48 protein-coding genes, 1 tRNA gene and 1 pseudogene (1 of these 50 running past the window's edge) are annotated in these 57,671 nt (G+C 58.0%); 33 read left to right on the forward strand and 17 right to left on the reverse strand.

The features are described from left to right. Positions 1 to 26 precede the first annotated feature (26 nt). The 6 genes from rpmB (at position 27) to ACP8KU_RS07800 (ending at position 2,955) form a co-directional block, all read left to right on the forward strand. Positions 27 to 263 carry a 50S ribosomal protein L28 gene (rpmB, locus tag ACP8KU_RS07775; protein ID WP_005279911.1) on the forward strand — a complete coding sequence of 79 codons (237 nt, stop codon included), beginning with the start codon at positions 27 to 29 and terminating at the stop codon, positions 261 to 263. A 2-nt stretch (positions 264 to 265) separates the two neighbouring features. After that, positions 266 to 430, forward strand: coding sequence for a 50S ribosomal protein L33 (gene rpmG / locus ACP8KU_RS07780; protein WP_005279910.1), 165 nt, complete (start codon positions 266 to 268; stop codon positions 428 to 430). Between the two features lie 3 nt (positions 431 to 433). Beyond that, positions 434 to 739 (forward strand): 30S ribosomal protein S14, encoded by a 306-nt coding sequence (rpsN, locus tag ACP8KU_RS07785; protein ID WP_005279906.1) that lies wholly within the window; start codon positions 434 to 436, stop codon positions 737 to 739. Between the two features lie 15 nt (positions 740 to 754). Beyond that, positions 755 to 1,009, forward strand: a complete 255-nt coding sequence (gene rpsR, locus ACP8KU_RS07790) for a 30S ribosomal protein S18 (RefSeq protein ID WP_005279904.1) — start codon at positions 755 to 757, stop codon at positions 1,007 to 1,009. Between the two features lie 331 nt (positions 1,010 to 1,340). After that, positions 1,341 to 2,123 carry a putative nucleotidyltransferase substrate binding domain-containing protein gene (locus ACP8KU_RS07795; protein ID WP_484483558.1) on the forward strand — a complete coding sequence of 261 codons (783 nt, stop codon included), beginning with the start codon at positions 1,341 to 1,343 and terminating at the stop codon, positions 2,121 to 2,123. A 112-nt stretch (positions 2,124 to 2,235) separates the two neighbouring features. Next, complete coding sequence (locus ACP8KU_RS07800) at positions 2,236 to 2,955, forward strand: TetR/AcrR family transcriptional regulator (RefSeq protein ID WP_484483559.1); 720 nt, start codon at positions 2,236 to 2,238, stop codon at positions 2,953 to 2,955. 37 nt (positions 2,956 to 2,992) lie between these two features. Here ACP8KU_RS07800 and ACP8KU_RS07805 read toward each other — a convergent pair whose 3' ends face one another. Genes ACP8KU_RS07805 through ACP8KU_RS07825 form a run of 5 tightly spaced genes read right to left on the reverse strand, consistent with a single transcriptional unit; the run spans position 2,993 to position 8,624 of the window. Beyond that, positions 2,993 to 3,607 (reverse strand): hypothetical protein, encoded by a 615-nt coding sequence (locus ACP8KU_RS07805; protein ID WP_484483560.1) that lies wholly within the window; start codon positions 3,605 to 3,607, stop codon positions 2,993 to 2,995. A 32-nt stretch (positions 3,608 to 3,639) separates the two neighbouring features. Next, the gene (locus ACP8KU_RS07810; protein WP_484483561.1) at positions 3,640 to 4,629 is read right to left on the reverse strand and encodes a hypothetical protein; all 990 of its coding nucleotides are present in this window, start codon (positions 4,627 to 4,629) and stop codon (positions 3,640 to 3,642) included. Between the two features lie 31 nt (positions 4,630 to 4,660). Then, a complete protein-coding gene (gene purH, locus ACP8KU_RS07815) occupies positions 4,661 to 6,193 on the reverse strand; it encodes a bifunctional phosphoribosylaminoimidazolecarboxamide formyltransferase/IMP cyclohydrolase (protein WP_484483562.1) in 1,533 nt (510 codons plus the stop codon). A 27-nt stretch (positions 6,194 to 6,220) separates the two neighbouring features. Continuing rightward, positions 6,221 to 6,829 carry a phosphoribosylglycinamide formyltransferase gene (gene purN, locus ACP8KU_RS07820; RefSeq protein ID WP_284623168.1) on the reverse strand — a complete coding sequence of 203 codons (609 nt, stop codon included), beginning with the start codon at positions 6,827 to 6,829 and terminating at the stop codon, positions 6,221 to 6,223. Between the two features lie 22 nt (positions 6,830 to 6,851). Next, on the reverse strand, positions 6,852 to 8,624 hold the full coding sequence (locus ACP8KU_RS07825) for a cell division protein PerM (RefSeq protein ID WP_284623129.1): 1,773 nt from the start codon (positions 8,622 to 8,624) through the stop codon (positions 6,852 to 6,854). A gap of 516 nt (positions 8,625 to 9,140) precedes the next feature. Here ACP8KU_RS07825 and ACP8KU_RS07830 point away from each other — a divergent pair. Beyond that, complete coding sequence (locus tag ACP8KU_RS07830; protein WP_023017615.1) at positions 9,141 to 9,896, forward strand: M23 family metallopeptidase; 756 nt, start codon at positions 9,141 to 9,143, stop codon at positions 9,894 to 9,896. A gap of 794 nt (positions 9,897 to 10,690) precedes the next feature. Beyond that, a complete protein-coding gene (locus ACP8KU_RS07835) occupies positions 10,691 to 11,449 on the forward strand; it encodes a M23 family metallopeptidase (protein ID WP_005279895.1) in 759 nt (252 codons plus the stop codon). On the opposite strand, the gene pcrA is transcribed toward ACP8KU_RS07835, so the two are convergent. Then, positions 11,446 to 13,989 (reverse strand): DNA helicase PcrA, encoded by a 2,544-nt coding sequence (pcrA, locus tag ACP8KU_RS07840; protein WP_484483563.1) that lies wholly within the window; start codon positions 13,987 to 13,989, stop codon positions 11,446 to 11,448. The genes ACP8KU_RS07835 and pcrA overlap by 4 nt on opposite strands. Before the next feature lie 97 nt (positions 13,990 to 14,086). On the opposite strand from pcrA, the gene ACP8KU_RS07845 reads away from it, so the two are divergent. The 3 genes from ACP8KU_RS07845 to pgi all read left to right on the forward strand — a co-directional run bounded on the left by ACP8KU_RS07845 (position 14,087) and on the right by pgi (position 17,557). After that, positions 14,087 to 14,410, forward strand: a complete 324-nt coding sequence (locus ACP8KU_RS07845) for a chorismate mutase (RefSeq protein ID WP_005279891.1) — start codon at positions 14,087 to 14,089, stop codon at positions 14,408 to 14,410. A 65-nt stretch (positions 14,411 to 14,475) separates the two neighbouring features. After that, positions 14,476 to 15,822: a Na+/H+ antiporter family protein gene (locus tag ACP8KU_RS07850; RefSeq protein ID WP_237792107.1), complete on the forward strand. Its 1,347-nt coding sequence runs from the start codon at positions 14,476 to 14,478 to the stop codon at positions 15,820 to 15,822. A gap of 97 nt (positions 15,823 to 15,919) precedes the next feature. Continuing rightward, positions 15,920 to 17,557 (forward strand): glucose-6-phosphate isomerase, encoded by a 1,638-nt coding sequence (pgi, locus tag ACP8KU_RS07855; protein ID WP_484483564.1) that lies wholly within the window; start codon positions 15,920 to 15,922, stop codon positions 17,555 to 17,557. A gap of 202 nt (positions 17,558 to 17,759) precedes the next feature. Here pgi and ACP8KU_RS07860 read toward each other — a convergent pair whose 3' ends face one another. The 3 genes from ACP8KU_RS07860 to ACP8KU_RS07870 form a co-directional block, all read right to left on the reverse strand. Continuing rightward, the gene (locus ACP8KU_RS07860; RefSeq protein WP_278722712.1) at positions 17,760 to 18,185 is read right to left on the reverse strand and encodes a YccF domain-containing protein; all 426 of its coding nucleotides are present in this window, start codon (positions 18,183 to 18,185) and stop codon (positions 17,760 to 17,762) included. Between the two features lie 35 nt (positions 18,186 to 18,220). After that, on the reverse strand, positions 18,221 to 19,027 hold the full coding sequence (locus ACP8KU_RS07865) for a DNA-formamidopyrimidine glycosylase family protein (RefSeq protein ID WP_484483565.1): 807 nt from the start codon (positions 19,025 to 19,027) through the stop codon (positions 18,221 to 18,223). Positions 19,028 to 19,097: 70 nt separating this feature from the next. Beyond that, the gene (locus tag ACP8KU_RS07870) at positions 19,098 to 24,026 is read right to left on the reverse strand and encodes an Lhr family ATP-dependent helicase (protein WP_484483566.1); all 4,929 of its coding nucleotides are present in this window, start codon (positions 24,024 to 24,026) and stop codon (positions 19,098 to 19,100) included. A 35-nt stretch (positions 24,027 to 24,061) separates the two neighbouring features. Here ACP8KU_RS07870 and ACP8KU_RS07875 point away from each other — a divergent pair, with 35 nt between their 5' ends. Then, positions 24,062 to 24,820 carry a 3'(2'),5'-bisphosphate nucleotidase CysQ gene (locus tag ACP8KU_RS07875; RefSeq protein ID WP_023017607.1) on the forward strand — a complete coding sequence of 253 codons (759 nt, stop codon included), beginning with the start codon at positions 24,062 to 24,064 and terminating at the stop codon, positions 24,818 to 24,820. Here the strand turns inward: ACP8KU_RS07875 and ACP8KU_RS07880 are convergent. Continuing rightward, complete coding sequence (locus ACP8KU_RS07880; protein ID WP_005281934.1) at positions 24,817 to 25,485, reverse strand: TetR/AcrR family transcriptional regulator; 669 nt, start codon at positions 25,483 to 25,485, stop codon at positions 24,817 to 24,819. The two genes, ACP8KU_RS07875 and ACP8KU_RS07880, sit on opposite strands and share 4 nt — an antisense overlap. 1,049 nt (positions 25,486 to 26,534) lie before the next feature. Here ACP8KU_RS07880 and ACP8KU_RS07885 point away from each other — a divergent pair. The 10 genes from ACP8KU_RS07885 to ACP8KU_RS07930 all read left to right on the forward strand — a co-directional run bounded on the left by ACP8KU_RS07885 (position 26,535) and on the right by ACP8KU_RS07930 (position 35,629). Then, on the forward strand, positions 26,535 to 27,362 hold the full coding sequence (locus tag ACP8KU_RS07885; RefSeq protein WP_284609590.1) for a thymidylate synthase: 828 nt from the start codon (positions 26,535 to 26,537) through the stop codon (positions 27,360 to 27,362). Continuing rightward, the gene (locus tag ACP8KU_RS07890; protein WP_023028517.1) at positions 27,362 to 27,892 is read left to right on the forward strand and encodes a dihydrofolate reductase; all 531 of its coding nucleotides are present in this window, start codon (positions 27,362 to 27,364) and stop codon (positions 27,890 to 27,892) included. Before ACP8KU_RS07885 ends, ACP8KU_RS07890 begins: the two co-directional genes overlap by 1 nt. Beyond that, positions 27,892 to 28,173, forward strand: a complete 282-nt coding sequence (locus ACP8KU_RS07895) for a glutaredoxin domain-containing protein (protein WP_023028516.1) — start codon at positions 27,892 to 27,894, stop codon at positions 28,171 to 28,173. The genes ACP8KU_RS07890 and ACP8KU_RS07895 overlap by 1 nt, the downstream gene beginning before the upstream one ends. Before the next feature lie 114 nt (positions 28,174 to 28,287). Continuing rightward, a tRNA-Arg gene (locus tag ACP8KU_RS07900) sits at positions 28,288 to 28,363 on the forward strand. A gap of 112 nt (positions 28,364 to 28,475) precedes the next feature. After that, a complete protein-coding gene (locus ACP8KU_RS07905; RefSeq protein ID WP_484483567.1) occupies positions 28,476 to 29,078 on the forward strand; it encodes a DJ-1/PfpI family protein in 603 nt (200 codons plus the stop codon). A gap of 206 nt (positions 29,079 to 29,284) precedes the next feature. Beyond that, the gene (locus ACP8KU_RS07910; RefSeq protein WP_237792100.1) at positions 29,285 to 29,920 is read left to right on the forward strand and encodes an MptD family putative ECF transporter S component; all 636 of its coding nucleotides are present in this window, start codon (positions 29,285 to 29,287) and stop codon (positions 29,918 to 29,920) included. Then, the gene (locus ACP8KU_RS07915; RefSeq protein WP_284897902.1) at positions 29,917 to 30,642 is read left to right on the forward strand and encodes an energy-coupling factor transporter transmembrane component T family protein; all 726 of its coding nucleotides are present in this window, start codon (positions 29,917 to 29,919) and stop codon (positions 30,640 to 30,642) included. Before ACP8KU_RS07910 ends, ACP8KU_RS07915 begins: the two co-directional genes overlap by 4 nt. Beyond that, positions 30,639 to 32,108, forward strand: a complete 1,470-nt coding sequence (locus ACP8KU_RS07920) for an ABC transporter ATP-binding protein (protein WP_005279871.1) — start codon at positions 30,639 to 30,641, stop codon at positions 32,106 to 32,108. Before ACP8KU_RS07915 ends, ACP8KU_RS07920 begins: the two co-directional genes overlap by 4 nt. A 7-nt stretch (positions 32,109 to 32,115) precedes the next feature. Continuing rightward, a complete protein-coding gene (locus ACP8KU_RS07925) occupies positions 32,116 to 33,864 on the forward strand; it encodes an ABC transporter ATP-binding protein (protein WP_484483568.1) in 1,749 nt (582 codons plus the stop codon). Beyond that, positions 33,857 to 35,629, forward strand: a complete 1,773-nt coding sequence (locus tag ACP8KU_RS07930; RefSeq protein ID WP_484483569.1) for an ABC transporter ATP-binding protein — start codon at positions 33,857 to 33,859, stop codon at positions 35,627 to 35,629. Before ACP8KU_RS07925 ends, ACP8KU_RS07930 begins: the two co-directional genes overlap by 8 nt. On the opposite strand, the gene ACP8KU_RS07935 is transcribed toward ACP8KU_RS07930, so the two are convergent. From ACP8KU_RS07935 to ACP8KU_RS07945, 3 genes and pseudogenes are all read right to left on the reverse strand, one after another. After that, a complete protein-coding gene (locus ACP8KU_RS07935) occupies positions 35,610 to 36,023 on the reverse strand; it encodes a hypothetical protein (RefSeq protein WP_484484174.1) in 414 nt (137 codons plus the stop codon). The genes ACP8KU_RS07930 and ACP8KU_RS07935 overlap by 20 nt on opposite strands. A gap of 44 nt (positions 36,024 to 36,067) precedes the next feature. Continuing rightward, positions 36,068 to 36,526: pseudogene (locus ACP8KU_RS07940) on the reverse strand (MFS transporter); the annotation flags it as partial. A gap of 2 nt (positions 36,527 to 36,528) precedes the next feature. After that, positions 36,529 to 36,975: a DUF2871 domain-containing protein gene (locus ACP8KU_RS07945; RefSeq protein ID WP_023028509.1), complete on the reverse strand. Its 447-nt coding sequence runs from the start codon at positions 36,973 to 36,975 to the stop codon at positions 36,529 to 36,531. A 759-nt stretch (positions 36,976 to 37,734) separates the two neighbouring features. Here ACP8KU_RS07945 and ACP8KU_RS07950 point away from each other — a divergent pair. The 8 genes from ACP8KU_RS07950 (at position 37,735) to ACP8KU_RS07985 (ending at position 50,036) form a co-directional block, all read left to right on the forward strand. Further along, positions 37,735 to 39,165: an APC family permease gene (locus ACP8KU_RS07950; protein WP_023017592.1), complete on the forward strand. Its 1,431-nt coding sequence runs from the start codon at positions 37,735 to 37,737 to the stop codon at positions 39,163 to 39,165. Continuing rightward, positions 39,165 to 40,475 (forward strand): type I glutamate--ammonia ligase, encoded by a 1,311-nt coding sequence (locus ACP8KU_RS07955; RefSeq protein ID WP_023028506.1) that lies wholly within the window; start codon positions 39,165 to 39,167, stop codon positions 40,473 to 40,475. The genes ACP8KU_RS07950 and ACP8KU_RS07955 overlap by 1 nt, the downstream gene beginning before the upstream one ends. Further along, entirely contained in the window at positions 40,465 to 41,622 is a 1,158-nt protein-coding gene (locus ACP8KU_RS07960; protein ID WP_023028505.1) for an amidohydrolase family protein, read from the forward strand. Before ACP8KU_RS07955 ends, ACP8KU_RS07960 begins: the two co-directional genes overlap by 11 nt. Before the next feature lie 13 nt (positions 41,623 to 41,635). Then, complete coding sequence (locus ACP8KU_RS07965; RefSeq protein ID WP_484483570.1) at positions 41,636 to 42,814, forward strand: M20 metallopeptidase family protein; 1,179 nt, start codon at positions 41,636 to 41,638, stop codon at positions 42,812 to 42,814. Next, complete coding sequence (locus ACP8KU_RS07970) at positions 42,814 to 43,668, forward strand: MurR/RpiR family transcriptional regulator (protein WP_023017588.1); 855 nt, start codon at positions 42,814 to 42,816, stop codon at positions 43,666 to 43,668. Before ACP8KU_RS07965 ends, ACP8KU_RS07970 begins: the two co-directional genes overlap by 1 nt. Positions 43,669 to 43,821: 153 nt before the next feature. Continuing rightward, positions 43,822 to 45,756, forward strand: coding sequence for a type I restriction-modification system subunit M (locus ACP8KU_RS07975; protein WP_284894456.1), 1,935 nt, complete (start codon positions 43,822 to 43,824; stop codon positions 45,754 to 45,756). A 94-nt stretch (positions 45,757 to 45,850) separates the two neighbouring features. Beyond that, positions 45,851 to 46,957 carry a restriction endonuclease subunit S gene (locus ACP8KU_RS07980; RefSeq protein WP_484484164.1) on the forward strand — a complete coding sequence of 369 codons (1,107 nt, stop codon included), beginning with the start codon at positions 45,851 to 45,853 and terminating at the stop codon, positions 46,955 to 46,957. Next, on the forward strand, positions 46,950 to 50,036 hold the full coding sequence (locus tag ACP8KU_RS07985; RefSeq protein ID WP_484483571.1) for a type I restriction endonuclease subunit R: 3,087 nt from the start codon (positions 46,950 to 46,952) through the stop codon (positions 50,034 to 50,036). Before ACP8KU_RS07980 ends, ACP8KU_RS07985 begins: the two co-directional genes overlap by 8 nt. Before the next feature lie 82 nt (positions 50,037 to 50,118). Here ACP8KU_RS07985 and ACP8KU_RS07990 read toward each other — a convergent pair whose 3' ends face one another. Together ACP8KU_RS07990 and ACP8KU_RS07995 are read right to left on the reverse strand one after the other, a co-directional pair. Then, positions 50,119 to 50,457, reverse strand: a complete 339-nt coding sequence (locus tag ACP8KU_RS07990) for a P-II family nitrogen regulator (protein ID WP_023028498.1) — start codon at positions 50,455 to 50,457, stop codon at positions 50,119 to 50,121. 33 nt (positions 50,458 to 50,490) lie between these two features. After that, on the reverse strand, positions 50,491 to 51,813 hold the full coding sequence (locus ACP8KU_RS07995) for an ammonium transporter (RefSeq protein ID WP_023028497.1): 1,323 nt from the start codon (positions 51,811 to 51,813) through the stop codon (positions 50,491 to 50,493). Between the two features lie 393 nt (positions 51,814 to 52,206). Between ACP8KU_RS07995 and ACP8KU_RS08000 the strand changes: the two genes are divergently transcribed. The 3 genes from ACP8KU_RS08000 (at position 52,207) to ACP8KU_RS08010 (ending at position 55,630) form a co-directional block, all read left to right on the forward strand. Beyond that, positions 52,207 to 54,207 (forward strand): poly(ethylene terephthalate) hydrolase family protein, encoded by a 2,001-nt coding sequence (locus tag ACP8KU_RS08000; RefSeq protein WP_484483572.1) that lies wholly within the window; start codon positions 52,207 to 52,209, stop codon positions 54,205 to 54,207. Positions 54,208 to 54,217: 10 nt separating this feature from the next. Continuing rightward, positions 54,218 to 54,646: an OsmC family protein gene (locus ACP8KU_RS08005; RefSeq protein WP_484483573.1), complete on the forward strand. Its 429-nt coding sequence runs from the start codon at positions 54,218 to 54,220 to the stop codon at positions 54,644 to 54,646. A 78-nt stretch (positions 54,647 to 54,724) separates the two neighbouring features. Continuing rightward, complete coding sequence (locus tag ACP8KU_RS08010; protein WP_284636162.1) at positions 54,725 to 55,630, forward strand: DUF1906 domain-containing protein; 906 nt, start codon at positions 54,725 to 54,727, stop codon at positions 55,628 to 55,630. A 2-nt stretch (positions 55,631 to 55,632) separates the two neighbouring features. Here the strand turns inward: ACP8KU_RS08010 and ACP8KU_RS08015 are convergent, their stop codons facing one another. Both ACP8KU_RS08015 and ACP8KU_RS08020 read right to left on the reverse strand, forming a co-directional pair. Further along, complete coding sequence (locus tag ACP8KU_RS08015) at positions 55,633 to 56,547, reverse strand: hypothetical protein (RefSeq protein ID WP_436968685.1); 915 nt, start codon at positions 56,545 to 56,547, stop codon at positions 55,633 to 55,635. Positions 56,548 to 56,586: 39 nt separating this feature from the next. After that, positions 56,587 to 57,671: the 3' portion of a solute symporter family protein gene (locus ACP8KU_RS08020; protein ID WP_484483574.1), read on the reverse strand. The gene runs 559 nt beyond the window's last position; only the last 1,085 of its 1,644 coding nucleotides appear in the window; the start codon falls outside the window, past its right edge; it ends in the stop codon at positions 56,587 to 56,589.

Here is a 57,671-nt window from a genome sequence, read left to right on the forward strand (position 1 = left end):
GTGGGCGGCTAGGAGAAAGAAGACCCATGTCGGCTATTTGCCAGGTAACGGGCCGCAAGCCGGAATTCGGCAAGCAGGTCTCGCACTCGCACCGCCGCACTTCGCGCCGTTGGAACCCCAACGTGCAGCGTCGTCGCTACTACCTGCCCTCTGAGGGCCGTACCATTACTCTGAATGTTTCCACCAAGGGTATGAAGATCATTGACCGCGACGGCATCGAGTCCGTTGTTGCCAAGATCCGCGCACGTGGGGAGAAGATTTAAGTATGGCACGTAACGATATTCGCCCAATCATCAAGCTGAAGTCCACTGCGGGCACCGGTTACACCTACGTGACCCGTAAGAACAAGCGCAATAACCCGGATCGCATCACCCTGAAGAAGTTCGATCCGATCGCCCGCAAGCACGTCGAATTCCGCGAGGAGCGATAATTCATGGCTAAGAAGTCCAAGATCGCTAAGAACGAGCAGCGCAAGGAAATCGTCGCCCGCTACGCGGAGCGTCGCGCTGAGCTCAAGAAGATCATCAAGAACCCGAACACCCCGGATGAGGAGCGTTTGGAGGCTCAGTTCGAGCTGAACCGCCAGCCTCGTGACGCTTCCCCAGCCCGCGTTCGTAACCGCGACGCAGCCGATGGCCGCCCGCGCGGTTACCTCCGCAAGTTCGGCCTGTCCCGTGTCCGTATGCGCGGCATGGCTCACCGTGGTGAGCTGCCGGGCGTTCGCAAGTCCAGCTGGTAAAGGGGTAATTGCACAATGGCTAATAAGCGCAATAACCAAAAGAAGTTCCGTATGGAGCAGAGCCGTCGCCCGAAGAAGAACCCTTTGAAGGCTGAGGGCATTGAGAAGGTGGACTACAAGGACACCAAGACTCTGCGTCTATTCATCTCGGATCGCCACAAGATCCGTTCCCGTCGCGTCACCGGCTTGACCCCGCAGCAGCAGCGTCAGGTTGCTACCGCAGTCAAGAACGCACGCGAAATGGCTCTCCTGCCGTTCACCACCCGCTAAACAGTAGCTGGGTATCAACAGCGCACTTTTGCCGCTGGCAAGTGTGACACGGTAAAAGAACCATAAGCTTTCGCCGCCCCGCCTTTCGAGGTCAGGCGGCGAAAGTCGTTTTCGGGGTATTCTTTGGCGCTACGCCGCAAACGCCAGTTCCCACGCCAACACCAGCCGCAAAGCTCCTCCGCGAAAGCCCACAGGCACGGACGCGACGAACCCACTGCACACTCCCCCGAGCGCTACTGCGCAATTGCATAAATGTTACATTTATAGCAATCCTGCGCCGCACAACTTTTAGATGCGCACCGCTTTGCAATGAGTGAAAGGCAGTGACTGTATGGCCCTGCATCAATCCCTTCTCGATCTTTCGGAGCTTGCTCCCCATTGCCAGTCCCGGGCAACCGCTCGCGGCTTATTGGCGGAAGCGCAAGATGTCTTGCGCAATGCGGTAGCGCACCAGGACGATGAGATTGAATTAGCCAACTGGTTTTCGCGGCTGCTGACAGATATCGTGCGCGCACCAGGCGTGGATGCGGATATCCGCTTAACCGGCGCGGCGGCGCGCGGGGATCAGCTACCCAGCATGCCCATCGAGTGGATGGGAGAAGACAGCGACTTGGAGTCCGTCTTTCGCGATGTGGGGCTTGAGGTACATCAAGCGGCCGGTTCCATGGCAGCGCGCGTCGATGCCGGCCTGCCTTTAGGCCGCGGCGGTGAACAGGCTTTGTTGGAGGAGGCGTTGTCCCAGCGTCCGCCTCTGCTCCAGCGCGTTGGGGGTTTGCCCGATCGCAACGCGGCCGTGGATATCAAGTCCATGCTGTTATCCCCCATCGCCGCCATTGCGCGCTGGGCGGCACCGGGCCCGCGTCCCACGGTCGATCGCCTCGCCATTGGCCAAGAGCGCGGGATGCTCACCGCGGAGGACGCAGAAACCCTCGACCTTGCGTGGCGCACTGGGTATTCGGTAGAAATGCGCCGCTGGTACGACAATGTGCACGGCCGTGAATCCGTCCTGCAAGACCTGCCACCACTGGAGCGCACGGCCTACGGCACAGCCTGCCGCATGGTGTCTGCGACCTTCGAGTCCATCTCCCAACGCACCGCGGACGGCGCACATTAAAATCGCCACAAAGTTTTTGTGGCTACGCATGCGATCCGCGTCGGCGGGCTGCAGGGCTGTAGAGTTGTTGAGTAAAAGCATTTTCTGCTGAGAGAAAGGAGGCGTCCGCCGCATGTCAGGAAACGTCGGTAGGCCGCGTAAACATAGCCCCCGCCGCAGAGGCAATAGCGCCCGGGAAGAGATTTTGGACGCCTCCTCAGAGTTATTTACCACCCAGGGCTTTGCCACGACGTCGACCCACCAAATCGCGGACGCGGTGGGCATCCGGCAGGCATCGCTGTACTATCATTTTCCCTCCAAGACGGAGATTTTCCTCGCGCTGCTTAATTCCACCATTGAGCCCTCGCTGGAGCTTGCCGATGAGCTGGTGGATTCCGATGCCGAGCCGGAGCAGCGCCTGTGGTCCCTAGTCGCCGCGGAATCGCGCCTTTTGCTCACCAGCGGTTGGAATGTCGGCCGGTTGTACCAGTTGCCGGTGGCCAATTCGCCGGAATTTTCGGAGTACCACAGCTCCCGCGAGCGGCTGCAGAGCCACTTCCGCACCACCGCCGCCGCCATCGTGGGCGAAGCGGATCCGCGCATCGAGTTGCCCTTCCACATCGCGTTGTCTGTCATCGAGATGCGCCCCAATAACGGCACGCCTCCTTACGCCGCGGCCCAGTCGGTTCCGGAGACTGCCGCCATGCTTGCCGATGCCGCCCTTGCCGTCCTCGGAGCCACCGTCCCCGAGGACGCCGAAGCCATGACCCTTGAGCTGCTGAAGAACCGGAATGACTCGATCTCTGCGGCCGCGGCGGCCGCCGCAGACCGCAAGAAGAAAAAGTCTCGCTAACCTATTCCTTGTGGCGTCGCTAACCACTTACTAGTGGTTAGCGTTGCCAGGAATCGGTAAAGTCCGCAGTTGCGGCCAATCCACCGCCTTCGCGCACGCTAATGCCGCTGGGGGTTACGACGATGGTCGAGGGCGAGGCGTCCACGTAGTAGTTACCGCCGTCTTGGCCAATAATCGACCCGGTGAATTCGCCGCCGAAAATGGTCGACCGATAGGTCAGGACGTTTCCCTGATTCTCACAGATGATGGCCCTGCCGTCTGGGCCTTTGCCGGCGAAGACGACGCGCTCATAGCGGTGGCAATTGGCGTAGGTATTGGTATCGGTCCACCCGTATTCACCTAGGCCGTCGATGAGTTCATTTCCGCCGCCATTATTGTTCTTCGGTGGCTGCGCCTGTTCCTGTTCGGTTTCGGTCACCGTCACCACGGGTGGTTCTTTCTTTTGGGTTTCCGGGGATTTTGTCGCCGTAGAGGTTTCTTCGGTGGAAGTCTCCGTCGTACTTTCGACGGTGGTCATGCCGCCATCGCCGGAAAAGTCGGGCTGATCCCCATCCGTGCTACTGCTGCAGGCGCTTAAAACGATGCCCGCGGTCGCTACCGCGCCGAGGTGCAGCCCCCAACGCAAACGTGGAGTTAGATGAAAGTGCGGCATGATAAGTCCTTTCTCATAAGCCGGAAGTGGGGCTAACAAGCTGGGGTGGGCCAAGCTATTTCGGCCTTGGAGAGATCGAGCGCCGTGCCCGAAAGTAATGGTTGGGCGGAGGCGTACTGACCATCCGGGGCCGAGGCGATGAGTGCTACCGCCACCTCGCGGCCGCCGATGGTGGCAAGACCCATCTGCCGCACATCATAGCCGCCGGCGATATCTGGCCCCCAGCCGCCTTTGAGGGCGGCACCCTCTAGGTTACGCAGGCCATAGCTTTGGGCGGGGTCGGGCGTAGACATCGCGGTGAGGATGGGTTCGGCACCGTTGACGCAGCGCAGCTTTGCCATGAACGCGGCCTGGTCGCCCACGCTCCACTGCGTTTGCCCGAAGGCGCTAAATTCCGGGCGGGTGACCTGGCTTTGTACCTGGGTGGTGGTATCGCCGGCCTCGGCAAGTACCTGTTGGGCGGCCTGGGCGGCTTGTGCGCCGCCACCGAGTGCGTCCCAGGCGGATTGCGCCGCCGCATTATTGGAATAGGTAATCGCAGATGTCACCACGTCGGGGCCGATGAGCCCTGCGCGATGGGCGGCGATGAGCACCGGCACCTTGGAGGTGGACCAGGCGGTTTCGGGCGCAGTGCGCCCGGCGGCAACGGTAGTGGTGCCATCCGATACCGCGATGCCTACATTGCCGTAGTTAGCGGCGATGCGGTCGAGCTCGCGCTGCAGGTCACCAGCCACAGCCGCCCCGCCATCTTCGGCAGCTTTCGCGGCATCGGATTGGGCATCGGCCGGCGCAGCCTCATCCTGCGCTGCGGCATCGCGAGGGCTATCCGCCGTATCCGCCCTATCCGTCGCGCTCTCCATAGAGCGCGAGGTTGTCTGCTTGGCGATGCCCGGCTCTGATTCCGTACCCTGCTCGCCCTGCCCGCACGCGCTAAGACACAGCGCCCCCGCCACAAGTAGGCCGCCGAGCGCCATGCGCTTCGGTGCAGTACGCCTCGGTGCGGTGCGGGTGGGTGCTAGCATGGCCAGGATCCTTAGGTTTCAGGCGCTATCGCTAGTGAGCGAAGTGGCGTGTTCCGGTGAGATACATCGTAACACCAGCGGCCTTAGCTGCGTCGATAACTCCTTCATCGCGGATGGAGCCGCCGGGCTGGACAACGGCTTTGACGCCGGCATCGAGAAGCACCTGCAAGCCATCGGCGAAGGGGAAAAAGGCATCGGAGGCGGCGAAGGAGCCTTGGGTGCGGTTGGTGGCATCGGCAAGCGTATTGGCGCGCTCGACCGCAAGCTTGGCGGAATCCACGCGGTTGACCTGGCCCATGCCCACGCCCACGGTCGCATTGTCCTTAGCCAGCAAAATCGCATTGGACTTGACCGCGCGCACCGTGCGCCAGGCGAACTCGAGCTGAGCCAAGTCCTCGTCACTCAGGGCTTCGCCCGCTGCTAGGGTCCAGTTTTCGGGCTTATCGCCCTCGGCCTGGTAGGTATCCGGCTCTTGGCGCAGCACGCCGCCGGAGATGTACTTGCGCTCCTCGCCTTGTTCCTCTGGCTCGGCCAAAAGCACGCGCAGGTTCTTCTTGCTCTGCAGGATCTCCAGCGCCTTATCCTCATAGGCGGGCGCGACGATGACCTCGGTGAAAATGCCCTTGACCTGCTCAGCCATCTCTACGCTGACCTCGTGATTGACAGCGATGACGCCGCCAAATGCGGACATTGGGTCACAGGCATGCGCCGCGCGGTGGGCCGCAGCGATGGACTCATCCGATACGGCGATGCCGCACGGGTTGGTGTGCTTGATAATCGCCACGCAGGGACGCTCGTGATCCCAGGCCGCACGCCAGGCAGCATCGGCGTCCTGGTAGTTGTTGTAGCTCATTTCCTTGCCGTTGAGCTGCTTGGCATTGGCCAGGCCCTTGGTGCCAATCCGGGTCACGGTGGCGGCCTGGTGAGAGTTCTCGCCGTAGCGCAGCGAGGTGGTCTCCTCGCCGTCGCTGAGCTGGTCCACGAACCATGCGGAAACCGCCGCATCGTAGTTAGCGGTGTGAAGGAAGGCATCGCGAGCGAGGCCACGGCGCTGGTCAAGGCTAAATCCACCCTCTTCAACGGCCTGGGTTACCTCGCCATAGCGCGCCGGATCTACGACCACGGCAACGGACGGGTGATTCTTGGCCGCCGCGCGCACCATGGAAGGCCCACCGATATCGATCTGCTCCACGCATCCATCGAAGTCCGCGCCGGAGGCGACCGTTTCCTGGAAGGGGTACAGGTTCACCACGACGAGCTGGAAGGGCTCTACCTCAAGCTCGCCCAGCTGCGCCAGGTGGTCTTCCTTGCGGGTATCCGCCAGGATTCCGGCGTGCACGCGCGGGTGGAGCGTCTTGACGCGGCCTTCCAGGCACTCGGGGAAACCGGTGAGCTTTTCTACCGGGGTGACCTCGATTCCCAAGTCAGCAATCTTCTTGGCGGTGGAGCCGGTAGAGACAATCTCTACGCCTGCCTTATCAAGTGCGCGGGCCAGATCCTCCAGCCCCGTCTTGTCGTACACGCTAATGAGTGCGCGCTTTACCTGCTTGCGGTCTTCGCTCATGAGGAGGAATAAGCCTTTCGAAAAGTCTTAGTCTGCGAGTTGAATAAAAAGCTCCTCGCCGCGGGGCTGCGCCGCGCGCAGCACGTCGACGATGAGTTCGCGCTCTACCTTTTTAATGCGTTCGTGGAGGCTGGCCTCATCATCATCTGTCCGCACGGCCACCGGCCGCTGCGCAATGATGGAACCAGTATCCACGCCCGCGTCCACGAAATGGACGGTAGAGCCTGTGACCTTCACGCCGTATTCCAACGCATCGCGCACCCCGTGCGCGCCCTTAAACGCAGGCAATAACGCCGGGTGGGTATTGATGGTGCGGCCTTCGAAGCGGCGGAGGAAGCCTTCCCCCAAAATCTTCATAAAGCCTGCAGAAACAACAATGTCTGGCTGGGCAGCATCTACTGCATCAGCCAGACATGTATTCCATTCGGCACGGTCCGCACCCATTTCCACGATCTCGGTATCGATACCGCGTTCTCGGGCGCGTTCAATACCTCGACACGGTTTATCCGCAACCACCTTCACCACTTGGTATCGCTCATCCTGGGCTTCCAAGATGGCTTGCAAAAGCGAGCCCGTCCCAGAGACAAGCACGACAACTCGTAGGCGGTCAGTAGCTGCAGTAGCGCGTGGTGGCATCGGTGAAGTCACGCGCTATAGCCTAGTCCCTCTTCCCGCTTTCAGTAGAATCTGCCGCGTCAGGCTTGCCCTCATTTGCGTCCTCTTCCACGAGTTCGCCTTCCAGGATCTCGGGGGCTTCAGCCGCTTCGCGCTCGCTGTTTTCCGATGCCCCTTCTTCCCCACCATCTCCCGCAGCACTCTCCGCGTCATCGCCGTCGTCGCTGTCTTCAACGACCTCCCCTTCGATGACCTCGTCGACGGTGTCTGCGGTGTCCGTGGATTCTGCGGCAGCGTCATCGTCGTCGGCTGCATCCTCTGTTTCTTCTGCAGCGGACTCAGCGGCGTCGCCGTCACTCGATTCCGATTCGTTCTCGTCCTCGTCCGTTTCGCTCTCGTCCAAATCGGCATCAGCATCGTCGCCGTCAGCCTCGTCGGCCTCGGCCTTGTCCGCGTCAGATTGTTCTGCGTCAGTGGTGTCCTCAGAAGCGGTATCTTCTGCCGACTCTGCAGCGTCTTCTGAATCCTCTTCGGAGGCCTCTGCCTCTGCGACCTCCTCCGCCGAAGACTCTGCCTCCGCTTCGGCCGCGCGGGCGTCGCGCCAGTTCATAAGCGCAAAGGCTGCCGCGACGGCCAAGCCCACGACGGCGATCCATAGCGCGGCAAGGCCAGCAGCAGTCCACAGGTGCGGGCCGGTGTGGCCGTAATAGCCAAGCGTGCCGCTAACCAGATAGCACGCGAAGAACATGATGACCGCGGTAGCCACCGTGGCCGCGAGCACCTTCTGGAAGGACGGGCGCTTCTTATACAAGGACATCGTCGCCGCGATGAGGGGAACCACCATGAAGACGACCGCCCAGCCGGGTGAGGACGCTGGGATGCCGCCGGTAATAGGCAGCGGCGGCAGCGGCACAAGGTGGGTGCTAAAGAGGCTTACCTGCGCCTCCCCTGCCGAAAACTCCGAGCCCACCAGCACTGCCCCGGTGCTGACGATGGCGTTGGGGATATACAGCAGGCTCAACAGGATGAGGGTGAAAACGCCCAGCCCAGAGATGGAAGGGTACTCATCCATCATCTCCCCCTGGCGCGAGAAGTTCACGATGAAGATGAGCACGAAGACCACGGTCGCGCCAATGGCGAGGTAGGCGAGGTAGCGCAGGGCGATAAGGGCGGCATCGACAAGCAGCGGCGGGGCACCATAGCGCTTGACCAAGGCGCGCCACAGGCGGGTACCCATGCCGGCTGCCATCGCCGCTAGGTGCACGACGATGACGCGAGCAAGCGCAGCAGCGAGGTTCGGCGGGGATACGTCGAAAACCTTGCCGGCATCCCACAACATCACCCAGGCAATGCAGGTCAGTACCACCGGCACGCCCACCACACAGGCGACAAGAATTGCCAGGTCCTTCACGCTGACCTTGTGTTTTACCGCGGCGCGCACGCGCACCGCCACCACCGTGGCGAGGATGAGGGCGGGCAAGGCCGGGAGGAACGACAGGTCCACCCCGGCCGCAGATACCGGCGCGAGGTTAAAGACCATCCACGCTTCCGCCACGATGGTCGGCAGCCACGCAAGGGGCGAGCCAAAAAGCAAAAGCGCGCCGAATGCGAGCGCCACAATAATAAGGACGACAATAATATTCGGCAGGGCCGCCGACATGAATAATTGGCGGATGCGCCCCGCCTTCGTCAGCGGGGCCGGCGTGCGACGGGCCTTCGCCTTCGACCCAGCTTTGCGGGCGACGCGTTCTGCGGAATTATGCGGCTTCTGCGTCGCAGTGGCATGCGGTGCACGAGGGGCGCGCTCTGTCTGCACTGTCCGGCCCCGCGCCTGGCTACGCGGGCGGGGCGTTGACCGAGATTGGGGGCTGGTGTTTTTGTTCATCGGCGTCCACTTTGCCACCTTTTGCCCGCGGTAGCGGGGTGGCGCGACGAGGCGCCTCCAAAATCACCGTGGACTTGTTCAGTAACTACTGTAGACATATATAAGGAATAAAGTTTTAACTCTTATCCCCCACTGGTCACAGTAATTACATGCCGTTGCATTTCCATGGCAGGACGTTACAGTGCACCATTACAGCTTCGGGGCTACCGCGGGGGCTTAGTTTTAAGAGATTTATATCGCACTATGCGCCACAACTTTCCATAATGTGCCTGCATGTAGGCTTATTCCAGACCGGCGCGAGAAAAAATTCATTTTTGGCTTGCTGTTATCTTTTTGAGACGCTACTGTTACATCTCGTTGGTAACAAGAAGGTCACAATCTCGTAACTAACCCAGAGACGGTGTAACGCTCTTTTTGAAGATTGTGAAAGACACGAAAGAAGATTTAATGCGAAGCAAAGTTCAGCGTGGCGCCGGCCGCCATCGCAAGATTGTCACCTCGCAGACCACCAAGGGTCGTATCGCTGTCATGACCGTTGCAGCCGGTGCCGTGTCCACCGCCGGCGTAGGCGGCGCAGCTGCCGCTAACGTTGAATCCGACAACGCTGCATCTTCCACCACCACGACACAGTCTGTTGACTACAAGCTTGCCGCTGATACTTCCGAGGTCAACAACACCCCAGCCGGCTCCTCTGATGCTGCACCGCAGATCCTCAACGTGGCTGAGGCAAAGCCGGTTACCAATCTGGTTGACCAGCTGAGCAAGTCCATCCAGGCTTCCGCTGACCGCGCCGCCGAGGACCTTGCCGCTCGCGCTCCTTCCATTGCTCGCCCCGCTGAAGGCGCCTTCACTTCCGGCTTCGGCCCGCGTTGGGGCTCCTTCCACTCTGGCGTGGACATCGCCAACGCCGTTGGCACCCCCATCCTTTCCGTCATGGACGGCACCGTCATCGATTCCGGCCCAGCCTCCGGCTACGGCCAGTGGATTCGCATCCTCCACGATGATGGCACCATGACCGTCTACGGTCACATGCAGACCCTCGACGTCGCCGTGGGCGAGCACGTACACGCCGGCCAGAAGATTGCTGGCATGGGTTCCCTTGGCTTCTCCACCGGTTCCCACCTCCACTTCGAGGTTCACCCGAACTCCGGTGACGCCGTTGACCCACAGGCATGGCTGGCCGAGCGAGGCATTCAGCTCTAAGAGCCTTCTTTCCTTCTTGTTAAAGCGCCGCAGATAACCTCTGCGGCGCTTTTGCTATGCCTAGACCCCAATAAGCTCCACTCGCCCGCAGCCTCCACAACAAGACCCCTCGTGCGGAGCCACAGCCCCACCTTCGTCCCGCCAGAGGCGATCTCCGCGATTGAGATAGTTCTACCCCTCCAAGACGGTCCAAAGAGCGCTAGAAAGCCGCACAGCCGCCCTCCAGGGCCCATATGAGCCCCTAGGGTCCCCATAGCCACCCAAGCCTCCACATCGCGGGATTAGGGCCCCTCCATTCGCCCTGAGCGCCGTTACACCGCACGAGAGCACATACACGCGGCACCGGGAATTATCACCGGGCGCGCGCCGCCATAAAGGAGCCGCCAATAGAGGCCCCAAAATAGTCCCACCGATTGCCAGTTAAGTCCAGCATGCAGACTTGTCGCAGGTAGATGGCAGTTTTCTAGCCTGGTGCCAATAACCCCCTCCCCTCACCCCCGACAGTCACCCCCAGAGCTTAAACCAGTACTTCAAACCCGCAACTTTGGCCACTTTCGTAACACGCGCAACAAGCTGGCATGTTCGAAACTTTTCGAATAAACGCCTTTTCTACCAGCATTTTTACAGATTGCGCGGCCTCTATGGGCAGGCTAACTTTTAACTCGTTGCCACAAGCGAACGCTAAATGGGGTATTTCCATTCCTCGGCGTGTCGCAGAGGGCAGTTGAAAGACGCCAAACCTTTAAGGTTTGCGCGCCTCGAGACCATGCACAGCCATGAAAAGGACTTAAACTATGAAGCGCATGAACCGCGCACGCAGGAATGTAGCGCTAAGCATCGTTACGCTTGGCACCGTTTTTGCTACCGGCACCTCCGCTTTTGCTGCTGATCCAGTGGCCAGCGTGGACGTTTCCAATGGCTCCTCTGAGCCGCAAGCAACCAACGTTGATAACGCGGGCGTTATCGACGCCGCCGTCGGCTTCGCAAACGCCGCCGCCGGTGTACTCACCGGCAAAGACGTCCCGGAATTTAGCCCGAACGAATCCGGCGGGATCAACATCATCTTGGACCCCTCCTCCGTTCCTGGCCTACGGGAAGCTTTCGCCCCCGAGGGCGACCGCTCTGGACTGACCCCTCAGCGCAGTCGCGATGCTGCCGGCAATACAGTGGTCTTTCCCACCTCCGGCACCTTGACTTCTGGATTCGGTATGCGCTGGGGCGCGATGCACAACGGCATCGACGTGGCTAACCCAGTCGGCACCCCGATCTACTCCGTCATGGACGGCACGGTCATTAACTCCGGTCCGGCACAGGGCTTCGGCAACTGGATTCGCATCCAGCACGTCGATGGCAGCATCTCCGTCTACGGCCACATGTCCGCTAGCTCGCTGCGCGTGAACGTGGGCGACCACGTTTCTGCGGGCGACCACATCGCGGACATCGGCAACGAGGGCCGCTCCACCGGCCCACACCTGCACTTCGAAATCCACCCAGGTGGCGGCGCGGCCGTTGACCCAGTGGGCTGGTTCAACGAGCGCGGGATCTCGGTCTAGAGCTTTTCCATCGGCACACCGCCGATGAGCATGAGCCGCACCTTGCCGGAGGAACCAAAGTCCACGGTCACCGTGGCGCGGGCACCGGAACCGGCCGTTTCAATTACGGTTCCGAGCCCGTACTTGGCGTGGTTGACGCGGTCTCCCACAGCAAGGTTGAGGTTCTTATTCTTCGGCATGGAATTAGCTGCAGGCTGGCGAGTGCGTTGCGAAGGGGAAGACGTAGCGCGCTGGCCAAACCCAGCACCCCCACCACCGGCGTAGCCGCCACTAGAACCGCGGCGATAGCTCCGGCCATATTGATAGTCATCGGCTCCCCAGGAACCGGTGAGGTCACTATCGGAATCCTCTCGCCGCCAGTCGATGAGATCCTCTGGGATCTCGGCGAGGAAGCGACTGGCGGGATTGGTCACCGGATTGCCCCACGCAGAACGCAAGATGGCGCGCGTGAGGTACAACTTTTCACGGGCGCGGGTGATGCCCACATAGGCCAGGCGGCGTTCTTCGCTTAATTCCTTCGGGTTACCCAGTGAGCGCATGTGCGGGAATTGGCCGTCCTCCCAGCCGGCGACAAAGACGACGGGAAACTCCAAGCCCTTGGCCGTATGCAGGGTCATCATGGTCACTACCCCGGTCTCAGAATCCGGAATCTGATCCGCATCCGCAACGAGGGAGACCTTCTCCAAAAAGGCCTGCAGCGAGCCCGGCGCGGCTTCGCCTTCTTCTAAAAGCTCATTGGGATCGACGGCATCCGCCCCGGCTGCGGCCAGCTGGTTGGCGGCCTCTGAGGTAAATTCGCGGGCCACGGATACCAGCTCATTGAGGTTATCGAGGCGCGCACCGTCCTGCGGGTCGTTGGAATTTTCTAGCTCCGCCTTATATCCGGTGGCATCCAGGATGGCGGTGAGCAGTTCGCCCAGATCGGGCTGGCCGGTCACCTCATCGCGCATGCCGGGGATTTGTGCGCGGATGCCCTCCATCATGTCGTTGAACTTGGTAACGGCATTAACGGCGCGGGTGCCAAGGCCGGGGACGTCGCCCTGGGGGACGTCGGCAAGCGCCTTGCCAAAGCTTATCCCCTGGTTTTCCGCGTGCAGGGCAATCTGGCCCTGGGCCTTATCGCCGATGGCGCGCTTGGGAACATTGATGATGCGGCGCAGGCTCACCGTATCGTCGGGGTTATCCATAATGCGCAGGTAGGCCACCGTATCGCGGATTTCGCGGCGTTCGTAAAAGCGCGTCCCGCCCACGACCTTATAGGGAATGCCGGAGCGAATGAAGATATCCTCCAGCGCGCGGGAGGAATTATTGGTCCGGTACATCACGGCGATATCGGAATAGCTGTGGCCCTTATCCGCCAGCGCGTCGATCTCTGCGGCGATAAAACGGGCTTCATCGTGTTCGTTATCCGCCACATACCCCACGATGGATTCGCCATCGCCGTGCGCGGTCCACAGGTTTTTCTCCCGGCGGTTCTCGTTTTTCGCAATCACGGCATTAGCCGCGTTCAAGATGGTCTGCGTGGAGCGATAGTTCTGCTCCAATAAGATGGTGTGCGCCTGCGGGTAGTCGCGCTCGAATTCCTCGATATTGCGGATGGTGGCGCCGCGGAAGGCATAAATGGACTGATCGGAATCACCCACCACGCACAACTCTGGGGCATCAGGACCCAGCTCGCCCTTGCCCACGAGCGCTGCTACCAGCGCGTACTGGGCGTGGTTGGTGTCCTGGTACTCATCAATGAGCACGTGCTTAAACCGCCGGCGATAAAACTCCACTACCTGCTTGTGCTCGGTGAAAATGCGCACTACTTCCCCGATGAGGTCATCAAAGTCCACCGCATTGGCCGCGCGCAGGCGGCGCTGGTACTCGGCGTAGACATCCGCCACGGTGGTCTCAAAGGGGTTCTTGGTCTGCTGCGCCTTGTCGGCTGCCTCGGCCGGGCCCACGAGCTCGTTTTTGTGGTTGGAGATCTGGTTGGCCAGCACGCGCGGGGTGTATTTCTTCAGATCCAACTGCATGTCCTTGGCAATCATGGATAGAAGCCTGCGGGCATCGTCGCCATCATAAATGGTGAAGTTGGTATTAAGCCCCGGCACGAGCTGGGCGTTCTGGCGCAGGATGCGCACGCAGATGGAGTGGAAGGTGGATACCCACATGCGCTCGGCCACCGGACCGACCAGGGAACCCACGCGCTCCTTCATCTCTGCGGCCGCCTTATTGGTAAAGGTAATGGCGAGGATTTCCCACGGGTTTACCCCGCGGTGGCGCATGAGGTACGCGATGCGGCGGGTAAGCACCGCGGTCTTGCCAGAACCCGCGCCGGCGACAATCAGCAGGGGCCTGCCGGTATGGGTGACCGCCTCTAATTGCTGTGGATTCAAACCTTGGGTTAAAGGATCGGATTCCGCGGGCCTAGGCGTGCTGCCAAAGGGGTTCTGCTGCTCGGGCTGGCTAGGGGCGAAGCCGCCGCGGGAAGCAGCACCGGATACGGGTTCGCGCGGGGTAGAAGTTGGGCTAAATGGAGAGTTATTCGTCATAATGCCTACCAACCTACTAGCCCCACCGGACATGGCCCGTATTTGCGGCATACCCTGCGCTTTCTAAATACCTGACCAAGTGGCACAATAAGGGACCATGACCGCTGAAGATAATGAATCCATCGTTGACAATGGCTTGGATATCCGCACGCCCACCGGCACGGATGATCCCCTATCTGATGCGGAAATCCAGCAGTATCGCGAGGAAATCAACCGCCTGGATCAGATCATCTTGGATGCCGTCAAACGCCGCACCGAGGTCTCCCGCGCGGTGGGCCGCACCCGCATGAGCTCCGGCGGCACACGCTTGGTGCACACCCGCGAGATCGCCATTCTCAATGAGTTCCGCGCGGAACTTGGTGAGGAAGGCCCCACCATCGCCTCTGCTTTGCTGCGCATGGGACGCGGACGCCTAGGCTAAATCCACCACTCAACCCCTCGGATTAATTACGAGCTCACCCATACTATGCAGTACGCTTGCGGGGCATGAACGCAGTACTCATCGCCGTCATCGTCATGCTCGCGCTCGCCCTGTTGCGCGTGCACGTGGTGGTGGCGCTTTTCATCGGCGCGATCGTCGGCGGCCTGATATCCGGCATGGGCCTGGATGCCACCATGGTTGCCTTCCAGGACGGGCTCGGCGGCGGCGCCAAGATTGCCTTAAGTTATGCCCTCTTGGGCGCCTTCGCGATGGGTGTTGCCTCCGCCGGGCTGCCGCAGATCTTGGCCAACTTTCTCATCGCCAAGCTCGGCGGCACCGGCGAATTAGATCCCAAGGCCGCGGCCACCACCAAGTGGATGCTCGTTCTTGGCCTTATCGCCATGGCCGTGATGAGCCAGAATCTCATCCCCGTTCACATTGCCTTCATCCCGCTTCTCGTCCCACCGCTATTGGCGGTGATGAATAAGCTCAAGCTGGATCGCCGCCTTATCACCACGTGCCTGACCTTCGGCCTTATCACCACCTACATGTTCATTCCGGTGGGCTTCGGGTCCATCTATTTGAACGATATCCTGCTCTTCAATATCGAAGAGGCTGGCCTGGATACCTCCGATATCAATATTATGCAGGTCATGGCCATCCCGGCCTTGGGCATGCTCACCGGCCTGCTCATCGCCATCTTTTTCAGCTACCGCGCCCCACGCGAGTACGAGGACCGGCCCATTGCCGCCGAAGAGCACCAGGAAACGCCCTCGCGGTATAAAATCTGGGTTTCCATCCTGGCGATTATCGCCACCTTCGCCGTCCAAATCATCATGCAGGCGCTCGATTTCGAGTCCGATGGCCTGCTCGTCGGCGCCCTGACCGGCCTGGGCATCTTGCTCATTTCCGGCGCGGTGGATTGGAAGCACGCCGATGACGTATTTACCAACGGCATGAAAATGATGGCCCTTATCGGCTTTATCATGATCACCGCGCAGGGCTTTGCTTCTGTCATGACGGCAACAGAGGAAGTCGGCCCGCTTGTCGATGCCACCGCCAACCTCTTTGGCACCAATAAGTTCCTCTCCGCAGGCGCCATGCTCTTGGTCGGCCTGGTGGTCACCATGGGCATCGGCTCATCCTTTTCCACCCTGCCGATTATCTCCGTTATCTACGTTCCCCTGTGCGCCTCGCTTGGCTTTAGCCCCGCGGCCACGGTGGCGCTCATTGGTACGGCAGGCGCGCTTGGCGATGCCGGCTCCCCCGCCTCCGATTCCACCCTCGGCCCCACCGCCGGCCTCGGCGCCGATGGCCAACACGATCACATCCGTGACTCCGTCATCCCTACCTTTATTCACTTCAATATCCCACTTCTTATCGCCGGCTGGGCGGGCGCGCTCATGCTCTAAATGCCACACTTCTCACGGTGCCGTTGGCACTCATTCTCGACTACGGTGGGAGGGGTACACATTGCCAATGCGCTCGTCGCCAGAAAGGCCAATTGCCATGGATATCACCGCATCGTCCCAGTGGAAAGACCTGGTCAAGGTTTGTGAAGAAAAGCAGGACATGCGCCTGCGCGAACTCTTCGCCACAGACGCAAACCGCGCCGAGAACTACACCTTCGACGCCGCCGACCTGCACGTGGATTTATCCAAAAACCTCATCGATGAAGACGTCCTCCAGCACCTGCTCGAGGTAGCCCGAGCCGCCGACGTGGAAGGCCGGCGCGATGCCATGTTTGCAGGCGAGCACCTCAACAACACCGAGGATCGCGCCGTGCTGCACACCGCCCTGCGCCTGCCGGTAGAAGATGATTTGCACGTCGATGGCCAAGATGTCGCCGCCGATGTCCACGAGGTCCTGGGCCGCATGCGCGATTTCGCCACCGCCCTGCGCTCCGGTTCCTGGTTGGGGCATACCGGCCACACCATCAAAAAGGTGGTCAATATCGGCATCGGCGGTTCCGATCTCGGCCCCGCCATGGCCGCACAGGCCCTGCGCTCCTATGAGGTGGCCGGCATTTCCGCGGAGTTCGTCTCCAACGTGGACCCTGCCGATATGGCCGCCACCTTGGACGGGCTCGATGCCGGCTCCACCCTCTTTATTGTTTCCTCCAAGACCTTTACCACCCAGGAAACCCTGACCAATGCGCACGCGGCCCGCCGTTGGCTCATCGATCAATTCGATGGCGATGAATCCGCTGTAGCCAAGCACTTCGTGGCCGTATCTACCAATGCGGAGCAGGTGGAGAAATTCGGCATCGATACGGATAATATGTTCCCGTTCTGGAATTGGGTGGGCGGTCGCTACTCCCTCGATTCCGCCATTGGCCTGTCCTTGATGTGCACCATTGGCCCGATGGACTTTATGCGCTTGTTGGAAGGCTTCCACGCCATGGATGAGCACTTCCGCACCACCCCGCTAGAGCGCAATGTGCCCGTACTCATGGGCTTGCTGGGCATCTGGTACACCAATTTCTTCGGCGCCCAAACCCACGCCGTGCTGCCCTACTCGCAGGACCTCGGCCGCTTCCCGGCCTACCTGCAGCAGCTGACCATGGAATCCAACGGCAAGTCCGTGCGCCGCGATGGCACCGCGGTCACCACTGGGCAGACCGGCGAAATCTACTGGGGCGAGCCGGGCACCAACGGCCAGCACGCCTTTTACCAACTCATGCACCAGGGCACCCGCCTCATCCCAGCGGACTTCATCGGCTTTGCCCGCCCCAAGGAGGACTTCCCCACCGCGGACGGCACCGGCTCGATGCATGACCTGCTCATGGGCAATTTCTTCGCCCAAACCAAGGTGTTGGCCTTTGGCAAGACGGCAGAAGAAATCGCTACCGAAGGCGTGGAGGAAGACCTTGTGCCGCACAAGGTGATGCCGGGCAACCGTCCCACTACCACGATTATGGCCGAGGAACTTACCCCTACCACCCTGGGCGCGCTTATCGCGCTCTACGAGCACATCGTCTTTACCCAAGGCATCATCTGGGATATCAACTCCTTCGACCAATGGGGCGTGGAGCTGGGCAAGCAGCAGGCCAATGACTTGGCCCCCGCCGTCTCCGGCAGCCAAGAGGTAGATTCCGGCGACCAGTCCACCGATAAGCTCATCGGCTGGTACCGCGCCAACCGTTAGCTCCGGCCCGCGCCCGGGGCATACGCCCCAGGCTCTAGCGTAAAAGTGTCCAAAACAACCGCGTTCTTGAAAAATCTGCCCTCAAATTCAGACAAACGCGGTTGTTGTGGACACTTTCGTGCCTAAGCACCACAGATCACTAAAGCGCCCAGCCGCGGAGCAACGTGTCGCTTCGGGCCAGGCGCTCTCAGGCGAGGTGAATTTACAGCCTCACCATGGGCTGCCAACCGGACGGGATATTCTTCGAGCTCACAACCTTGCGGCCGAACGGGAAGCAGGTCACTGGAATCATCTTGAGGTTGGCCCAGGCAACCGGGATACCGATGATGGTAATCGCCTGGATGACGGCGGTAACGACGTGGCCGATGGATAGCCACAGGCCAGCGATGACGAACCAAATGACATTGGAGATGCCAGACATCCCGCCGGTGCCCTTGCGGGGCTCAACCACGGAGCGGCCGAACGGCCACAGGGCGAACTGACCCATGCGGAACGAGGCCACGCCCGCAGGAATCGTCACGATGAAGATGCAGGCGATGATGCCGAAGAGGAAATAGCCCAGCGCAAGAACGATGCCGCCGGAGAGTAGCCAGATGATATTAAATACAAGATTTAGTAGTGATCGCATGCCCGCCAGCTTAGCGCGAAAAGCATAAAGGAACCTTAGAGCGGCTGGCAGTGCGGGCAGAACCAGATGATGCGCTCTAATTCACCCTCGTCCCCACCGCGGTCAACGCCGCCCAAAGAATCCTTCTGAATGATGGTGCCGCAGCGCCGGCACCGCTTGCGGTTGCGCCCAAAGACATAGGTGGTCTCCCCGGCACGGCGCACGCCGGTGGTCACGCGGATGGGCGAGTTCCGGTTAGCCCACATGATGCGCTTGCCGATGTCCAGCACCTGTTCCACATCCACCTCTGCCACCGGCGTGGCCGGGTGAACGCCGGCGAGAAAGCAGATTTCGGCGCGGTATTCATTGCCAATGCCCGCCACGACCTTCTGGTCCAAAAGCGCCGTGCCGATGCTGCGCTCGGGTCGCGCGCGCAATCGGCGCACCGCCTCCTCGCGGTCCCAGTCGGGGTCCAAGATATCCGGGCCAAGGTGCGCGATGCGGCTAAAGTATTGATCCGCGTCGAAGATATCGACAATGCCCAACCAGTGGCCCACCAGTTCAATATCGCGCGGTGAATGGGCTAGTTTCAGCACGATGCGCGCGCTATGGCCGGGCTTGCGCCAGCGGTCGCCGGCGTAGTGGATGGCCCAGGTACCCTCCATTTTTAGGTGGGTGTGCACGATGGTCTGGTCGAATTGCATAAAGAGGTGCTTGCCATAGGGCCACACGCGCTCGCAGATGGTGCCGGTGAGGTCAACGGTGGCGTGCTGCGGCACGCGCACGGAACAGCCGGTGACCTCGCGCCCAGTCATAAACTGCAGGCGGCGCGAAAGTTGTAGGACGGAATCGCCTTCGGGCATGGGGGCTGGCCTCCTTCCACGGGTCTCGCACACTGTGGCCCCACCAAAATACACCTGCGGGCGGGTAGCGCTAGCGGCGGTATCCGCCGCGCGGGCGGAAGCCACCAGAATTGCGGGGTGGCGGAGGCGGCGGCGGATCGTCGAAGCTGAGCTCCTCGATGGCCTCGGAGGCACGCCTGCCGCCGCGCAGGCCGCCACGCGAATCACCGCGAAAATCCTCCGGCGAGCCGTCCTTCGCCCCGTGGCGCGGGACCCGCGGCGGCGCGGCGCGACCGACAATGCGCACGCCCTTCGGGGTAATGCCTGCCCCGAGCGAGCGCAGGATATTAGCCGCTGGGGTGTGGTGGATGGGGTTGCCATTGCACTTTTCAATCACCAGGGGCGACATGTGCCCGGCGGCGATGAGTTCTACGAGCGCGGACAGGAGGCGGGCGTAGACGCCGGTGGCCTCGATTCCATCGGGCAGGGCGTCGATGAACGTGGTCAAGGTTTTGCCGCCGCGGGTGAGGTGGGCGATGGGGAGGCCATCGCAGAGCACGACCAGCGCTCCGGCGGAGCGGGCGGGCCCGCCGGTGGCTTTGCCATCGGCATCGTCGCGCTGCGGCCAGGGCAACGCCGCGCCGTAGGGGTTGGCGGGGTCCACGGCGGCGAGCACGAAGGTCTCTGGATCGGTGGTGCCGGACGGCCAGCCGGTGACATCGGGGGAATCCGCCAGGCCGCGGAGGCGATCGATAATAGCCGGGGTGGAAAACTGCGCGGCGCCGAGATCCTCGATGACATAGCCGCGCATGGCCTTGCCGGATTCCTCGAAGCCGGAAAGCACCTTATAGGCCAGCGCGAAGCCGCCAAGGACGTCCTCTGCCACCACGGAGCCGCGGGTGACCACGCCGTAGCGATCCAGCCAGGCCTCGCCGTGCGCCACAGAGCGCGAGGTGGCGTCCTGGGCGGCGGGCACCGCCAGCGACCAGCGGCCGAGCATATCAGGTGGGGTCTGGCCGGTACCGCCAGTGGCGTTCTGGGTCTGGGCAAACGAGGTGCGGCCCATGCGCAGCCGCGAGCGCGTGGGGCGCCGCTTGGAGCGGTGGGCGGTAGAACCGCGGCCGGCGCGGGAGGCACCGCGCCCGCCTGCCGATAAGCGCGTGCGGATGGGGGCGAAGGAATCTGGGCTGGCCAGGCCCATTTCCACCAGCCCCCAGAGGGCCTCGCGGATTTCCTCGGCGGTACCGGGGACCTCGGCGGCGATATCGGAAAAGAGGAAGCCACCGCCGCGCTCGAGCACGCCTAAAATGGCCCGCTGCAGCATGCTCACGCCCTCCGGATCGGTTTCGGGGGCGAGCTGGGCGGCGTAATCGGCAGGCAACAGCATCACCCACGGGTCGGCGGCCCCGGCCTTTCCGGCGCCGACGATCATCACCTCACCATTGGCGGTTAGCTCATCTAGCATGCGGGGCGAATAATCCCCCACCCGGGCGGGCAAAATGATGGATTCCCAGGCAGAGGCCGGCAGGCGAACCCCGGCGAGCTGCTCGATAGCAGAAAATACTCCATCGGCACCGCGCAGCGCGGGCCGCTTCCCTGCGGGCGCAATACCGTGCCATTCCGGAAGAAAGCGTGCGAAGGCGGCGCCGGAGACCGGCTCGGTATCCGCGCGCGCGGCAGCAAGCGAGCGCGAGCGAATGGTCTTTAGTACCTCGGCGGCGCAGTACTCCTGCTCCTCTATGCCCTGCCGGTAGTGGCCCTCCACGATCGAGTCCAGGCCAGCCAGGGTGGTGTGTGCTGCGGAAACGGAAATGCCGAAGGCGGCGGTTAAGTCCGCGAGCACGAACGGGCCGCGGGTGCGCGCCCAGCGGCTGATGAGCTGTGGGAGGGCATCGGCAAGCGTGTCCACCTGGGCGGGGATGCCGGGAGGGATGGGGATACCGAGGGCATCGCGAAGCAGCGCCGCATCCTGGGACTGGGCAAGGTGCTCGCGCCCGCCGATGCGCACCCGCATAATCCGCGAGCCCAGGTTATCCAAGGCGGCCAGGGGAACATCCGTATGCTCGCCCAGCTCTTCGACCGGGATGGGGCCCAGCACGCGCAGGAGATCCGCGACTTCCTCGGTGGTGCGCGCCCGGCGCGAGGGTGCGGTGCGCTGCAGCTGGGTATGGATCTCATCGATGATCGCGGGATCCAAGAGCTCGCGCAGCTCCACCGTGCCGAGCAGCTTGGCCAGAAGCGCCGGATCAAGGGCGAGCGCCGCCGCCCGCTTTTCCGCCAGCGGGGAATCGCCCTCGTACATGAAGGCGCCGGTGTAATTAAATAGCAGCGAGGAGGCAAAGGGCGAAGGCTGCTCCGTGGTGACCTCCGCGATGCGCACGCGGCGGTGCCCCAGATCGCGCATGACCTCCTGCAGCGCCGGCACATCATAGACGTCCTGCACGCACTCGCGCACCGTTTCCAAAATGATGGGAAAGGATGGGTACTTACGGGCAACATCCAAAAGCTGCTCGGCGCGCTGGCGCTGCTGCCACAGCGGGGCGCGCTTGCCGGGATTGCGGCGGGGCAAAAGCAGCGCGCGGGCCGCACACTCGCGGAAGCGGGAGGCGAAAAGGGCGGAATTGCCCACCTGCTCGGCCACGACATCGGCAATATCGTCGGCGTCGAAGGCAAAAATCGTGCCATCGGGATCGGCCTCGCCCTCGGGCAGGCGCAGCACGATGCCATCATCGCCGGCCACCGCTTGCGGGTCCATCCCGGTGCGCTCCCCCACCCGCGCGCCTACCGCCAAGGCCCAGGCGGAGTTGACCGGCCGGCCAAAGGGCGTGTGCAGCACCACGCGCCAGTCCCCAAGCTCATCCTTGAAACGCTCGAGCACAAGCGTCTTTTCATCCGGAATAATCCCGGTGGCCTCCTGCTGCTCGCGCAGATAGGACAAGATATTGCTGCGGGCATTCTCATCGGCATCCGCGATAATGCCCGGGTCCGTATTTACCTCGCGGCGATACTCGCCCAAGGCCTGTCCCAGCTCATAGGGGCGCCCGGCGCCATCGCCATTCCAAAACGGCAGCCGGCCCGTATGCCCCGGCGCGGGCGTGACCAGGACCTGGTCGCGTGTAATCTCCTCGATGCGCCAGCTGGTCGCGCCCAGGGTAAAGACATCGCCCACGCGGGATTCATAAACCATCTCCTCATCAAGCTCGCCCACCCGGCGCGGGGCCTTGCCGGATTCGCCACCGCTATAGAGGAAGACGCCGAACATTCCCCTATCCGGGATGGTGCCGCCGCTGGTCACGGCCACGCGCTGCGCCCCCGGGCGCGGGGTCATCACCCCGGAGACGCGGTCATAGACCACGCGAGGTTTCAGCTCCGCAAAATCCGTGGACGGATAGACGCCGCTGACCAGATCGATGACGGAGTCATAAACCTCGCGGGCCAGCTCGCGGTAGGGATGGCTGCGCTTGACGATGTCATACCAGTCATCCGCGCTTAAGCCCTCCTCGCCCGCGGCGGCCACCGCCGCCACGGTCTGCTGCGCAAGCACGTCCAGCGGGTTGCGCGGGGTATGCATCTTCTCGATCATGCCGCCGCGCATGCGGGCGACCGTCAGCGTGGACTGCACCAGGTCCGCGCGGTGCTTGGGATAAAACGCGCCGTGCGAGACCGCGCCCACATGGTGCCCGGCGCGGCCCACGCGCTGCAGGCCCGAGGCCACCGAGGGCGGCGATTCTACCTGCACCACCAAATCCACCGCGCCCATGTCAACGCCCAGCTCCAGCGAGCTCGTGGCCACCACGGCCTTCAGCGTGCCTTCCTTTAGCATCGTTTCCGTCATGGCGCGCTCGTCCTTGGACACCGAGCCGTGGTGCGCCCGTGCGATGACCGCCGGCGCCTTGCCCGCAACGTGCGAATGCGCCATCAGCTGGGCGGGATCGCGCCGAGTTTCCGGCGAGAGCGAATCCGGGTCATATTCCTGCGCGTATAGCTCGTTAAGCCGGCTGGTCAGGCGCTCAGCACTGCGCCGCGAGTTCACAAAGACCAGCGTGGAGCGATGCGCCATGATGTCCGCGTAGAGGTCTTGGGTAATAAACGGCCAGATGGAGTTCGCGGTGGGCAGCGCGGTGTCTTCTTCCCCACCGAAGTCCTCCCCGTCGAATTCTTCCCCGCCGTCGCCGCTACCTTCCGGCCCGCCGGTAATGCCGATGGCATCATCGACGGTGAGCTCCCCGATGGTCGAGCCCGCCTCCGGCGTAGGAAGATCCGACATATCCTCTACCGGCACGCGCACATCCAAGTCCCACTTCTTGTGCGCTTCCGGCGCCACGATTTCCACCGGGCGGTTGCCGCCTAAGAAATCCGAGACGGCCGAAAGCGGGCGCACCGTGGCTGATAACCCAATGCGCTGAACATCGCCCGCAATCTCTTGCAGGCGCTCCAGCGTCAGGGCGAGGTGCGCGCCGCGCTTGGTGCCGGCCAGTGCGTGGATTTCATCGATGATGACGGTATCGACGGTTTTCAAAATCCCCGCCGCCTTTGAGGTCAGCATCAAATATGCCGATTCCGGGGTGGTAATGAGGATATCCGGTGGCTTGCGCACCTGCCGGGAGCGCTCTGCCGAGGGTGTATCGCCCGAGCGCACGCCCACGGAAATATTCGGCGCCTCCAGACCCAACTTTTCCGCGGTGCGCGCAATGCCGGTCAGCGGCGCCCGCAGGTTATTTTCCACGTCCACGCCCAGCGCTTTGAGCGGCGAGATATACAGCACCCGCACGCCCGTTGCGGAGCCGGAAGCTTTTCCTACCGGCAGGGCCAGTTGTCCTTCGCGCTCCACCAGGTTATTCAGCGCCCATAAGAACGCCGCGAGCGTCTTACCAGAACCGGTGGGGGCAACCATCAGGGCGTGATCCCCGCGGGAAATCTTGTCCCAGGCCTGGGCTTGTACCGCGGTGGGAGCGGCAAAAACGTCCTGGAACCACCGCGCCACTTGGGGGCGAAAGCGCTCGAGGATGTTTTCTGGCATGACCACACTCTAGTCCCCGTTGTAATGTGGGCACCATGACCGTCGAGATTTCTGATTCCCGCCTGACCAATTCGCTCGCCCAAGGCTGCGGCGAGATTTTAAAGGGTGTGCGCAATGGTGGCCTGCTGCGGGGCCTTTCGCTTGGCGATGCCGGCGATGACGCCGCCCAAGAATGGATCGCCCGCGTATTAGAACAGCACCGGCCCGGCGATGGCGTGCTCTCTGAGGAAGCCTCCGATGACCTTGCCCGGCTAAAAAAGAAGCGCGTCTGGATCGTGGACCCGCTAGACGGCACCAAGGAATTTGCCACCGGCCGCCAGGACTGGGCGGTCCACATCGCCCTCGTTGAGGACGGCACCCCAGTCCACGCCGCGGTGGGCCTGCCGGATTACGGCGTGACCTTCAAGTCCTCCGATGTGCGCGCCGTCGCCGGCCCGCTATCCAAGAAATTCGTCATCTCTCGCAACCGCCCGCCCAAGGTGGCCGGCTACATCGCGGAAAAGATGGGCTATGAAACCGAGGGCGTCGGCTCCGCCGGGGCCAAGGCCATGCACGTTCTGCTGGGCGATTATGACGGTTATATTCACGCCGGCGGCCAATACGAATGGGATCAGGCCGCCCCGGTAGGCGTGGCGATGGCAGCTGGCCTGCACTGCTCCCGCCTCGACGGCAGCCCCATCACCTTCAATAACGAGGACACCTTCATCCCCGATCTGCTCATCTGCCGCCCCGAGCTCAAAGACGAGATTCTAGAGCACGCCGCGGCCTTTGCCGAGGAGAATGGCGGATTTTAGAGCCCTAGCTCATCGGCGAGCCGCGACACAGCGCGGGCATGGAACTCAGCGAACTCGCTCAGCGTATCGCGCCCTAGGTAGCCGAAAACCTCGGCGTTGATCACCCCGATGATCCTCACCCAGGCCTCCAGCGCCATTTCCATAGCGTCCGCGCTGAGCTCGGAGCCCATATCTTTCGCGGCTGCCTCCATATCTGCATCCAGTTGGCGCGATCGCTGCCCCAACGACGCGACCGTAGACTGTTCTAGCAAGGCGGCGAGGCGGCGGCTAACTTTGGTACCCGCTGCTATCGTCTCGGCAGCTGGCGCTTGATAGCCCACAATCGGGGTGCCGTAAATCAGCCCCCACCGTTGCGGAAATTCAAGGGCCCACTGCCTCATCGCACCTACGAGGCCAATGAATCGCTCACGCGGTTGCGCACTCGGATCATCGCGCCGCACCACTGCCCCATCAAGGGAGTCAAAAGCATCAACAATGAGGAGAGTAATAAGGCTCGCCCTATCCGGTACGTAGCGGTAAATACCAGAAGGGACGATTCCTAGCTCACGGGCTATGGCCCGTAGGTTCAGCGCCTCTACACCACCACTAGCTAGTTGCTGCCGTCCCAGCTCGATGATGCGGGTCATCGTCTGCTCTCGGGCGCGCTCGCGTGGGGTTTGTGCCATGGGAAAACTATAGCAACTCACAAAAGAGAGCACTGCTCTTGCTTTCAGTGGCCCCGCCCTATACTTTTAGAGAGCACCAGTCACTAATATGAATAGGACTCCGGATAATGAAATACCTCATCACTGGCGCTGGACCCGTTGGCCGTGCGGTTGCCCGCGAACTCACCGCCCGAGGCCATGAATGCATCATCATGAGTCGCCACGGTTCCACACTCGACCTAGGCCCACACGTACAGCACATCACCGGCGATGCCACCCAAAAAGAGTCCTATCCCGCAGACGTCGACGGCATTGTCCACTGCATCCACGCCGCTTATAACGCCGAGGCATGGCGCACGCTCCTCATCCCCGCTGAGCACACAGCCCTCCACGTCGCCGCCGAACGCGATATCCCCATAGTATTCCCAGAATCCATCTACGGATTCGATCCAGGCTACGAAACGGTTTCACCAGATACCCCTTTAACCACATCCAGACAAGGAAAACCCGGCGTGCGCGCTGCGCTCATCAATACCCGCCTCGCTTCACCTGCCCGCACCGTATCGGTGGTGGCCGCAGATCTATTTGGCCCGGATTCTGGCCCGGGGTGCGTGTATCACCAACTGATCATCGGCAAGCGCATTCCCCTCGCACTCTTCAACGCGCATACCAAGCATTCGGTTACCTACCTTCCGGACTTTGGCCGCGCGCTTGCCGATGCCCTCCTTGACCCCACCAGCCCACCTATCATTTCCGTACCCTGCGCCCCTGCAATTACCCAGGCGGAGTTCGCATACCTCGCAGGCTGCCGGCACTCACCCATAACGCTGCGTCCGTGGATGCTCAAGCTTGGCGGGCTCTTTAACTCCGATCTTAATGGGCTATTGGAGATGAGCTACCTGTGGGAACACCCCTCCATTTTGAGCGGTGCCACCGCCCAGTGGGAAGCCACCCCGATCGAGCAAGCGATCCGCGAAACCCTTCGCACGGACAGCCCCACTACCAGCACCAACAAGAAATTGATTTTCCGACTATCCCCATGGCTTTCTAACGTTCTACACTGGGGCACCATGAGTGATACGTCCACCGCCTCTAGTGCCACTATCAAAACCCCGTATGAGGATCTCCTCCGCCGCGTCCTCGAATCAGGCACGGCCAAAGGCGATCGCACCGGCACCGGCACGCGCTCCATTTTCGGCGCACAGCTGCGCTATAACTTGGCGGAATCCTTCCCTCTGCTGACCACGAAGAAGGTCTACCTTCGCGGGATCATCGGCGAGCTGCTGTGGTTCCTGCGCGGCGATTCCAATGTGAAATTCCTGCAGGATAATAACGTGCGCATTTGGAACGAGTGGGCCGATGAGAATGGCGATCTGGGCCCGGTCTACGGCGTGCAGTGGCGCTCGTGGCCCACCCCGGATGGGAGCCACATCGACCAAATCCAGCAGGCGCTCGATACCCTGAAGAATAACCCGGACTCGCGCCGAAATTTGGTCTCCGCGTGGAATGTATCTGAGCTCGACCAGATGGCGCTTATGCCCTGCCACCTGCTCTTCCAGCTCTACGTAGCCAATGACACGCTGTCGCTGCAGGTCTACCAGCGCTCGGCGGATATGTTCCTGGGCGTGCCCTTTAATATCGCCTCCTATGCGGCGCTGACCCACATGTTTGCCCAGCAGGTCGGCCTCAAGGTGGGCGATCTCATCTGGACCGGCGGCGATTGCCACATCTATAACAACCACGTGGAGCAGGTCCAAGAGCAGCTTTCCCGCGAGCCGCGTGAGTACCCGCAGCTTAAACTCAACAAGGCGAAGGACCTCTTCTCCTATGACTTCGCCGATTTTGAGGTGCAGGGCTACGACCCGCACCCGGCCATCAAGGCGCAGGTGTCGGTCTAATGCTTGGCGCGATTTGGGCGCAGTCCCTGGACGGCATCATCGGCGATGGCGCGCAGATGCCCTGGCACGTGCCGGAGGATCTCAAGCACTTCAAGGACGTCACCATGGGCGCGCCGGTCATTATGGGCCGCAAGACCTGGGAGTCCCTCAACCCTAAGTTCCGCCCCCTGCCCGGCCGGGAGAATTACGTGCTCTCCTCACGCGCGCCCGGCACGTGGTCAACTGGTGCTACGGTGGGCAGAACGATGCCCGCGCTTGCCGATGCCTGGGTCATCGGCGGTGGCCAAATCTACACCGCCGCCTTGGACCAGGTGGACCGCATCGAAGTCACTCTCATGGGCGTAAACATCGGCGATATCTATGGCGATGACGCCGTCTTTGCCCCGGATATCCCCGAAACGTTCGGCTTGGCCTACAGCACGGACTGGCTCACCTCTGACACGGGGCATTTAGAGCTTCCCGAGCAGCCGGCCAGCGAGCTACCCATGAAGTACCGCTTTTTAACTTACGATAGAAAGGATGCAGCATAATGACTGTACAAGCACCCGAAACCAACGCCGATGCCACCATCTTCTACGCCGACTGGTGCCCATTTTGCGCCAAGCTCATCAAGAACTTGGATCGCACCGAAACCCCCTACGAGCTCGTGGACGTAGAAGGCGATAACGCCGACGACATCAACGAGTGGATCAAGTCCGTCAACGACGGCAACCGCATCATCCCCACCGTCTTGTACTCCGACGGCACCCATGAGACCAACCCGCCTGCATCCTCCGTGCGCAATAAGCAGGAAGAGCTGGCAGGCGCCTAAACCCCATAGCAAAGGCTGCTGGCCGGACCTATACAAATGGCCGCGCACGCAGCCTTTTGGGGCGCACTCGCGCCCCACTGCTATGATGATCCGAGTTGCATGAGCAACCTCCCCGCCCCAGTAGCTCAGGGGATAGAGCACGGCTCTCCTAAAGCCGGTGTCGGAAGTTCGAATCTTCTCTGGGGCACCATTTTGTACCCCTCTGACCTGCATCAGAGGGGTAAATTTTTCCACGCTTCTACTTATTGACCCCGAGCACCAAAACTCTAAGGCGTCGAATTTGGTTTTGATACGGTTTAGTCATGAACCAGACGCGTCCGCAGAACATTGGCATCATACTTTTTGATGGGTTCGAGTTACTCGATGTTTGTGGCCCCGCAGAAGTACTCGCAAATACTCCAGGCCTTGAGGTCAACTATCTGTCAAAACATGACAGCCCGGTAAGCAGCGCTCAAGGCGTACGCATAGTTCCGACAATGCGTTTTGAATCTTTCTCTGGAGATACTCTGCTTGTGCCAGGAGGACGCGGTACACGCTCACTTGTTCAAGATCCAGAATTCCTCCGCCAGCTAACCGCCCTTGCAAGCTCGGCGGACATCATCACCTCAGTTTGTACTGGGGCAGCGCTACTCGCCGCCGCGGGCCTTTTAGAAAACCACACCGCTACCACAAATAAGAACGCGTTCGACTGGGTTAGAACGCACGGCCAGAAAATTGAATGGAAAAAGCAAGCTCGATGGGTCCACGACGGCAACCTCTGGACATCATCCGGTGTGGCGGCAGGAATTGATATGGCGGTGGCTTTCATTACTCACTTCTTCGGTGAAGAAACAGCATCCTCTGTCACCAATCATATTGAGCTCATCGTCAACAGCAATCCCGATAACGATCCGTTTGCTGTCTGATTTCATTCGGTCCAAGCATGCAGAGGCGGTACACCTTAGTTCCCTCATATCAATAAATAGTTATTTTATGATCCCTAAAAACCGCTTATCTGCATTCGCCCCCATTAAGGGTAAATCTTCAGATCCGGCTAGAAATAGCTTATAAACAGTATTATACGTTTTAGGTAAGCCTTACTTTCCCTACTGTTTATGAATCGAGGTTTACCATGACCCAACAGTCCTCTACGCCCGCACGGAATACAAGCTCATCCAGTGGGTCGACGGCACGTTTAAACACCAGAGATCTCATCAACGCTGGCATCTTTGCTGCACTTTACTTTGTAATCACCTTTGTAAGCGGAATGATTGGATTCGCAGGACCACAATTCATGTTTATTGGATGGTTCATCGCGGCAATCGCAAACGGAATCGTGCTAGCGCTTTATGCTGCCCGCACGCCCAAAATGGGTGCTTTCACCCTCGTCGGTGGTATTAACGGACTAGCATTCATGCTCACCGGACACTACTTCTGGACCCTGCTGGGAAGCATAATTCTAGGGTTTATCGCGGATTTGATTATTACAAAAAGCCACCTCAGTATTGCCAAATCCTTCCCTCTTGCCTACAGCGTCTTCTGTGTCTGGATTTCTTTGCCTTTTATCCCGCTAATTCTGGATACGGACTCATACTACGTCGATATCGCAGACCAAATGGGGCAAGAATACGCCGATGCTATGTCGGATATATTCCAGCCATGGACCATTGGAGTACTGGCCATTTGTGCGCTCATCGTCGGCTTTATCGGAGGAAAGGTCGGAGTTCGCGTCAGCCGCAAACACTTTGAAAGCGCTGGTCTCCTGTGAGCCTGCAAAAACAGGGCGTGCTTCGTCGAGCTTCGATCGATCCACGGACCGTGCTGCTTTCTGTTCTAGTAATCAATGCGGTAGCTCTCAGCCACGGCCACCTACCGACACTGCTGATTTCTATCGCCTTCAGCTCCATCGCACTAGCTACAGTAAAGCCACACTATGGTCTTATTTGCCTGTGCGCTTTTGCATTATCCTATCTAGGGTATTGGGGCCTATTACAGCTTCCTGGCTCCACATTTTTCGCTTTTTCGGCGGCAATTTTTTCGTGGCTAAGCCGTTTTGTCATCAGCATATCCATCGGCGCATTCGGCTTACTCACTCTCACACCATCCACGTTGACCTCAGCACTGCGGGACCTGCGTTTACCAGGCTGGGCCACCATTCCACCGGCGGTGTTCCTGCGCGTGTTGCCGATCATCGTGGCAGAAGCCAAAGCCATCCGCGATGCCATGGTCCTTCGGGGTCTCCAGCCTGGAGCGAAAAGCTGGTTCACACAGCCCACACAATCGTCCGCGATGCTGATCATCCCCTTGTTAGGCGCCGTCGTCCGCGCTGGTGATGAGCTCGCTGCCTCTGCTCTTGTCCGCGGATTGGGAGGACCCACACGCCCAACCACCACCGCCGATCTTTCCTTCAAGCTTGTCGATGCAACTGCAATAGCTGGGTTGGGCCTCGTTGTTGCCTCTGTCTGGCTTCCCACGGAGGTCCACTTATGAACGAACGCAGTGTCGCAACCAGTGTAAACGCCCATAACGTTTCTTTTACATATCCATTGGGCGCTCGGCCAGGCATTCAAGGTGTATCTGATGTGTCTTTTTCTGTCTCTCCAGGACAGTGCCTACTGATTACCGGTGATTCCGGATCGGGAAAGTCCACGGTACTCAAGTTGATCAACGGACTCATCCCCCATTTCAATCCAGGAGAGCTACTAGGTACCATCACTATAACAAAGGATGGCCAGGACTTTAACCCTGCGCAGGAACCGCTGTCCCGCGCCATCGAGTTCAGCGCCTCAGTATTCCAGAATCCACGGACGCAGTTTTTCACTGAAAGCGTCAATGCAGAATTAGCCTTCGGGCTAGAAAACCTGGGTGTGGATCCCACAGAAATTGAATCTAGGATTCAATCAGCGGTCGAGTTGCTAGGCATTAACGATCTTCGGGGCCGGCGATTCAAAGAATTATCCGGTGGACAGTTACAAACCGTGGCATGCGCATGCGCGCTTGTGTCCCCGGGCAGTCTCGTGCTTCTCGATGAACCCACGTCCAATCTCTCCATGGAAAGCATCGATATTCTTGCACGCGTGCTACACCGCTTGAAGGAATTAGGCACAACGATCATTATCGCTGATCACCGCCTCTTTTTCTTAAAAGATATCGCTGACCAAGTTATTTACTTGACTCAGGGAAAAATAGCGCGCAGTTTCCACGCCCAAGAGTTTTATGCCTTAGACGAACCCGAACGCAAACAATTGGGGCTACGCAGCTTACACCACGTTCCACTCCCCGCGAGCGTGCCCGAACCACCCACGCCCGAAAACGCCGATCCCCAGCGGAGCGGACTCGAGTTAAGCGATATCCGTTTTTCTTATGGCACGCATGAGGTGCTCAACATTGACCACGCATTTTTCCCCAGCGGCGAAGTCACCGCCTTAATCGGGCCTAACGGCGCTGGAAAAACCACCCTCGCCAGGATCATTTGTGGTCTTGCTTCTCCCAAACGCGGCGGTAGTCTCCGTTTGAACAGCAAACGAGTAGGAGCAGCAGCTCGGAGGCGCAGCGCGTACATGGTAATGCAGGATGTTGGCCGCCAGCTATTCGCTGCCACCACCGAAGAAGAGGTCACGCTCGGACTGGCAAAGAAGAAGCGGGACCACATCGATGTCAACGAGATTCTCCATCGCCTCGATCTGGAAGAGATGGCCCAACGGCATCCGCAGTCTCTGTCCGGTGGGCAACGGCAACGCTTAGCCATAGCTTCAGCCCAAGCCGAGCAAGCAGAGGTCTACATCTTCGATGAACCTACCTCTGGAGTGGGCTGGCGCCAACTGCAATCCATCTCTGCGCTGCTTCGCTCTCTTACAGCAAGCGGCGCAGTGGTCATCGTTATCACCCATGACCACGAATTCATCCAAGAATCAGTCACCAGAATCATCGATATGACTGACATCAACAAGAATTGAGAAAGAAATGTCTGAGGTAAAACAAAGTTCCACAGGATCAAACGGAACCCACGCACCAGAATCACACGGTGCGTCACCGGAAGAAGAGGCTCGCGCAAAACAAAAAGCCGGCCAGGCCGCTCTAAAAAAGCTACTGGCCCCAGTACAAATAACCATCTACTTCGCACAGTTTCTCGCGCTTATATCCTCGGTACTCGCCGTAGCACCCTACGTCGCGTTGGTGGCATTGGGAAATGCTCTAATCGACGGCAATACTGATGACATCGCGTCCATTGTGAAATGGCTACTTGCTGCATTTTTGGGCCAGCTATTCTTCTATTTCCTTGCCCTTACGATCACCCACTTCGCTGATGCAAAGCTGGTGGGGATTAACCGGCACCGAATTATTACCGCTATTGCGAAAGCACCACTCTCGTGGTTTAGCCAGACTAATTCCGGCAAAGTCCGCAAAGCTGTCGAGGACGATACGCTAACTCTGCACACCCTGACAGCCCATGCTCCTGTAGAGCAGGTCGCCGCGATCTTTACACCCCTTGCGCTTCTGATTTATGCCTTTATCTTGGATTGGCACCTTGGCCTACTTTCTATTGCCACTGTGCCCATTTTCCTAGCAATCCAAGCGTATTCAATGAAAGATATGGGCACAAAAACTGCGGAAATGGATAATTATCTGGGTGAGGTCTCTGCCACTGCGGTGGAGTTCTCCGAAGGTATTTCCGTCGTCAAGGCTTTTGGCACCGTTGGTAAAGCTCACGCGCGGTACCGCGAAGCTGCTAAACAATTCGCTGACTTCTATTACGAGTGGGTACGTCCGCTTCTTCGCGTTAGCGCAATTTCAGAATCCGTGGTGGCGGTTCCCGTGCTCATCCTTATCAATGTAGGAGTCGGTTCTCTGCTAATAGCCGGGGACTATGTCACGGTTGCTGAAGTCATCGCCACAACATTGATTGCCCTGGTGATCCCGGGCACGATTCAAACCGTCGGCCGCATGATGTGGTCTTACCAGCTCGCTGGCAATGCGGCGTTGCGCCTTGATGAAGTCATGACAATTTCCCACGTAAAAGAAGGCCAAAAGAGCCTCGATGCCAGTAGTGAAGACATGGAGGTGGAATTCCACAAGGTCAGCTTTAGCTACGCCCCAGACACACCAGTCCTCCAAGACTTTTCTGCGCAATTAAACGCAGGCACTGTCACGGCATTGATTGGCCCCTCCGGGTCTGGCAAATCCACAGCAGCAACGATGCTGGCGCGTTTCCAGGATCCAGATTCGGGCACAATCACTATCAACAACGTGGATATCCGTGATCTCACTTTCGACAGTTTGTACCGCACTGTGGCTTTCGTCTTACAAGATCCTCACTTACTGCGAATGAGTATTCGGGAAAACATTCGCCTTGCACGCCCAGAAGCTCGTGATGAAGAGATCTGGCAAGCAGCAGAGGCCGCGCACATAGCTGCTGATATTCGCGCTTTACCGGCTGGGCTCGACACCGTTGTTGGTGAGGACATCTCTTTATCCGGTGGACAACAGCAACGCATTTCTATTGCCCGGGCAATTATTACCAATGCCCCAATATTGATCCTGGATGAAGCTACTGCGGCAACTGATCCTGACTGCGAAGCAGAAATTCAAGCAGCTCTAGCCACACTCGTCAGAGACAAGACCGTCTTAGTCATCGCCCACAAGCCAGAGTCCATCCAAGGCGCAGACCAAATAATCCGCCTCAAGCCTGTGAAGGATAATTCTCATGTCTAATGCCACCACGCCTGCTAGTTCGCGGCTTCGTGATCCGTTACTTACTCGCAGTGTCAAAAAGCTGCAAAGTCCTGTAGGTCATAAGCTCAATAAAAGGCATGCTTGTCTATCGCTTATCGTTGGCGTGCTTGACGGCCTCGCCGTTCTCACGCTCGTGCCACTTACAAAGGCACTCGATGGGGATACGACGATCGCACCATGGATGTGGACGCTTTTGGCAATTGCGCTCGTAGCTTTTGCGCTACGATTTTTCGCAACCATGGCCTCTTACCACACGGCCTTGGATTTCATCCGAACCGCGCACACGACTGTGGGCGATAAATTAGCAACGCTACCGCTCGGCTGGTTCGTACCGGCTAATACCGGCGGCCTATCTCGTCTCGTCTCAGATCGTTTTATGGTGGCGGCCGAGACTCTTGCACATACTCAAGGCATGGTGTACCGCGATGGTGCAGCACTTATGACCCTGTTGGTTGGAGCGTGTTTCTGGAATCCGCGGTTGGGATTGGTCTTTCTAATCATCGCACCATTGGCGCTCGTGGTGATGCAGTTGGCTGCGTGGATTCGTGAGAAAGCATCGAACCGCGCACTCGGGCCGAGTAAAGAGCTCTCCCAGCGCATCGTAGAATTTGCTAACCGCCAGCCGGCCTTGCGCGCGGCGGGAAAATCACAAGGGTTTGCGCCGCTTGAGCAAGCACTAGAAATCGATCATAAAGCACGGATACGCGAGCTATGGGTATCCACATTAGCTTTGCTACTCAACGGCATAGTAGTGCAGATCTTCATCGTGGCTCTCATTATGGTCTCCGCGAATCTTGCCGTTGAAGGCGCCCTATCGCCACTAGAAACAATTGCGATCATCGGAATCAGCTTGAGGTTTACCCGCACGCTTGAGCAGCTGGGCTCTTGTTTCGTCGGTTTAGACGCAGGCCGTATCGCGCTCGCAGAAACCGAGCTCATCACCGATGCCCCTTCCCTGCCAGAACCCACTACTCCGCGTACAGGAGACGGTTCGGGCAGTGTTGAGCTGCGCAATGTCACGTTCGGATACGGAGATAAGCCGGTATTGGTCGATGTCGCCTTCCACGCCCAACCGGGCACCGTTACCGCCATTGTCGGTCCTTCCGGCTCCGGAAAGACCACAATTGCGCGCCTTATTTCACGATTCTGGGATGTAGATTCCGGGGCGGTGATGGTTGACGGCGTAGATATCCGCGAGCTTGGAACCGAACAGCTAATGTCCAGACTATCCATGGTCTTTCAGGACGTCTATCTCTTTGATGATTCGCTGATTGCTAATATCCGCGTTGGTCGTCCCGATGCCTCCGATGAGGAAATCTTCCGTGCAGCTAATCTTTCAGGCGTGACTTCTATTGCGAACCGGCTAGGGTGGCACACTCCGGTTGGTGAAGGAGGACGGCTTCTGTCTGGCGGCGAGCGCCAGCGCGTATCTGTTGCTCGCGCGCTGCTCAAACAAGCGCCGATTGTTCTCTTTGATGAAGCAACTTCCGCGCTCGATGCAGAAAATGAGGCAAATATCCTTGCCGCAATGGACGAGCTACGGGAGAAGTCTACTTTTATCGTCATCGCCCACAAGCTGGATACAATCAAATCTGCTGATCAAATAGTAGTCTTGGATGAACACGGGCACGTCAGCCAACTTGGTACCCACGCTGAGCTTTCCGATGTCCCCGGTATCTACCGTCACTTCTGGCAGCAACGCAAAGCAGCACGCGGGTGGAAAATCAGTTCTGGACGCGATTAACGCGGGCACCGAGATCGGCATTGCTTGCGGGGGCACCCTTCTCCCCCGCAGCACGGCGCACCCGAAGTGCACCAACAAAGCCCAGCGCGAGGAACGCGGTAGCGGCGATGAGCGACCGCTGCGCGGCGTTGGTCATGCCCTCGCTTAAGGCCTGCACCACTGCCCCAGGCGCCCCGTACCGTGCCGCGACGCGGCGGGCGGCTGCACCGGAGAAGAATGCACCGATTGCCATGGCTGACGGCGCGAAGCCCACGGCCGAAACCGCGAGCGCCACCGGAACCGGCAAAATGGCCGCGTTTTCTGACCACGTCCAGCCAAAGATGCTGAATGAGGATTGGGGCTCCCACCAGCCCAGGTCGGGGCCCTCGATAATCGCGAATACCAGGACACCCATTCCGTCAGCGCACCGCCGACGAGCGGCCCGACCGCTGCAGCCCTGGAAATCACTGCGCTCCGCACACCAAAGGCTGCGGCACGGTACTTGCCCCGGAATACGGCATTAACGGTCGAAAGCATGGACGACATGATGAACGCGGCGCCGATAGCCTGTACGGCGCGCGCGGAGATCAGCGTGGCAGCGGAGGTAGAAAATCCCGCCAATACGCTGCCTGCCACAAATATCGTCAGGCCGGCGAGGAAGGCGCGTTTGCGGCCCCAGGTATCAGCAAGCTTGCCTGTCGACAGCAGCAGCGCCGCCAACAACACCGCATAGAGGCTGTTAGCCCACTGCGCTTGCGTCAAGTTGAGCTGCAGGTCAGTGATGATCGATGGCAATGCCACGCCGACGATAGTGCCATTTAGAACAATGATGCCCAGTCCGACGGATAGAACCGCCAGGCTTATCCAATCGCGGCGAGCAGGTGCTGTGACGTTTTCTTGTGCGCTGCGCTTGGTCATAGTTAGGCGTTCACCGAAGCTTTGGTGCTGCCGTCATCTGGCGCCTTGATGGCCCGGCCCAAATTCACGAGGAAGACCGTCAGCCCCACCGTGATGAAGATGTGGCCCAGCCCAGCAATACCGGAGATCATCTCATTGGATTCCTTGCCCAGCACCGTCAAAATGCCGTGCGAAATTTGCATGCCGACGGTGAGCACCACGCCCACGTTATACAGCCAGAAGAACGAGTTGAATAGCTGGCGGTACCGCGACAGTGCAAAGACCTTTTCCAGCGCCAACAAGATGAGGAATAGCATGAAGCCCAGTGCCAGCAAGTGGGTGTGGGCCACGCTTAGCTGCGTATATTCGCCTTCCGGGAAATCTTGTAGCTTCGTAAACTCCCGATAAAACAAACCAGCGACCAAGCCCAAGACGAGGTAGAAAATCGCTGCCCTGTACAAAGCCTTCATGTCATTACTCCTTCCCAGTCATCACAGTGACTGGATAGCCGAGGCGATCAATTTCTCTATATACATATCTTGCCCCGACTTCTCTGGCTTTGAATCGCAGAGGCGGTTGAACCTTGAATCAACCAGTAGGTTGATTGGACGCGCGTTTCCTCGTGTCCACCAATCAGGGGTCAGGTCCGGTGATACGGGCGGTAAGCCCGACCACATCGACATGGGAGCCCATCAGCTGGCGAAGGCGGTGGTAGCTGTAGTGACACTGACCCGCCTGGACGGTGGATTGAGTGTAGCAAGCCTACAATTCCTGCAGTGTGTGCACTGTGTGCCCAGTGTGTGTTTTGACTACGGCGTCAAAGTCAATCGGGACGAATTCTTCTTACCCAATGCTGCGTTTCTCAATGAAGAATTCGTCCAACTCGCCATTCGTTGATGCCGCGACCTGCTGAACCGTGGTCAGGTCCCGGCTCCGCAATGCATGATTCGCTCCTGAAATCGCGTGATGCGAGCACCCGAGCGGGTCTTCAAACTATCGGTAAGAACGCTGCCGTATCAGCTGCGTCTTCACCGCACGGTTATCCGCCATGACGGAATCCTTCCAGTACCGCCCGGAGCGTTGTGAGCTGCTACCGGATACCCACTAAAGCGCTACCAGATAGTCACGACACTGCTATTAAGTGGCCGACAACAACAATCTATTGCGACCTATGTCATATTAATGTATGTTTTGTTTCACAGGACACTTTTGATGAAAGGAACTTTAAAATGGGGTCCTCTACAATAAACTCTCCCCCCTCCGATAGAAAGAAGCTCTCTACCTGGGAAGTCACAGCGATTTCTGTCGGATTTATGGGACCAGTTATGGCCATGTCCTTGAATGGAATCGGAGTTGCCGGACTAGTCGGCAAGGCGGTTCCTTTCGCATTTGCTATCGCTTTTGCCGGAACACTTTTCGTTGCCTATGCCTTCGTACGACTCCTTCAGAGAGTTAAACATGCAGGATCGGTTTATGCGTTGGCCGGTATCACCATTGGCCCCAAATCTGGATTCTTTAGCGGCTTCGCATTACTCGGCACATATGTCTTCATGACTACTTGCATTTTGGGCGCCTGTAGCGTTTTTTTCGAAGCAATGTTGCAAGAATTGGGGGCTCAAACTCCGGTTGGCCTTTGGCTTCTCATACCTATCATTGTCTCTACAGCCGGACTCTATCTAAATTTAAGAAACTCATCTGCCGCCGCTCGTGTGACGCTTGCGATCGGCTTTGTTGGAATCTTAGCGATGGTGGTCCTTTCCGTTGTCATATTGGTCAAAGTGACCGGAGGAGATTCTTTAGCTTCTACTTCCCTTGATTTTCAAACACTTACTCCGGCTGGGAATTCTTGGTCAGCCGTAATGACGGCATCTGTATTCGCTTTCCTTTCCTGGGCAGGGTTTGAGTCTGGTTCATCGCTTGGAGAAGAAACGGCAAATCCCAAACGCACAGTTCCACTCTCATTGCTCCTAGCAGTAATCATTGGTGGATTTCTCTACGTATTCGTCATGTTCGCCCAAGTCAATGGTTTCGGAACTGACGAGAAGGGCGTAGCTATGTTTGCCGAATCGTCCTCAACTTTGACTCAGCTTGGTTCAATGTACATCGGACAGTGGTTCTCGGTTCTAATTTCAGTAATCGCCTTCGCAGTTGCATTCGGGGCATTCCTCAGCTCGAGTACCGCCACCTCCAGGCTCATCCACACTCTTGCTCGCGACGGCTTCGGTCCCTCAACGTTCGCAAATCGCGATTCAAAAACGTTTATTCCGAAAAGCTCCGTATGGGCCACTAACATTATCGGTTTGCTTTTGGCTCTCGCACTTGGAGCTGCTGGGCGGACCAGCGTCGAAATCTACTATTGGTACGCGACAATTGCCACCCTCTGCATGGTTGTTGCTTATGGCATGGCATCAGTAGGGGCTATCAAATTTATTCTAAAAAAAGATTCCAGCATTCCTCGGTGGGAAACCATCTTTCCGCTACTTGCTGTGGGCTATCTAGTCTACGTCTACTTCATTCAAGTTGTAGGCCAAGAGGCGCCGTACACCTACTTCCCTTGGATTTCAGGGGCCTGGTGCCTTCTAGGACTCATAATCGTCTTGGCAAAACCCCGATTAGCTAACCAAATTGGAAGAAAACTAACTAAGGAGGACATCGAATAATGTCTAACCCCAAAAACTCAAGCACCTTTACTTTCCTCGCAACAAGCGATATCTCGGCTCGAACCAAAGGCCGCGCTGTAAGCACAAAGGATTTCAAAGAAGGCACAAGCGTGGGTTGGGTGCCAGCCAACCTGGGAATTGGGCCTCTAGGTCACATCGTCAGCGGTATTCCTTACGATTCAACTGGTGACATTCGCCTACTAGCAGATCCCAATGCCCTTTTTCACTTAAAGGGAATCCCAAACCTCCCCGATTTTAACGTCTGCTTTTCTGACTTAGTCAACAATGATGGAACGGCATGGGAGTCTTGCTCGCGTACCTTTCTAAAAAATGCGGTAGAAGAACTGAAAGACAAACACGGGCTCACCCTTACTGCTTCATTTGAACACGAGTTCACCGAAACAAATGCCTCCGAATCCACTCACCCATTTTCGTTCTCGAACTTCGTAGACGGAGAGCCTGTAGGAGGAACGATTTTCGAAATCTTAGAGCAAGCTGGAATTGAACCAGAATGTTGGCTTCCCGAGTATGCACCTTACCAGTATGAACTCACTATGAAACCCTCCGATCCAGTCTTGGCTGCCGATCGTGCAATTCTGCTCAGAGAAATCGTGCGTACCTGCTTCAAAGCTTACGGTCGTGAGGTTACGTTTTCACCTGTCCCAGACGCCTCCGAGGGTGGATCCGGCGTGCACGTTCACTACGGGCTTTACGGACGCAATGGTGAGATCATTTCTTTTGATCCAAACAAACCGGGGCGGATGTCTAAGATTGCTAGCCAGTTTAATGCAGGAATTATAAAGTACGCTGCTCCAATGACTAGCTTGTTCGCGCCTCTAACCGTAAGCTATCACCGCCTGAAACCAAATAAATGGTCCGTCGCGCAGGCTTTCTGCGGGGAGCAAAACCGAGAAGCACTTGTAAGAATCTGCCCAACTAACGAAATTGGTAATCGAAAGCCTGACAAACAATTCCACTTTGAGTTCCGCGGTGGAGACGTCGGAGCAAATCCTTGGATCCTGATGGGTATTATCATTCGAGCAGGCATGGCTGGGATAGTTGAAAACTTGGACCCTGTAAGGGTGGTAGTAGGTGAAGCGGACTCGGACAAAGACTCTTCTTTCGAGGGTCAGCCGTTGCCATCGACCTTGGAAGAAGCCCTAAAGGCTTTCGAAGAAAATGAAGTTGTTCGTTCTTGGTTCTCCGAGGCTTGGGTAGAAACTTTCCTTAAGGTGAAGCGAGATGAAATTGCCACGTTAGAAGAAAAAAGCATCGAAGAGCAATGTGAGGTGTATGCAGATGTCTATTAAGAGTATCAATGAGTTCCTACATGCATTGGATTCTCTTCCATTGTTCGACCACCACTGCCATGGAACCGTTACTGAACAACTTCAGCGCCCCGACTTTGAAGAACTCATTTCCGAGTCGTCTAGCCCAGCAACCGTCGGAACGACTCGATTCGATTCCCAAATTGGTTTTCAGGTTCGAGGCGCCTGTGCTCCAGTCTTAGGATTGGACTCATTTTGCTCACCAGAAGAGTACATGGCGAAGAGAACATCTATGCCATCAGAAAGCATTAACAAGAAGTTTCTCGAAGCCACCGGAATCGAGACTTTTGGTCTCGAGACAGGTCACTCCGCAGATATGATCACGTCCCCTAACGAACTACATCAACTAACCGGGAAAACTGTCCATGAAGTAGTTCGGCTAGAAAGGGTCGCCGAAGAAGTAGCTGAAAAAATCCGCGATCAGGAAAGCTACGAAAAGGAGGCTGCCTTTCTCGAAGAACTCGACACCACTCTGCGGGCTCGAATAAAAAATGCAATAGGAGTAAAGTCCATTGCCGCGTACCGGGTTGGTTTAGATTTCCCATTCACTCGTCCAACCGAGAATGAACTATCAAAAGCGGTGACTAAATTACTAGCCCAGGAAGGAAGTATTCGACTCGAGGATAGTACAATCATTCGACACCTACTGTGGTTCGCAATCGACAAAGCTCAAGTAATTCAGCTCCATATCGGATATGGCGATGACGACGTGGACCTTCATCGATGCAATCCACTGTTGCTTACCAATCTATTTCGGCAATCGATCGGATCTGGCGCGCGCTTTACTCTGCTACACTGCTACCCTTACCATCGAGAGGCTGGGTACCTAGCGGACGTGTTTCCACATGTCTACTTCGATGTAGGGCTAGCGATTAATTACACTGGGGCCCGCGCTAATGCTGTAATTGCTGAATCTCTAGAACTAAGTCCTTTCGGAAAGATTCTATTCAGCTCCGATGCGTTTGGACTCCCTGAGCTATACTATCTAGGGGCGAAATTGTTCCGCGAGGGATTAGCTAAGGCTCTAATCAACTTCCACGAAGAAGCGAATTGGCCTCTTGACGAATGCTACCGAATCGCTCGGATGATCGGCTACGAAAACGCAGCACGACTTTATGAAGTAGATTAGGAGAGCTGGAAACATGAACGAGCATTTGAAGAAGCTATCTCAACAATGGATTAATGAGTTCCTGAAAACTGCTTCCAAATCGAGCGCGCTCAGAAAAACCATTCACCAACATCCGCAAATTAGCGGCGAAGAGGGCCCTACAAAAGAACTGATGCTAAAAGAAATGGGCATCAGTTTTGACTCCGTTGCAGAGACTGGCGCAGTCGGCCGAATTGGTCCAACGATAGGCCCCAGTATCGGAATGCGTGGCGAATTGGATGCTTTGCCAGTGCAAGAGAATACAAACGTCGAGTGGGCTGCCACCTCCAACAAGATGCATGCATGCGGCCACGACATTCATCTTGCGGCGTTAGCAGGCGTCGTCAACGCAGCAAAAAATATCGATCTTCCTTTTGGGTTAGTCCCAATTCTTCAGCCCAGAGAAGAAACCTATCCTTCGGGGGCTCTTGATATCTCTGAATCCGGTCTATTAGAAAAGCACAAAGTCAGCCATGTAATCGGGGCACATGTGCATCCAGCCATTCAACTCGGCTCAATCGCGGCCGGCTCTGGATTTGTCAACGCTGCGGCAGGCGAAATCGAAATCAGAGTGCGCGGTAAAGGAGGGCATGGGGCTTATCCTCACAAAGCCAACGACGTAGCGACACCTACTGCTCAGATCGCTCTCGGACTATCCGAGGTAGTACGTAGGAATAACGATCCAATGAGCCCAGCTGTGGTGAGCATCGGTAGCATTTCAGTCGGACAAGGAGCCGCAAACGTCTTGCCTCAAACTGGTAGCATCTTCGCAACGATTAGAAGCACTAGCATCGAAACAAATGACGAACTTGCAAACCAGATCAATCAATTCGCCGCTTTTACGGCACAGAGCTTAGGCTGTTCTGCAGAAACCAGATATACTCCCGGCGAACCAGCCCTGGTCAACGCAGACTCCTTGGCTAATAAATTTGAGTCGTACGCTGCAGAGATTGACATACCATTAACCAATACGATGCGCTCTCTAGGCGCCGATGATTTTTCCTATTACGGAGAAAACTGTCCCTCTTTAATGTGTTTCGTGGGGGTCAACGAAGGCGATACCCCTTCACTACACGATGCCGAATTTTTACCACCAGATGAAGCAATTATCCACGTCGCCAAAGCTTTTATCACTGGCTATATTGCCGCAGCGGATAACTTACTGGAAAGATAATGTCCTACAGCATCACTGAGCAGATCAATGCTAAATTTCCAACCCTGTCACAAGCAGAAAAGGATGCGGCAAGGTGTCTGCTAAACAGCTATCCTTGGGTCGGCCTTAAGACGGTCCAGCACTTTGCTGTCCAAGCAAATGTCAGCAGTGCAACGATCGTTCGCTTTGTGCAAACCATGGGCTTCAAAGGGTTTAAGCAATTTCAGAGCGCTCTAATGAAAGAGGTTTCTGAAAGAGATGCCTCACCACTCAGCCAGGCTGGGGACGATTTCCCCAGCCTGGCTAATGACCGAGTAGAACAGACACTCAATCATTCAGCCGAAGCTTTTTTACGCGGAATTGAATCGACTTTTAAATACGCCAAAAAAGACGATATTGAAAAAGTCATAACCCTCCTATCGGATCAAAAGCACCGCATTGTTTCTCACGGCGGAACTTTCTCATGGGTACTAGCTCAACATTTTGTTGCTCAGCTCAGTCTCTTCCGTGGTAACCAACTAGCAGCACCATTGTCCGATCTTGCCCTTATTGAATTAATATCCCAAACGTCTGCCGACGACATTTGGGTTTTCTTCGACTTCCGGAGATACAGTCCACGTTCAGAACGAATTGCGCGGCTAGTCAAGGAAAAAGGCGCCTTGGTTATCTTAACCACAGATAGATGGATGTCCCCTATATCCTCGTACAGTGATGCAACCTTGGTCACCCGCGTCGAGGCATTCGGCCCCTCTGACACTCTGGTTCCCGCATTCGCGCTAATCGAAGCAATTTGCGAGTGCGTCTCGAGGGAAATAGGAAAAACGGGGATCCAATATCTTGAAGCATTCGAAATTCTTCGAAAAGAACTCAGCTGAAAATAGTCGGAGCTTCGGTACGGTCGTTGCTGGCTGTATCGCCTGAGCCTTCAATCCTCTGGAATCTAAGCCCGAGCTTCCACCACTTCTTTACTTCGGAGAACTAAGGTTACAAAGGTACTGCCCCACGCCTTGCTAGAAAGAACTCCCAGATTGAGCACCGCTAACCTCAACCAGTCTGTCGTCTGGAACACCGCCGATAAGTACCTCCGGTCCATCGTGGAACCCGAGGATTACGGCGACTACATCCTGCCACTGACAGTTCTCCGCCGCCTTGAATGCATTCTGGCGCCGACCAAAGACCAGGTGCTTAAGTTGGTAAGCTCCTTGCACGCCGACGGCGTCAGCGAGGCGTACATGGACTGGGAAGTGCAGTCCCAGTTTGGACTTTCCTTCTATAACAGGTCCGAGCTCGATCTCACTCGCATCGCTGAAACCGATGACCATGTCTACGACTCATTGATGGACTACGTGGGCGCATTCTCGCAGTCTGTTCGGGATATCTGGGATGCATTCGACTTCGGAGTGAAGATGAGCACTCTCGATCAAGCAGGCCGCTTGTGGCCGGTGATTAAGCACTTCTCCACCATTGATATGTCTCTCGAGGCGCTTCCTGATGCTCAGATGGGCGACCTATTCGAGAACGTCATGTACCGCGCGTTCAACACCAAAGGCAAAGCCGCAGGTGCGTTCTATACCCCGCGTGACGCAATTCGCCTCATGGTGGATATCCTGTTCGCTTCCGATGACACTGGACTAACCTCTTCAGGTGCTTCACGTACCGTTTACGATCCCACCGCCGGTACTGGCGGTATGTTGCTGGTCGCAGCACGTGCACTAAAAGAACTTAATCCCGACATTGAAGTAAATCTCGCCGGCCAAGAACTCATGCCCACCGGCTACGCTATTGGCAAAGCCGACCTACTTATTCAAGGCGGAGAACCGGATGCGATCCGCCACGGCGACACCCTGCTAACTGATCTCTATGAGGGCGAGCAGTTCGAGTACATTCTGTCCAACCCTCCGTTCGGCTCCGACTGGTCCGTGCAGCAGGCAGCAGTGAAAGAGCAGGCCAAGATCCCTGGTTCACGGTTTAGCCACGGCTTACCCAATAAAGGTGACGGGCAGATGCTATTCCTCGCCCATGTGGCTTCCAAGCTCATGCCCGCAGGCGACAATGGCTCCGGGGGACGTGGCGCAGTGGTGTCCAACGGCTCACCACTGTTTACAGGTGGACCCGGCTCAGGGCCTGACCAAATCCGCGCCTGGCTGCTAGAAAACGATCTGGTGGACGCAATTATTCAGCTGCCCACCAACATGTTCTACGGCACGGGTATTTCCACCTATGTTTGGATTCTGGATACCAACAAAGAAGACCACCGCAAGGGGTTCGTGCAGCTTATCGATGCCTCCGAGTGCTGGTCTGTCCCAAGCAAGGGTCTAGGCGATAAGCGTCGCGAGATGCGCGAGGCCGACCGTAACAAGGTGTTGGAAGCCTACAACGAGTTTGCTGATAGTGACATGTCCAAGGTGCTCACCCCGGATGACTTGGGCTTCCGCGATGTAAAGGTAACCAAGCAAGCAAGCCTAGCCGTGAAAGTCACCGACGACGCGATTGCCGAGGTACTAGAGCACAAGCAGGCCGTGGACGAACACGCCGACGTAATGCGCGCGGTGGCAGATGCAAATTACAACGACTTGCCGAACATGCTTAAAGCCGCTGCCAAAGACCACGGCGTTAAAATGCCCGCTACGCTTATCGATGCCATTTCCAAGGCAATTGCTGTCCCCGACCCAGACGCAGAGCCCGCAGTTGACCGCAAGGGCAACCCGGTTCTCGACCCATCATTCACCATGACTGAGCGCGTGCCGCTTATTGAAGACATTGACGAGCACATGCAGCGCGAGGTGCTCCCCTTCGCACCCGATGTCACCTGGGACGCGACCAAGGCCGTGATCGGCTACGAGATCCCCTTTAAGCGCGTGTTCTACAAACCAGAACCAGTACGCTCGTTGGCTGAGATTGATGCCGACGTAGCCGAGGTTATAGGCCGACTAATGGACAAGTTCGGACAGGTGAGGACGTAATGAGTAAGTCCACACGTGTGCGCTTCCTCGCTACCTTGGTGAACGGTCATCCTTTTAGTTCGGATGATTTCAGCAACGAACGACGGGAAACGATATACCCCTCGCTAGAATTCGAGACATCAAAAATCCCGAGTTCACCACGTTTATTGACCGAGAACAAGTTCCTGATGATGTCGTCATTCAAAATGGAGATCTCGTTATTGGAATGGACGGCGACTTCAATTCCAAAATTTGGGGCAAAGGCCCCGCGGCGCTCAATCAAAGAATGTGCCTGCTGCGTTCTCCTGACAGCAAGGATCTTCGATTTATTTCTTACGCTATCTCTGACCAGCTAAAACTCATCAATGAGTTCACGTATTCGACGACCGTCAAGCATCTCTCTTCTGAGCAAGTTTTAGGGCTTCCGCTTCCCAGTCTAGACCTAAAGCAGCGTCATGACATCGCTGACTACCTCGACCGCGAGACCGCCGAGATCGACGGTATGCGCGCCGACTTGGACGAGATGGAGCGGCTGCTGGAAGAAAGGCGTGTGTCAATAATTCAGCGCCATGTACTTCCCGAGAATGGAACCTATACGCGTATCAAGCTGGTTGCGGATGTGTCTTTGGGGAAGACGGTTCAGAAGACCCAAAAGGACACGTCGGAGATATTACGCAACTATGTGCGTGCTGCGCATATTCAGCCTCATGGCCGCTTAGTTCTTGATGATCAGCCGATGTGGTTTACCCCTAATGAGTTGAAACAGCTAGCTCTTGAAGCAGGGGACGTGCTGGTCGTTGAGGGCGGGGCCGGGTATGGCCACTCCGTGTATCTTCGTGAGGAACTCCCCGGCTGGGGATTCCAGAACCATGTAATTCGGGTTCGGCCTTGGGCCGGTGCCAGTGGTCGATTCATCGACTACACGATTCGTGCACACTATGGCGCGGGACTGATCGACATTTTGGCGGATGGTGCAACGATCCCAGGCCTATCCTCTGATAAAGCCCGCGAGCTGCCGATTCTGAATGTTTCCTACACCGAACAGCGTCGCATTGCGGACGAGATTGATCGTGAGACCGCCGAGATTGACTCAATGTTGGAGGACATTACGAAGTTGCGAGACTTGCTTGCTGAGCGTCGCGCCGCGGTGATTTCTGCTGCGGTGACCGGCCAGATTGATATTCCTGCTTCACTCGACGACAAGGACGAACCTCATGCTTAAACGTGACATCATGCGCGAAGAACGCTTGGAAGAGACCATCTGCGAGTCGCTTCAATCCAGCGGTTGGATCCATGAGCCGGGAATGAAAGACACCGGCTGGGATGCACGCCTGGGCCTGTTCCCGGCTGATGTGCTGCACTGGCTTTCCACCCAATACCCAGAGAACTACGCCAAGGCCGTGCCGCAGGATGCCCCTGAAGCAACGCGGGAGAATGCGGAAAGGTTGCTACTGGAGTACGTTGCCAAGCGGCTCGAATCCGCAACGCGCAAGGACGCACAAACCGGACGCATCCGTGGAGGCTTGCTGGGCACCCTGCGCGAGGGCTTTAAGTACGCGCAGACTAACGCGCGCTCAGCAGCCTTTGGCCCCATGGTGGCATTCCCACCTGCCAACCCGCTCAGTGTGTCCGCGGCGAAGCGTGCAGAGGACAACCGCCTGCGTATTATCCGCCAGGTTCACTTTGATACCACCAGTGGCGAGACACTGGATCTCGTTGCCACGGTCAACGGCATTCCGGTGGCCACGTTTGAGCTGAAGACCGACAACACGCAGTCCGTAACTCATGCAATGAAGCAATACCGCAGGGATCGTGTACCGTCGAAGAATCGCCGCGTGCTCCTGCCGGGGCTCGCGCTGGTTCACTTCGCGGTGTCGAATGACGAGGTGTACATGACCACCGCGCTTCATGGCAACGAGACGAGGTTCCTGCCGTTTAATCAGGGACATGACGGCGCAGGCGGAAACCCGCCAATCGCAGGAAAGTCGGCTACGTCCTACTTGTGGGAGCAGGTGTTGCAGCCGAGGTTGCTGCTGCGCATCTTGAGTGACTTCGCTGTGTGGGAGCCGGATTCTAAGTCCAAGCGTGGTGCGAAAGGAACGTTGATTTTCCCGCGCTTTCACCAGCTGCGAGCGGTGGAGAAAGTCACCACTGATGTAGCTCAGCGCGGCGCTGGCGGGCGCTACCTCATCGAACACTCTGCTGGCTCAGGAAAGACAAAGACGATTGCGTGGCTTGCGCACCGCCTTATTAGGCAGGTGGCTAAAGACGGTACCAAGACCTTTGATTCCGTCATCGTGGTCACCGACCGCACAGCGCTCGATACCAACATTCGCCAAGACATGCAGGCACTTGCGGCATCGCGTGGTCTGGTGGTCTCGGTCGGTGAAAACTCCGGCGCGAAATCACCGCAGCTGCGCGAGGCACTGGTCGAGGGCGGGCACATCATCACCTGTACGTTGCAGACATTCCCGTATGTGCTCTCATTGTTGGATGACGACCCAGATATTCAGGGCCGCAACTGGTGTGTGATTGCGGATGAAGCGCACTCCTCTCAGACTGGCTCCTCCGCCTCGGCGCTGCGTGAGCTTCTGGCAGAAGTTGAGCTAGACGAGTCGGAGGAATACACCGCCGACGACCTGCTAGAGCTGCGCCAGGACGCAGTTGCTACCGCGTCCAACATGACTTTTGTAGCGCTCACGGCTACGCCGAAGGGCAAAACTCTTCGGCTGTTCGGAACCCAGACCCCGGATGGACACTACATCGCTTTTGATACGTACCCGATGGGCCAGGCTATTGCTGAGGGTTTCATCATGGACGTGCTTACCAACTATTCCACCTACACCATGTGGGCGGAAGTCCGCGACGAGTTGGGACGAACCGAAGAAGTAGACGAGTCCGCAGCGATCACGGACATGGTGCGTTTTGTCCGCCTGCACCCGACCTCCATTGCACAGAAGGTTGAGGTGGTGGTCGAGCACTTCCGCCGCAACGTTGCCCACCACTTAGACGGCCAGGCACGCGCCATGGTGGTGACCTCCTCGCGCAAGGCAGCAGTGCACTGGGCGCGTGAGATGAACCGCTACATCACCGAAAAAGGCTACGAGTTTCACTCGCTGGTGGCGTTCTCCGACAAGGTACGCATGGAGGACGAACCAGAGCCGGTTACCGAAGTCAGCATGAACGGCGAATCCGATGTGGAGCGCGCCTTCAAAGACGACGACCTGGACTACCGCGTGCTCATCGTGGCCAACAAGTTCCAAACCGGGTTCAACGAGCCACGACTGTGCGCGATGTATGTGGACAAGCACCTCTCTGGTGTCGCCACCGTGCAAACCCTGTCGCGCCTGAACCGAATCTATCCGAACAAGCCCGCTCCCATGGTTGTTGACTTCATTAACGACCCGGCCAACATTGAAGCTGACTTCAAGCGCTACTACCAGGGCGCGGCCATTGATACCGACATTGACCCTAACTCCTTGCACTCGCTGGCAGATGAACTCGATACCGCGGGCTACTATGACCTTGACGAGATGAACAAGGTTGCCGAAGCCTATATGGCAGGCGAGGACTCAGAAAATCTGCGCGGTGCGGCAGGCACGATCCTTGGCCGTTGGCGCGCAGACCGAAACTCCAACGATAAGGACACCCGCGAGCGCGCCAAAGACTTTAAGGCACATGTGCTCAAATACCGCCACGCCTACGAGTTCTTATCCCAAATCGTCGCTTATGCCGATGCTGATGTATCCCGGCGCGCAATGCTGTGCAGCGTCCTAGAGCCAAACCTGCACATTACCGAACTGGATGACAGTGAAGACTTCCTCACCGGTGTCACGTTGGCCGGCGTCGCGATTGCCCAAGGTGAAGTTGAGGAGGATCATAGCGTTACCGGCGGCGAATCTGAGGCATTGCAGGTGCCGGAGTTCACTGTTCGCCTGGGCGAGCCACAGACTCCACTGCGCAGCGCCTTTGATGAAGCCGTAGAAAAGGTCAATGATCTTTTCTCGCTCGCAGGAGTTGACGTTGACAGCGGCGATACCGCCCAAATGATCGTTGCTGCTTGGGGCACGCTTTCTAGCCAGCCAGCAGCCGTCAAACTCGGCCAAGAAAACTCCAAGGAGCAGCTCAAGCGCTCTAAGCGGTTTAAGGCCGAAGCAACGCGTGCAATTTTTAGTGGCATCGAACAGCGCAAGCAGCGAGATGCACTGGTTTCTAGTGATAAAAATGTGCTCGATAGCTTGGTGGATGCCCTAGCCAATATTATGGCTTCAGCAAAAGACACAGGTCAGCTAGAAAGCTAAAAGGCCAGTTCTGCGCACCGCAGCATAAAGCCCCAGGTCTCCACTGCTGTGCGGAGTTCCTGGGGCGTTGGGCTGTTGGAATTTAAATAGCCTTTTCTCCACGCTCGCCGGTGCGCACGCGGATGATGTCATCGATGGAGGATATCCAAATCTTGCCGTCACCAATTTCGCCGGTGCAGGCGGCCTCGACGATGGCGTCTACGATCTCCTCAGCTTGGTCATCGGCGACGATGAGCTCAATTTTGGCCTTGTTGACAAAGGACGTGGCGAACTTGGCGCCGCGGTAGATTTCCTTGTTGCCGCGTTGCTGGCCAAAGCCTTCCACCTCGGAGACGGTCATTCCGGGCGAACCCAGTTGCTGGAGCGCTTGCTGGATATCGTCCAGGGTAAACGGCTTGACCACGGCTGTAATGAGTTTCATGTCTGTTCCTACTTTCGCTGTTTATTCGATGGATTAGTCCCGGCTCGTCGTTCCGCGCATGGCACGGCCACCGATGTCGTAGCCGGTCTCGCGGTGCCCACCGAAGTCAATGCCGTCGGTTTCAATCTGGTCGGTCACGCGCCAGCCAATCGTGGACTTGAGTATTACCGCGATAATGGCGGTGATGACGGCGGCAAAGATTACAGCAACTACGGCGATGAGGAACTGCACGACCAACAGCTTCCAGCCGTCGGCGCCGCCACCGGTAAGAATGCCGCGGTCATTGGCAAAGAAGGCAATAGCGATGGTGCCCCACAGGCCGGCGACCAGGTGGACGCCCACAACGTCGAGGGAGTCATCGAAGCCAAAGCGGAACTTCAGTCCCACGCCCACGCTGCCGAGCATGCCGCCGAATAGACCCATGATGAGAGAGGTTACGGGGTTCAAATCACCGGCGGCCGGCGTGATGGTCACTAGGCCGGCCACGACACCGGAGGCTGCACCCAGCGAGGTACTGTAGCCATCGCGAATCTTTTCCACGAGCAACCAGCCCAAAATAGCGGCAGCAGTAGCGGCGGTGGTGTTGATCCAGGCCAGGCCGGCAAGGCCATCGGCAGCAAAGGCGGAACCGCCGTTGAATCCGAACCAGCCAAACCACAGCAGGCCGGCACCCAGCATGACCATGGGTAGGTTGTGGGGGCGCTGCACGCTGTGCGGGAATCCTTGGCGCTTGCCTACCACGATGGCCAGGACCAAAGCGGCCGTACCAGCGGAAATGTGGACGACGGTGCCACCGGCAAAGTCGATAGGTGTAATGAGGGCCTCGCCGTCTTCACTGCCGAAGATCCAGCTGGCGATGCTGTCTTCGCCATCGCCAAGGATGCCGCCACCCCAGACCATGTGTGCCAGCGGGAAGTAGACAAGGGTTGCCCAGATACCGCTGAAGATCATCCACGTACCAAACTTCACGCGACCTGCCAGCGCACCAGAGATAATCGCGGTGGAGATAACGGCGAAGGTGAGCTGGAATCCGATATCGATGACGTTGGGGTAGCCATTCTCCCCTTCGATGTAGCCACCGTTGTCATCAAAGATGGAATCTTTCAGCCCGAAAAGCTCGAAGGGATTGGCAACGATTCCGCCCCAGGACTCCGTTCCGTAGCTCATTGACCAGCCCCAGAGGACGTAGATAATGCTGACCACGGCGAGAGAACCAAAGGACATCAGCATCATGTTGAGCACGCCCCTGCGCTCAGTCATGCCACCATAAAAAAGTGCCAGCGCTGGTGTCATCAGCAGCACTAAAGCTGCGCTTATGAGCATCCAACTGGCATTACCTGCAGTCACCGCATCCATTGCGTCTCCTTGTAGATTGTCCAAAATTTCCTTTCTATAACGGTAGTCTTACAGGTATTTAATATCTATTGTACTATAGATTAATCCCCTATCTGGGGTTAGAGCGCCCCTCTGTGCTGCAGGTTTACACACCGCAAGGCGGCGAAGGTTGCGCGAGAGGCCAGAGCCCACCCCGGGGAGTGAAAGGCTCGACCCTCCCACCAGAGGAATTAAACCAATCCGACATGGAAGGTAGTACCCACCCCGCAACTGCACTCCACCCCCGAATAGTGAAATCTTTTGCCGGAATGTGCACACCGTCCTACAGTACTTAGCGGTTGAAAAATAACATTCTTCACTTCGGACACTTTGTGCCCATGTACTAACCGTCTATTACGTCTAAGGAACGCGTACATGTCCGCATCCAACACTCCCCCAACCAGCCCCGCAGAAGACCGGGATATCAAAACCGTGACCGAACAGGCATCGGCAAGCCCAGAAGAGCTCACCAAAAAGCGCCGCTTTAGCGATGGCTGGAAGCTTTTTATCTGCATTGTGATCGTTGTCGTTGGTGCCTTGGGTTCCTCCTTGGTGCAGACCAACGGCGGCAATATTCAGGTCACCGATCTCAAAATCGCCGGCAAGCACGGCGCCACCGTGACCGCCGATCTTTTCCGGCCCAAGGACGCGACACCGGAGAATAAAGCACCCATGGTCATCGTCTCGCCCGGTTTCCAGCGCACCAAGGAAACTCAGGTCTCCAACTCGCTGGAATTGGCCCGGCGCGGCTTTGTCACCCTGGTGGTTGACCCATATAACCAGGGCGAATCGAGTTCGCAGCACCCGGACGATGGCGATACCGCCGTCGTAACCGCCATTGATTACGTCACTGACCACTTGGATACGTTTAATTACGTCGATGAGGATCGCATCGGCATTACCGGCCACTCCGCCGGTGGTACCGCGGTGCGCACCGCGGCCAATAAATACGGCAAGAAGGTCGATGATGCCCTCAAAGCTGCCAAGGATCCAGATAGCGAAGGCGGCACCACCATCACAGATGGCGAGCGCAAGCGCGCCGAGGACCTGGATAAGATTTCCGCGGTCTTTATCTCTGGCTGGCTCAAGAACTTAAACGATAAGAAGTTTGCCCACGTGCACTCCAATATGGCGCTGGGGTATGCCCGCTACGATGAAGGCGGCTACCGCAATATCAATGGCGATGGTGATCTGCGCGATGCGCCGGAGGCCCTGTCCATGGTCAACTCTGGCCTTAAGAAAGAAGACCAGGTGGACCGCATTGAGATCGGCCGTGGCTACGGGGACATCGACAAGGGCACCTACCGCGTTGCCTATAACGATGAAACGCTGCACCCGCTGCAGCCGCTGACACCCAGTGCCATCGGCAGTATCCTCGAGTTCTTCGATGACACCCTGGATGCGCCGGTGAAGATGGATTCCGGCAATCAGACGTGGTGGCTCAAGGAGGTCTTTAACCTCCTGTCCCTCATCGGCGGCATTGCCATGCTTTTCCCGCTGACCCGCATGCTCTTGCGCACCCGCTACTTCGCCCCGGTGGCACAGGCGCTCCCGACGGTGCCGAAGCGTCCGCGGGGTAAAGAGGCCGCGAAGTTCTGGGCGTTCTTCGTGCTTTCGGCGGCCATCGCGTTCTTCACGTTCATGCCGCTGGCGGACCTTTCGCAAGACGTTTTCTACGATGCCGCGAATAAGGTCAGCACCTGGTTCTTCCCGGCGCGCATGGTCAACTCGGTGGTCTTGTGGGCCATCGTCAACGGCATCGTGGGGCTTATCTTGTTCTATATCACCCGGGATAAGTCCACCTATGCCCGCGGCGAGCGCGCCCGCGCGTGGGGCATCACGATGAGCTGGCGCACCTTCTGGCGCACGCTACTGCTGGCCTTCATCCTGCTCTTCGTGTACTTCTCCGTGCTATCCATCGTCTACCTTGCCTTCCACAGCGATTACCGCTTCTTGGTCGTGGCCTCCCGCCCGCTAACGCTGCGCTGGTTCTTGGTGGCGCTCATGTACGTGCCGGCGATGTTCATCTTCTACCTGGCCAACTCCATTCGCGCCGGCGTGGGCACGCGCTATAGCGATACGCCCAAGTGGCAGACCTACCTCATTGCGGCGCTAGCTAACTCCGTCGGCTTGGCGATGATCTTCGTTATCCAGTACTCCGTCTTCGCCGCCACCGGCACGGTGCACTGGACCGATGACTGGCTGTATGTGAACATGCTGCAGTCCATCTTGCCCATGATGATCCTGCTGCCCATCTTGAACAAGATGTTTTATGCCAATACCGGCCGCGTATGGCTTGGCCCCCTGGTTATCGCGCCCATCTTTATCACGATGTCCTTGGGCGGCAGCGTGGCCTATATCCCGAGCCTGGCTTAAGCTTTAAGCCATGAGTGAAATCACTAAGCAGTATTCCGTTGACCTTAACCGCGTAGAAAATTCGGTGTACCGCGCCACCAATGCGGATGGCGCCAGCATCGAATTCGGACGTGGGGAGAGCCTGTTATCGCCGGTAGAGCTCCTGCTGGCCGCCGTCGCTGGGTGCACCGCGGTGGACGTGGATGTCGTGACCTCCCGGCGCACCGAGCCGGAGTCTTTCCAGGTACGCGCAGAGGGCGACCGCGTGGATGAGGATGGCGCCTCGCGGCTTTCCGATGTCCGCGTTGCCTTCGACCTCGCCTTCCCCTCCACCCCGGACGGCGATAAGGCCCGCACGCTCGTGGATAACCTCATCCGCATCTCCCACGAGAAGGACTGCACGGTATCTCGCACCGTGGAACACGCCACGAACGTGGAATTTAGCAACGAGTCAAAATAAACACGATTCCCCCACTATCTCCTGCTATGGTGCATTTGTTAACTATTGTGACTAATGCGATCACTGCAGGAGCTTTTCATGTCACCATCTCTATCTCGTCGCGGCCTCTTGAAGGCAAGCGCCCTTGCCGTTACCGCCGGAGCCATCGGTGCGGCCGCACCCTCTGCCGCCGCCCTCGGCCCAGTGCGCGGGACCATCATCGACTTCTCCTCCGGCATACCCTCCCCCGCCGCCATCAAGCGCGCGGGACACATCGGTGCCATTCGCTACGTCTCCAATAAGCGCCCCGGCGCGGCTTGGATGACCGGCAAGCCGGTCACGCTGCAAGAGGCTGCCGCCAATGCCGCCGCCGGCCTGCCCACGGCCTCGGTCTATCAATTCGGCCGCGCCGAAACCGCCGATTGGAAGCAGGGCGCGGCCGGCGCTGCCATCCACGCCCCGCAGGCCATTTCGCTGCACAAGGCCGCCGGTGGACCCACGCACCGCCCCATTTATATCGCCATCGACGATAATCCCACCCGCGAGCACTACACCCAGTTCATCCGGCCATACCTGCAGGCATTCTCCAAGGCGCTGTCTGTCGCCGGCTACCAAACCGGCGTCTACGGCAACTACAACACCATCGAGTGGACCAGCCAGGATGGGATTGGCACGTTCTACTGGATGCACGATTGGGGTTCCAACGGGAAAATCCACCCCAAGACCACCATTCACCAGCTACCGCAGTCGCGCCAGCAGACCATCGAGAACGTCATTGTCGATGTCAACGAGGTCTATGCCAGCGACTGGGGCCAATGGACGCCCGGTTCCAAGCAGCCAGGCATCCAGGATCTCAGCTCCACCCTGGACAAGGCCATCCCGAATATGCCGGAGCTGCCGCAGCTCAACGCGGATGGGGTGAGCTTTAAGGGGTCATCGCTAAGCAACGAGCAAATCCGCGGGCTTGCCGATGCCGCCCAGGACATCGCCAAGGCCATTAAGTAGGCCTATTTCCCCTTGGGCTCGGAGGACTTCTTTTCGTCCTTCTTCTCGCTCGAGGACGGCTTCTCCGAGGTCGTCTCGATGGGCGGGACGTCCTCGCCGTCCTTGTACTTCAGGAACCGCTCGGTAGCCTTACCCAGGTTCTCGCCGGTGATTTCGCTCTTGACGTAGTCCGTGAGGTCATCGGCAGAACCATTAATGGAGGCCGCGGCGACGAAGTTCTTGCCAAAGGACACCGAGGAATTGATGGACTTGTCATTAGACCAGCCCCACTTGCTGCCCACCACATTTGAGAGCTTCGCGGTGCCATAATCCTGGTCATAGCCATCTTCTGAGACGGGATCCGCGTGCGACATAGCCACCAGCACGGGGTGGGTTTCATCGCGCTTGATGAGCTGGGAGATGAAGCTGGCCACGTCATAGGTGGAGGTTTCCGAATAGCCCCAGGTCTCGCCCGCCTTGGTGGATTCCAGATCGTATTCCTTGGCAATCTTATCGATGGAATCCGGGTACTTTTTAAAGAGCTCTTCGGCGCTCTTATCAGAAGAGCTGGCGATCATGCCGAGCGCTTCGTATTTATCCTCGTACTCGCCCTGCTCAATGACGTAGGTGGCGATATAGAGCTTGATGAGGCTGAGCGCCGGGCGGGGATCGTGTTCGGCCGCAGAACCCATATACATGCCATCGTGCAGGCGAATATAGCTAATGGAATGGCCCTCATCCCCCTTGAGGAACTCATTGATCCGCTGGGGCACGGTTGCCACCCTATGCGCGGTGATCGTGGTGTCTTCGGCTTTGGCGGTGCTATCTCGCTCACTATTGCTGCACCCAGCAACCGTAGAGCAGGCTAGCATGCACACGGCAAGGGCGGCACCAGCCTTTACTGATGCCGCCGCGTTGAGAGAGGACGGATTAAACACGTCGAACCATATTACCGGTAATTGCTCCTTTTCGGGCAATTAGTGCTGGACTGGGGCCTCGACTCCCACACCGGTCAGGGAACGAACTTCCATCTCTGCCGCCAGTTCGTCCAAGTTGTCCGGCTTGGTCACGATGGAGACAAACCAACCGACGAAGAAGGACAGCGGGATGCTGACCAGACCCGGCGAGGTCAGCGGGAAGATAGCCCAGTCCGCGTTCGGGAACATGGCGCTTTCGTTACCGGATACCGCCGGGGAGAAGAAGATGAGGACCAAGCAGGAGACAACACCGGTGTACATGGAGGCCACGGCACCCGCGGTGTTGAAGCGGCGCCAGTACAGCGAGTACAGGATGGTCGGCAGGTTAGCCGATGCCGCCACAGCGAAGGCCAGGGAGACCAGGAAGGCCACGTTCTGGGTCATCGCCAAGATACCCAAGATAATGGAGACGATACCCAGGACCACCACGGTGGCCTGCGAGACGCGCACCTGCTCCGCCTCGGTGGATTCACCGTTGCGGATAACCGCGTGGTAGATATCGTGCGCGATGGAGGCGGAGGCGGTAATCGCCAGGCCCGCCACCACGGCGAGCACGGTAGCAAAGGCCACGGCGGAAATAATGGCCATGAAGATGGAGCCACCGATTTCCAGTGCCAGCAGCGGTGCTGCGGCGTTCGCGCCACCCGGTGCGTTCAGGATGCGGTCCGGGCCAACCAGTGCGGCTGCACCGTAGCCCAGGATCAGGGTCATCAGGTAGAAGGCACCGATGATAACGATGGCCCAGGTCACGGAGCGGCGCGCCTCAACGGCGGTCGGCACGGTGTAGAAGCGCATCAGAACGTGTGGCAAGCCGCCCACACCCAACACGAGGGACATACCCAAGGAGATGAAGTCCAGCTTAGCGGCGGTAGAGCCACCGTACTTCAGGCCCGGCTCCATGATTTCCTTGGCCTCATAGCCCTTTTCATGGAGGTAATCGGACGATGCGTGCATATCAATCGCGGTGCTGAACATGTTGCTGAAGCCACCGCGCAGGGAGACAAACACCATGATGCACATGACGACCACACCGGTCACCAACAGGACGGCCTTAATCATCTGCACGTAGGTGGTGCCCTTCATGC

This window comes from Corynebacterium sp. LaCa_282, from assembly GCF_057198125.1.

Excerpts from the sequence above, each read along its gene's own strand:
- rpmB (WP_005279911.1), top strand. The coding sequence starts at position 27 with ATGTCGGCTATTTGCCAGGTAACGGGCCGCAAGCCGGAATTCGGCAAG.
- rpmG (WP_005279910.1), top strand. The coding sequence starts at position 266 with ATGGCACGTAACGATATTCGCCCAATCATCAAGCTGAAGTCCACTGCG.
- rpsN (WP_005279906.1), top strand. The coding sequence starts at position 434 with ATGGCTAAGAAGTCCAAGATCGCTAAGAACGAGCAGCGCAAGGAAATC.
- rpsR (WP_005279904.1), top strand. The coding sequence starts at position 755 with ATGGCTAATAAGCGCAATAACCAAAAGAAGTTCCGTATGGAGCAGAGC.
- ACP8KU_RS07795 (WP_484483558.1), top strand. The coding sequence starts at position 1,341 with ATGGCCCTGCATCAATCCCTTCTCGATCTTTCGGAGCTTGCTCCCCAT.
- ACP8KU_RS07800 (WP_484483559.1), top strand. The coding sequence starts at position 2,236 with ATGTCAGGAAACGTCGGTAGGCCGCGTAAACATAGCCCCCGCCGCAGA.
- ACP8KU_RS07805 (WP_484483560.1), bottom strand. The coding sequence starts at position 3,607 with ATGCCGCACTTTCATCTAACTCCACGTTTGCGTTGGGGGCTGCACCTC.
- ACP8KU_RS07810 (WP_484483561.1), bottom strand. The coding sequence starts at position 4,629 with ATGCTAGCACCCACCCGCACCGCACCGAGGCGTACTGCACCGAAGCGC.
- purH (WP_484483562.1), bottom strand. The coding sequence starts at position 6,193 with ATGAGCGAAGACCGCAAGCAGGTAAAGCGCGCACTCATTAGCGTGTAC.
- purN (WP_284623168.1), bottom strand. The coding sequence starts at position 6,829 with ATGCCACCACGCGCTACTGCAGCTACTGACCGCCTACGAGTTGTCGTG.
- ACP8KU_RS07830 (WP_023017615.1), top strand. The coding sequence starts at position 9,141 with ATGCGAAGCAAAGTTCAGCGTGGCGCCGGCCGCCATCGCAAGATTGTC.
- ACP8KU_RS07835 (WP_005279895.1), top strand. The coding sequence starts at position 10,691 with ATGAAGCGCATGAACCGCGCACGCAGGAATGTAGCGCTAAGCATCGTT.
- pcrA (WP_484483563.1), bottom strand. The coding sequence starts at position 13,989 with ATGACGAATAACTCTCCATTTAGCCCAACTTCTACCCCGCGCGAACCC.
- ACP8KU_RS07845 (WP_005279891.1), top strand. The coding sequence starts at position 14,087 with ATGACCGCTGAAGATAATGAATCCATCGTTGACAATGGCTTGGATATC.
- ACP8KU_RS07850 (WP_237792107.1), top strand. The coding sequence starts at position 14,476 with ATGAACGCAGTACTCATCGCCGTCATCGTCATGCTCGCGCTCGCCCTG.
- pgi (WP_484483564.1), top strand. The coding sequence starts at position 15,920 with ATGGATATCACCGCATCGTCCCAGTGGAAAGACCTGGTCAAGGTTTGT.
- ACP8KU_RS07860 (WP_278722712.1), bottom strand. The coding sequence starts at position 18,185 with ATGCGATCACTACTAAATCTTGTATTTAATATCATCTGGCTACTCTCC.
- ACP8KU_RS07865 (WP_484483565.1), bottom strand. The coding sequence starts at position 19,027 with ATGCCCGAAGGCGATTCCGTCCTACAACTTTCGCGCCGCCTGCAGTTT.
- ACP8KU_RS07870 (WP_484483566.1), bottom strand. The coding sequence starts at position 24,026 with ATGCCAGAAAACATCCTCGAGCGCTTTCGCCCCCAAGTGGCGCGGTGG.
- ACP8KU_RS07875 (WP_023017607.1), top strand. The coding sequence starts at position 24,062 with ATGACCGTCGAGATTTCTGATTCCCGCCTGACCAATTCGCTCGCCCAA.
- ACP8KU_RS07880 (WP_005281934.1), bottom strand. The coding sequence starts at position 25,485 with ATGGCACAAACCCCACGCGAGCGCGCCCGAGAGCAGACGATGACCCGC.
- ACP8KU_RS07885 (WP_284609590.1), top strand. The coding sequence starts at position 26,535 with ATGAGTGATACGTCCACCGCCTCTAGTGCCACTATCAAAACCCCGTAT.
- ACP8KU_RS07890 (WP_023028517.1), top strand. The coding sequence starts at position 27,362 with ATGCTTGGCGCGATTTGGGCGCAGTCCCTGGACGGCATCATCGGCGAT.
- ACP8KU_RS07895 (WP_023028516.1), top strand. The coding sequence starts at position 27,892 with ATGACTGTACAAGCACCCGAAACCAACGCCGATGCCACCATCTTCTAC.
- ACP8KU_RS07905 (WP_484483567.1), top strand. The coding sequence starts at position 28,476 with ATGAACCAGACGCGTCCGCAGAACATTGGCATCATACTTTTTGATGGG.
- ACP8KU_RS07910 (WP_237792100.1), top strand. The coding sequence starts at position 29,285 with ATGACCCAACAGTCCTCTACGCCCGCACGGAATACAAGCTCATCCAGT.
- ACP8KU_RS07920 (WP_005279871.1), top strand. The coding sequence starts at position 30,639 with ATGAACGAACGCAGTGTCGCAACCAGTGTAAACGCCCATAACGTTTCT.
- ACP8KU_RS07925 (WP_484483568.1), top strand. The coding sequence starts at position 32,116 with ATGTCTGAGGTAAAACAAAGTTCCACAGGATCAAACGGAACCCACGCA.
- ACP8KU_RS07930 (WP_484483569.1), top strand. The coding sequence starts at position 33,857 with ATGTCTAATGCCACCACGCCTGCTAGTTCGCGGCTTCGTGATCCGTTA.
- ACP8KU_RS07935 (WP_484484174.1), bottom strand. The coding sequence starts at position 36,023 with ATGGGTGTCCTGGTATTCGCGATTATCGAGGGCCCCGACCTGGGCTGG.
- ACP8KU_RS07945 (WP_023028509.1), bottom strand. The coding sequence starts at position 36,975 with ATGAAGGCTTTGTACAGGGCAGCGATTTTCTACCTCGTCTTGGGCTTG.
- ACP8KU_RS07950 (WP_023017592.1), top strand. The coding sequence starts at position 37,735 with ATGGGGTCCTCTACAATAAACTCTCCCCCCTCCGATAGAAAGAAGCTC.
- ACP8KU_RS07955 (WP_023028506.1), top strand. The coding sequence starts at position 39,165 with ATGTCTAACCCCAAAAACTCAAGCACCTTTACTTTCCTCGCAACAAGC.
- ACP8KU_RS07960 (WP_023028505.1), top strand. The coding sequence starts at position 40,465 with ATGTCTATTAAGAGTATCAATGAGTTCCTACATGCATTGGATTCTCTT.
- ACP8KU_RS07965 (WP_484483570.1), top strand. The coding sequence starts at position 41,636 with ATGAACGAGCATTTGAAGAAGCTATCTCAACAATGGATTAATGAGTTC.
- ACP8KU_RS07970 (WP_023017588.1), top strand. The coding sequence starts at position 42,814 with ATGTCCTACAGCATCACTGAGCAGATCAATGCTAAATTTCCAACCCTG.
- ACP8KU_RS07985 (WP_484483571.1), top strand. The coding sequence starts at position 46,950 with ATGCTTAAACGTGACATCATGCGCGAAGAACGCTTGGAAGAGACCATC.
- ACP8KU_RS07990 (WP_023028498.1), bottom strand. The coding sequence starts at position 50,457 with ATGAAACTCATTACAGCCGTGGTCAAGCCGTTTACCCTGGACGATATC.
- ACP8KU_RS07995 (WP_023028497.1), bottom strand. The coding sequence starts at position 51,813 with ATGGATGCGGTGACTGCAGGTAATGCCAGTTGGATGCTCATAAGCGCA.
- ACP8KU_RS08000 (WP_484483572.1), top strand. The coding sequence starts at position 52,207 with ATGTCCGCATCCAACACTCCCCCAACCAGCCCCGCAGAAGACCGGGAT.
- ACP8KU_RS08005 (WP_484483573.1), top strand. The coding sequence starts at position 54,218 with ATGAGTGAAATCACTAAGCAGTATTCCGTTGACCTTAACCGCGTAGAA.
- ACP8KU_RS08010 (WP_284636162.1), top strand. The coding sequence starts at position 54,725 with ATGTCACCATCTCTATCTCGTCGCGGCCTCTTGAAGGCAAGCGCCCTT.